Genomic DNA, 55,003 nt, shown 5'->3' on the forward strand with positions numbered 1-55,003 from the left:
ATTCTTAAGACTGCAGGCCTTAGAACTTACAAAACTTGAATCTGGCGAATGAGTGCTCAAAATAACATGATCTCATAGAATTGAAGGATTGTACTAATTTTTGCTTTACTGATTGGTAAAAGTGTAATAATATAATAAATATAGCGAACGCATGTTCTTAAAAGCATGCCAAAGGAGTTGGACGTTATGGGTGAATTTAAAATAGTGTCTTCGTTTAAACCTCAGGGCGATCAGCCGGAGGCCATAAAAAAATTAACCGAAAGCATAAATAAAGGGAATAAATTTCAAACTCTCCTCGGAGTTACAGGTTCGGGAAAAACATTTACCCTTGCAAATATAATCGAAAGAGTGCGCAAGCCTACAATCGTTATAGCGCATAACAAGACTCTTGCAGCTCAGCTGTGCAGCGAGTTCAAGGAAATTTTTCCAAACAATGCAGTCGAGTATTTTGTGAGCTATTATGATTATTACCAGCCAGAAGCATATGTGCCTCAGACGGATACATATATAGAAAAGGATGCAGCTATAAACGATGAAATAGATAAACTCCGGCATTCAGCGACATCTGCTTTATTTGAAAGGCGCGATGTAATAATCGTTGCCAGCGTATCGTGCATATACGGGCTTGGCGATCCTGAAGAATACAACAACTTATCGCTGTCTTTGAGAGTTGGAATGAATAAGGACAGGGACGAAATACTCAGGCGATTAGTGGATATACAATATGAAAGAAATGATATAAACTTTGTAAGAGGGACGTTCAGGGTCAGGGGCGATGTGGTTGAAATATTTCCGGCTTCCCAGTCGGATAGGGCTATCAGAGTGGAAATGTTTGGAGATGAAATAGACAGGATTTCGGAAATCGATGTTCTGACGGGAGAGATACTGGGAGAGAGAAAGCACGTGATAATATTTCCGGCATCCCATTTTGCCACATCCGGTGAAAAGCTGGAAAAGGCCATAAGTTCCATTGAGATCGAGTTAAAAGAAAGGCTTGAAGTTTTAAGGGGGGAAGATAAGCTCCTCGAAGCCCAGAGGCTTGAACAGCGTACAAAATATGACATAGAGATGATGAGGGAAGTCGGGTACTGCTCGGGAATAGAAAATTATTCGAGGCATATGGACGGCAGAAGGCCGGGAACACCCCCGTATACTCTTCTCGATTATTTCCCAGATGATTATCTCATGATAATAGACGAATCTCATGTCAGCCTGCCGCAGCTCCGGGCGATGTACGCAGGCGACAAATCAAGGAAGGACAGCCTTGTGGAATACGGGTTCAGGCTTCCGTCAGCATATGACAACAGGCCCCTTAAATTTGGAGAATTTGAGAAAAAGATAAATCAGGTGATATTCGTAAGCGCGACTCCCGGCCCTTATGAATATGAGCATTCAAAAGTTGTTGCAGAGCAGGTCATAAGGCCCACGGGAATAGTAGATCCTGAAATAAAAATAAGGCCTGTAAAGGGACAGATCGATGATCTTATAGGAACAATAAACAAAGTTACGAAAAATGGTTTCAGGGTCCTGGTGACAACGCTTACAAAAAAGATGGCTGAGGACCTGACGGATTATTTGAAAGATGTCGGAATAAAAGTAAAATATCTGCATTCGGATATTGAAACCATAGAAAGAATGAAAATAATCAGGGATTTAAGGCTTGGAACTTTTGATGTGCTTGTCGGCATAAACCTGCTAAGGGAAGGGCTTGACCTGCCCGAAGTCGCGCTGGTCGCGATACTCGACGCCGACAAGGAAGGTTTTCTGCGTTCCGAAACATCCCTTATACAGACCATAGGCAGAGCTGCAAGAAATACACAAAGCAAGGTAATAATGTATGCAGATACCATTACAGATTCTATGAAAAGGGCGATGGATGAAACTAACAGGAGGAGAAGAATACAGATAAAGTTCAATGAGGATCATAATATAATACCCAAAACTATCAAAAAACCTGTATTTGATGTAATCGAGGCGACCACGCCGGTTAAGGGCAGAAACCATAATAATGCGCGTGATTTGGGCAGGATGAAGAAGGATGACATAAAGCAGATGATAACAAGGCTTGAAAAGGAAATGAAGGACGCCGCAAAGAAAATGGAATTTGAAAGGGCGGCAGAGCTCAGGGATGTAATATTCGAGTTAAAGCTCAAACATGGCATATAAAGTGTCTCTTCGATTGCTGTGAGCTTAGCGATTGGAATAATTATTCTTCAAATCTATGTATACATCTGCGATGAGCATATTTTAAATTCAGCGGATGAAGTGTTTAAAACATCACAACCGCTATGAATCGAAGATAAATTATTTGTCTATAATTGAATATAATGCGACTATAGTACTGGAAGGTGAATGTATGTCAAAAAACAGCATAATTATAAAAGGGGCGAGAGAACACAATTTAAAAAATGTAGATCTGGAGATTCCAAGAGACAAGTTTATTGTATTTACAGGGCTTTCAGGCTCCGGTAAATCTTCACTTGCCTTTGATACTATATATGCTGAAGGTCAGAGAAGATATGTAGAATCTCTTTCAGCTTATGCAAGGCAGTTTTTAGGCCAGATGGACAAGCCAGATGTGGATTATATTGAGGGATTGTCCCCTGCTATTTCGATAGACCAGAAAACTACCAGCAGAAATCCAAGGTCAACTGTTGGCACCGTTACTGAAATATATGATTATTACAGGTTGCTTTATGCCAGAATAGGAATTCCCCATTGCCCGCAATGCGGGAAGGAAATAACGCAGCAATCGGTCGATCAGATGGCGGACAGGATAATCGGCATAGGTGAAGGCAAAAGGATACAGATACTGGCACCGGTGATACGCGGTAGGAAGGGCGAACATGTAAAGATACTCGAGGGTATAAAGAAAAACGGATTTGTAAGGGCAAGGATTGACGGGAAGGTCAGGGAACTAAGCGATGAAATAAAGCTTGAAAAAAACGTAAAACATACGATAGAGGTAATAGTCGACAGGATCATTATAAGAGAGAACATACGAAGAAGGCTTGTTGACTCTCTGGAGACTGCGCTTAAAATGGGCGAAGGTTTTGTAATCGTAGATGTAATAGGTTCGAAAGAAATGTTCTTCAGCGAGAAATTTGCCTGCCCGGACTGCGGAATAAGCATTGAAGATCTGGCTCCGAGGATGTTCTCATTTAACAGCCCTTTCGGAAAATGCCCGAAATGTGACGGGTTGGGGACCTTGATGGAAATGGATCCGGACTTGATAATACCCGATAAGAATAAGTCCATAGACGGAGGGGCTATCGATGTCTGGAAGACATTCCGAGAGGATACATGGACATATAATGTAGTACAGGCACTTGCCAAAAGGTATGATTTCAGATTGGATGTTCCTGTTAAAGATTTGCCACAGGGAATAATAGATATCTTATTATATGGCACAAACGGGGAAAAGGTTAAGGTATCATATGACAGGGAATACGGGCGCGGAGATGTCATGTTTCCGTTTGAAGGCGTCGTAAACAATCTTAAGAGAAGATACCGGGAGACTTCATCTGAATTTATCAGATCTGAAATAGAAGGTTACATGAGCATCAGGCAATGCCCGGAGTGCAAGGGGAAAAGGCTGAAAAAAGAAAGCAGGGCAGTTACAGTCGGAGGGATTTCGATATGCAGCCTCGTAGACATGTCCGTTAAGGATGAGCTGAATTTTATTAATAGTTTAGTGCTTACAGAAAGGAAAAAGATAATCTCAAAGCAGATTATAAAAGAAATAAAGGCAAGGCTTCAGTTTTTATCGGACGTTGGGCTCGATTATTTGACCCTTTCGAGGGCTGCGGGAACGCTCTCCGGAGGAGAGTCCCAGAGGATAAGGCTTGCGACGCAGATAGGTTCGGGGCTTGTGGGAGTCCTTTACATACTGGATGAACCGAGCATAGGGCTTCACCAGAAAGACAATGAAAAACTTTTAAGGTCGTTGAGGCACCTTACGGATATAGGAAATACGCTTATAGTTGTCGAGCATGACGAAGAGACGATGTATGCCGCAGATTATATCGTGGACGTAGGGCCTGGCGCCGGTGACCACGGCGGAGAGATAGTTGCGGCAGGTTCAATCGATGCGATTAAAAATTGCAAAAGGTCTATAACGGGACAATATTTAAGCGGCAGAAAAAAGATCGTCATACCCGATAAAAGGAGAAAACCAAACGGCAAGTGGGTAAAGGTTTTAAAAGCCAGGGAGAATAATCTCAAGAACATAGATGTAAGCTTTCCACTCGGGGTTTTTACCTGCGTTACGGGTGTATCCGGTTCGGGCAAAAGTACCCTTGTAAATGAAATACTTCATAAAGCTCTGGCGCATAAACTAAACGGCAGCAAAGTGAAACCCGGTGCCCATGATGGCATTCTGGGAACGGAATATCTGGATAAAGTGATTGCTATAGATCAGTCGCCGATAGGCAGGACTCCAAGATCAAATCCGGCGACATACACCGGGGTTTTCGACCATATAAGGGAGGTTTTTGCGGGGACTCCCGAGGCAAAGATGAGAGGATACAGGGCAGGAAGGTTCAGCTTTAATGTAAAGGGAGGAAGATGCGAAGCCTGCAGCGGCGATGGCATAATAAAAATAGAGATGCAGTTCTTGCCTGATGTTTATGTTCCGTGCGAAGTATGCAAGGGCAAGAGGTATAACAGGGAAACCCTTGAGGTAAAATATAAAGGTAAAAATATATCAGATGTGTTGAATATGACAGTCGAGGAAGCATTATCCTTCTTCGAGAATATACCGAGAATAGAATCAAAGCTAAAAACACTTTATGATGTGGGGCTTTCATATATTAAACTCGGTCAGCCATCCACAGAGCTTTCGGGCGGCGAAGCCCAGAGGATAAAGCTTGCGTCGGAGCTTTCGAAGAGGAGTACCGGAAAGACTATGTATATACTGGATGAACCAACGACAGGACTTCATATGGACGATGTGAACAGGCTCATATCAGTTTTGCAGAGGCTTACCGATGCAGGAAATACCGTAATTGTCATAGAACATAACCTGGATATCATAAAAAGCTGCGATTATATAATAGACCTGGGACCTGACGGAGGAGACAGGGGCGGTAATGTTATCGCCACGGGTACTCCGGAGGAGGTGGCACAGAATGCCGCATCTTATACCGGAGAGTTTTTAAAAAAGATATTGAAGGTATAGATAAACTTTTGATCTTATGGTTTTAATGCAAATGGTTGTTGGTTGCATATTCTTCATATAATTTTATGCTCCTTGCACTTGTGACTTTAGTCATGAGCGGTCCAAATGTGTGGTATAATATTTATAACAAGACTAATGATCAGGGAGAGGAGGCACACCCGCATCATTCGGGTTTAACTGCATGGCAGGGGTGTGCGCCTTATATACGGGTGGTAAATATGTTATACAGGCTAATTATCTGGATAATGAGGTTTGTGCTTTTAAGCATGATATATATCTTCCTTTATAAAGTGGTTAAAGTAATGCACAGCGATTTAAAAGGAGGAGGAAAAAGGACGGAACCGTCTGCCGGAATTGAAGTAGTCGGAGTAAATGGAGAGTGTTCGATTCCAGTTGGGGCCGTTTATCCTCTGCATCCTGTTACAGACATCGGAAGGGCGGAAGATAATAATATTGTCTTGGACAGCGTATATGTGTCGGGACACCATGCACGTATATTTCTTAAAAATAATGAGTATATCCTAAAGGATATGAAAAGTACAAATGGTACATTTTTAAACGGGAACAGGATGGAAAAACCCGAGGTCATAAAAGACGGTGATGTATTGAATATTGGCGGAATCGTATTTAAAGTAATAGATTGAACATAGGGTGTGTTCACACCCGTTAAAGTGGTAGACGGAGAAAATAAAATGGAAAAAAGTAGAAGCTATATTGAAGAAAAAAGGATACTAAGGCTCATTTATGCCATAACTTTAATAGCGTTTTTGATAATTGCTCTATACAACAAGGATTGGGGAGCGGTGCTTTTCGGGGTTTTTTTGATAGTTCTTGCATGGTACAGCCATTTTATAATAAACAAGTTTTTCCCCGATGGAGATAAATATTTGCTTGTGCTTTCGATATTCCTGTCGGATATAGGGCTCATAATGATTTACAGGATAAAGCCGATTCTTGCGGTAAAACAGCTTACGTGGTTTTCTTTAGGGATAGGAATATTCATGCTGATTGTTATACTGCTTCCGGATATTGAAAGCATAGCAAAGTTTAAATATGTATATATGGCGGTTGCCCTCTGCCTTTTAGTATTGACACAGTTTTTCGGGAGCGATATCGGGGGATCGAAGAACTGGATAGATTTAGGATTTACAAGCTTTCAGCCGTCTGAATTTGCAAAAGTATTTATAATACTTTATCTTGCATCGGTGCTTTGCAATTATAATACAAAGAAGGAACTTGTTATTCCAGGGATAGTGATAATGGTTTCTCTTATCTTGCTTGTGATGCAAAAAGATCTCGGCACGGCCATTATTTTTTTTGGCATTTCTGTGGCTATGGTTTATGTGGGAACATCCGATGCACGCTATGTGCTTATGAGTATGTTGCTTTTTTTTATAGGGGGCATAGGAAGTTTTTTCGCATTTTCGCATGTAAGGGTGAGAGTCAATATGTGGCTTAACCCATGGAGCGATCCGAACCATTACGGTTACCAGATAATACAGTCCCTATATGCAATATCATCAGGAGGTTTCCTGGGAACAGGATTATGTCTTGGCCATCCGAACTATATTCCTGCAGTTTCGACGGATCTGATATTTTCCATTATCTGCGAGGAACTTGGATTGCTTGGCGGGTTCGCTATAATCATTACTTATTTTTTGCTTATATACAGAGGGTTCAGGACTGCCATTTATGCAGAAGGCGCATTCAGCAAACTGACATCCGTCGGCATCTCGACTATGATAGGAGCGCAGGTCTTTGTGATTATAGGCGGGGTAATAAAGCTTATTCCGCTTACGGGAATAACGATGCCCTTTATCAGCTATGGCGGAAGTTCAATGATTATCAATTTTATATCTCTTGGAATACTTCAAAAAATCTCTGAATCTTATACGGCATGAGTGAGGTGGAAAAATGAAGGACGGAATAAGAAAAAATATTATTAAAATATTGATAGTTTTTTCTGCTTCTTTTGTATTGTTGATAGGATATTTATCATATTTTGAGATAAGATACGGCGAAGCCCTTGTTTCGGATCCTAAGAACAAAAGGAACATCGATAAGGAATATGATGTGTTAAGAGGAAGCATTTATGATAGAAAAATGAATCTGGTGGCAGATAGCCAAAGGCAGGCGGATAATTCGCAGAAGAGAATATATAATAAGGACCTGGAAATGCCATATGCCCCGGTTTTAGGATATTTTAGCATGAAATACGGCACTTCGGGGCTGGAGAAATCTTATTCCAAGGAATTGCTAAACGATAATATGTTGAACCCTTTCAAGCTTATAAGAGATATAATGACGAGAGCTGATAGAAAGGGCAATGGTCTTGTCCTTACCATAGACAGCAATCTTCAAAAAGCCGCTTATGATGCCCTTGGAAATAACAGGGGAGCAATCGTTGCAATGGATCCCAAAACAGGAGAGATACTCTGCATGGTATCAAAGCCGACATTCAATCCGTCGACCATAGATCAGGACTGGAACAGTTTGGTGAAAGACGATGAAAACGGTGTATTATTGAACAGGGCGATACAGCCGGGGATATATCCTCCAGGTTCAACATTCAAGGTTATCGTGGCAAGCGAGGCTTTAGAAAATATTCAAGACATAGAAAGCAAGAAGTATGCGGACAACGGGGCGCTCAAAATAGGGAATTATACGCTGCATAATTATGCAAACGAGCGTTTTGGAAGGATCGACATCCATAAAGCCTTTACTGTTTCCAGCAACATAGTTTTCGGCCAGATAGGCATGGAAATCGGAGCAGACAGGTTAAAGAAAGGCGCCGAGGATTTCTACTTCAATAAAAATATTCCATTTGACCTTCAGGTTTCAAAGAGCCAATTCCCATCTATAAGCAAAGATCGAATGGACAGCCTGGCACAAAGTTCCATCGGGCAATACGAGGTCAGGGTTACGCCTCTTCAGATGCTCCTCTCGGTATCGGCAATAGCTAATGATGGGGTTATCATGAAGCCATATCTTGTTAAGTCCGTTATAGATACTTATGGCTGGAATATAAGAAGTACAAAACCTAAGGTTCTCTCACAACCCATTTTAAAAGAGACAGCCGATAAGGTTAATGCCATGATGGTGGATGTCGTCAAAAAAGGGACAGGGAAAAAGGCACAGGTTGAAGGAATCGATATAGCCGGAAAAACCGGGACCGCCGATGTCGGCGAAGGCAAGGAACCCCATTCATGGTTTATTGCGTTTGCGCCTGCCAAAGACCCCAAGATTGCGATTGCGATAATCGTAGAAAACGGAGAAACAGGCGGAGGGAAAGCCGCATCCATTTCAGGCAGTTTATTTAAGACATATTTAAACAGATAAGGTGGGAAAAATGTTTGATATATCCGAGCAGTTAAAGCTCCTTCCGGATAAGCCGGGAGTATATATAATGAAGAATAAGGACGGGCATATTATTTATATAGGCAAGGCTGTATCCCTTAAGAACAGGGTGAGGCAGTATTTCCAGAATTCCAAAAACCATTCTCCTAAAGTCAAGGCAATGGTAGAGAATATATCGGAGTTTGAATATATTATAACCGATTCCGAGCTTGAAGCCCTTATACTGGAGTGCAACCTTATAAAAAAACATAAGCCTAAATATAATATTCTTCTTAAAGATGACAAGCATTATCCGTATATAAAAGTTACGATCAATGAAAAGTTTCCAAGAATAATGATGACGAGAAAGATTGAAAAGGACAGGGCAAAATATTTCGGCCCGTATTCCAGTTCATATACGGTCAGGGAAACTTTGGATACCATAAAAAAGCTTTTTCCTGTGAGAACGTGCGGCAGAGCTATTGGGAAAAATAAAAAAGAGAGGCCTTGCCTCAATTATTATATCGGAAGATGCCTAGCTCCCTGTCAGGGTGATGTAAACTGCGAGGAGTACGGCAACATGATAAAGAATATATGCATGTTTTTATCCGGTAAACAGGATGAACTGTTATCGGATCTTGAAGACAGGATGAATAAAGCATCGGAAAATATGGAATATGAAAAGGCGGCCGATTACAGGGACAAGATTGCTGCAATAAAACAGATAAACGAAAAACAGAAAATTATATCCACCGATATGGAAGACGAGGATATAATAGCATATGCAAGATCCAAAGATAAAACTTGCATACAGATTTTCTTTATAAGGACGGGAAAGCTTATAGGCAGAGAACATTACATGTTTGAAGAGACCGATATATCGAGTCCGAAAGAAATACTTACCGAATTTATAAAACAGTTTTATTCGGGCACCGTATTTATTCCCAAAAACATACTTCTTCAGGAGGACATCGATGAAAAGGAAATAATCGAATCGTGGCTTACGGAGAAAAAGGATTCGAAGGTCTATATTAAGGTGCCTCAAAAGGGCGAAAAGAAGGAATTCGTGGATATGGTAGCAGAAAATGCCGCTATTATCCTTAAAAACTTCAGCGATAAACTTCTCAAAGAGAAGAAGATGTCCGAGTATGCCATCGGGGAGCTGGCGTCCATTTTGAATCTTGACGGGATACCCCACAGGATAGAGGCTTTCGATATATCCAACATACAGGGTGTGGATCCTGTAGGTTCCATGGTTGTTTTTATAGATGGGAAGCCCAAAAACAGCGAGTACAGAAGATTTAAAATAAAGACTGTAACAGGGGCAAATGACTATGCCAGCATGCAGGAAGTCATAGAAAGGCGTTTCAGGCATGGACTTGAAGAGCTCCGCATGCTGAAAGAACAAAATATCAACTATGGTAAATTTTCCAACTTTCCGGATCTACTGCTGATAGACGGAGGCAATATTCAGGTAAATGCCGCCAAAGAGGTTCTGGACGGACTTAATATAGATATTCCCATATACGGAATGGTCAAGGATGACAGGCACAGAACAAGGGACTTAGTGCATGATGGAAAGGAGCTTAATCTATCCAGAAATTCAGACTCCTTCAGACTCATATGCAGGATACAGGATGAGGCTCACAGGTTTGCCATAAGCTATCATAGGAGTTTAAGAGGGAAGGGCGTTATGATATCCTTGCTTGATGGAATAGAAGGTATTGGACAGATAAGGAAGAGATCTCTCATAAAGTATTTTGGAAATATAGATAGGATAAAGGAAAGCAGCATAGATGAGATTAAACAGGTTCCGGGGATGAACATTAAATCCGCCAGAGCGGTTTACGATTATTTTCACAGGAACTGAAGCCTTTATATTTCTTCAATTCGTAATATGAAATCAGGCATAAATAAAATAAGCTTAAATTACGGGTGAAGTCTTTAATAATAAATACAGGGAACGTAAAACTGTTTCCCAAAAGATAAAAGGGGTTGATTAAATGAAATATGAATTTGATACGCATACACATACGATTGTCAGCGGCCATGCATACAGCACTCTTCTGGAAAATGCCGAATATGCGTCGAAGATTGGGCTTAAGATGATCGCCGTAACAGATCATGGGCCGGCTATGCCCGGCGGACCTCATATATTTTATTTTGGAAATCTAAGAGTGGTACCTGATAATTTATTCGGTGTCGAGATATTAAGAGGAGTGGAGGCCAACATACTGGATCATGATGGAAAATTGGATATACCGTACGGGATACTTAAAAAACTGGATTTAGTAATCGCAAGCCTTCATGATGTTTGCATAAAACCGGGAAGCGTTGAAGAAAATACTAAAGCGCTTATCAATGCTATGGACAATGAATATGTCGATATTATAGGACATGCGGGGAATCCTGCATTTCCAATTGATATAGATTTATTCGTAGAAAAAGCGAAGGAAAAGGACGTACTGATAGAAATCAATAACAGTTCCCTTGGGACATCAAGGATAGGAAGCTATGATAATTGTTATAAGATTGCAAAGAAGGCGAAAGAGATAGGAGCAAAAGTCGTTATGGGAAGCGATGCCCACATATGCTTTGACATAGGCAATTTTAAACTGGCAGCCGACCTTATAGAAAAGGCCGGCATACCTGAAGAGAATATAATGAACACAGATGTTGGAAAACTAAAAAGGTATCTTTCAGACAAAACTAAAAAGGTGGTTACCGATTTTTGCCGGCATCAGGACGATTAACTTATGTTAACCGTTTTTATTTGCCCAAATCGTCACCGCCTGGCTTCCCATGGCTTTCCATACACTTTCAAATACCGATTTGGAGTAATGTTCCTTATTTCCCGTATAAGGATCGTGAACTATTACGTGGGCTTGTGTATATCCTACAAGCAGCAGCGCATGTTCCGGAATCATCCATGTGACTTTATCCCCATTTTCATCGTACCAGATTTTCGATACCTTTGGTTCAACCATATGGATAGTTGCCCATACGATAACAGGTCTTCCCGAATTGAGTATTTTGTAAAGGTCATCGATTGAAGCACCTGTAACATCACAAGCCTTGTCTTCAAGATACATATTTATAACATCTGCTATAGGTTTGTGAAAGGTGCCATATCCAAAATTGGAAAATGGATCGCCGACAAATACGTTATTTGGGTTTGGCCCGTAAAGCTTTCCATTTTTTAATACTGGTACATGGCCCTTTTTAATATTATTTGCTACATCTACTTTATTTGTATCAACTCCGGCCCATTGGAGCAGCATTGCGGCAGAAGTGGCTTCGCATCCTGTTGGGAGTTCCGGCATCTGGCCTATTACAGGCACGCCGGTGATCTCTATCGAGTAGGCTTTGCCCGCGCCATCATTTATCCAATAAGCCTTGCCGCTATTATCCTTGGACTCTATCGGCTGGACGTTTTTAACGGTACATCCGCATATGGCAGAGCATAATACTAATGATAATGCAGAAACAAATAAAAATTTTTTCAATAATTTCACCTCTTAAATTCATATATTGAAACAATTTCGCATTTACGCCTATCCATTTAAAATTTTATGATTGTAAAGGCAGGTAATTTATCATTATCAGGAGCATAATCAAAATAACATTTCAGCTTTATTATAAAATCCGGCTGTATCGCAGTTTTTCTATAGTTGTATCGAAGATGAAAAGAAGAAGGATTATACGGAAATTTTCAGCTATAATAAAAGATTTAAAGAGATAATAAATGCTTTCGCCGTGATGATTTTTATTGCTATATTCATCGTATCGTTGGTTCTATCGAGACATATTACAAAACCTGTAAGAAAGCTTATAAATAGTACCGAACGAATATCCAAGGGAGATTTCGATTCGAAAATAGATATTGACTCAGAAGATGAAATAGGAGAACTGGCTGGGAGATTTAAAATTATGGTGCAGAGAATAAGGGGGCAGATAAGGATTATCGAAAGAGATCGGGATGATCTTAAAGAAGCCCAGATGCACAGCAAGGTATTTTTCGATAATGTGACCCATGAGCTTAAGACCCCTCTTACTACAATACTTGGATATGCGCAGATTATAAAGGAGAATGGTTTCTCCGACAAAAATTTTTTTGATAAGGGAATTTTCTGCATAATAAATGAAAGCAAGCGGATGAACAAAATGGTGGTACAGGTGCTGGAAATATCAAAATTTAATTCCTCAGGGTCCAAATATCAATTTAAAAGAGTAAATTTTTCTGAACTTATAGTAAAAACATGCGATGAAATGGGCATAAAGGCAAGGAAATACGGAATCAATATACGCTGTTTAATACAAGATGGCCTTGCCATATACGGTGATGAAGATAAGCTTAAGGAAATTATCATTAATCTGATAGATAATTCGATTAAATATGGGAATGTCAATTCTGACGTGGAATGTAAAGCATATCACGAAGGTAACCATATATTTGTAAAGATAAAAGACAAGGGAAAGGGTATACCAAAAGAATGCATTGATAATTTGTTTGAGCCGTTTTACAGAATATCGAAAAGGTTTTCGAGAGAAAAGGGCAGTGTCGGACTGGGGCTTACAATCGTAAAAAAGATAGTGGAAAGGCATAATGGTACTGTAAATATAAAAAGCGTTGAAAATATAGGAACGGAAGTGACACTTGACTTTAAAGGTGAGAATAATGATTAAAATGGAAAATGTAAATAAATATAAGCATTTTTTAATTCCTGCGGCTATTTTATGCTTTTCAATAATCGGTTTTTATATTTTAATCGGCATATACAATTTTAATTTTAAAAAGTCTCGTACGTTTATAATAAACAAAAATTCATTTGAGGATATCTCCTCCGGTAAAAACGGAATAGATATTACAAAGGTTACAAAGTTGGATGTGCCTTATCCTATCGTCGAACCTGACATACTGAACAATAATTCGCTGATATTTACATCTTATAATATCACCGGGACGGAAAGCAGTATATCTATCCTTGATTTCAACAATAACGATCTGTCTGTGTTAAAAATAGACGGTCGCTCAAATCTTTATGGAATTCGTGTGTCACCGGATGGAGGGAAGTTATTGGTTAATGCTGAAAGAAAAAATAGTGCCCCGCAAAATTGCCTGATATTATATGATATGGAAAGCAGTAAAGTTCTAAACATATTATATGATGCAACAGATGCAGAATGGTTTCCTGATGGTAGCGGCTTTATTGGAATCAGCGCAAAAAATATCTTTCACTATACTTTAAAAGGCAGCCGAAAGGATATTATATCAGGTAGCGATATTTTAAAAAAATGTGATCCGGAGACTTATAAGTCTATTTCTCAGAAAGGTGAATATGTTACTTTTAAATACATATATGATATAAAATTATCGGCGGATGGGAATCGGATTTATTTTAAATACAATAATGGTTTGTATAATCTCGATATAAAAAACGGCAAGCTATCTAACATAAAGTTAATGGAAGGAGATGGCAGCATCGATAAATATATGCCTAAATATATACCTTTGAATAACGGCAATATTTTATTCATCAGAAATGCAATAAGTGGCAACAGCGGTATGTATATTTATGATTCTAAAAGCAAAATCATCAGAAATTTACTTCATGGCAATATAAAACTTTTTGATGTATCAAGGGATAATAAAAGGATTGCATATGAATACGAACCGACCTATGAAGATAACAAAGAGGTGGATAGATCAGATATGATATATGCAGCATATCTTGACGGCTATGAATTGGTTTCACCCAAAGTTATATGCAGGGAGTATTCAGATTATGCGAAATGGAGCATTGACGGCAAAAATCTCTTCGTATTCGGCAGCAGGCTCGGAGGGACTAGGATATATAAGTTTGCATTTGATAAATAAAGGGGGCTGATGCAAAACAGACCTGAAAAGGTATGCTGAATTGTTTTGTCGTTGATTTTCATTGGAACAGGATCTTCTTCCTAAGAGATTATAACAAAATTATTATAGCACAAATTCCCGTACGCTTCTCAACCGCTTCAAACGTTCTGCCTTTCACAGCAGCGATGGCATTTTTGCGACTCCCTCTTTTATTTATCGATGTTTATCTTTTTAGACTTGCACAAATTGGGTTATAATTTTATACTTTAATTATTATGGAGGTTAATTGCAAAAATTTTGTTAAATGTGAGTAAAAAATATTTCAACCTGTACAGAAGACTAAATTATTGATGTTCGATATGTTATAGAATCTGCATAAATGGCTTAAAATATAAACAGAATCCGGAGGAGATGCGAACTTGAAAAAGAGTGATGTTATAAAAAGGATCATATCCGTTGTTGGAGAAGACAATGTTAAAATAAATGAACCGATGAGCAGGCATACATCGTTTAAAGTCGGCGGACCTGCAGACATATTTGTCACGCCGGGAAGCGATCTTGAGATAAGGGATGTGCTTAAGATATTCCGCGATAATGGCTTTCCTGTATATGTGATGGGAAACGGTACAAACCTTATTGTGAGGGACAAGGGCATAAGGGGTGCGGTGCTGAAAATATATGACAGGTTCAATGCCATAAGCATCCATGGGGATACATTATCCGCAGATGCCGGTGCACTTCTTTCATGTGTATCAAAACAGGCTCTTGAGGCAGGGCTTAAGGGAATAGAATTTGCATGCGGCATACCGGGCACGGTAGGAGGTGCCATTGCCATGAATGCCGGCGCATATAATGGTGAAATAAAGGATGTAGTGTACTCTGTGGATGCAATAGATAATGATTTCAATATTATAACTATAAGCGGTCCAAAACTGGAATTCGGATACAGGATAAGCACTATAAGCAAGTACGGATACACTGCGCTCAGGGCTAGATTTAAACTGGGGCATGGAAACTATGAAGATATAAAAGACAGGATGGAAACGCTTACGAGAAGGAGAAAGGAAAAGCAGCCCCTTAACCTTCCTAGTGCAGGCAGCACGTTTAAAAGGCCTGAAGGGCATTTTGCAGCGAAGCTTATTGAAGACTCAAACCTGAAGGGTGTAAGTGTGGGCGGCGCAGAAGTATCAAAAATGCATTCCGGATTTATTGTAAACAACGGGAATGCTTCTGCATCTGACATATTGGAGCTTATAAATATCGTAATAGATGAAGTGTATAAGAAATTCAATGTCCGTCTCGAACCGGAAGTCAAGATAATAGGAGAAGAGTAATGCTCTTTCGTCGTTCAAATAGCACAGTACGATCAGCAGCAAACGGCCGATGGCAGTCAACAATTGTTAACTGCCATTTGTAATGCTATAATTAGTTGAAAAGGAGTGATAATATGCGTTTCGTGATTGTAACAGGGCTTTCCGGCGCAGGGAAAACACAGACCATAAGGTGCCTTGAAGACCTTGGGTTTTACTGTGTAGACAACCTACCTCCGGCACTTCTTCCAAAATTTGCTGATCTTTGTTATCAGACAGAAGGTAAAATAGAGAAAGTCGCTCTTGTTATAGATATAAGAGGCGGGAAGTTTTTCGATGATTTATTTTATTCATTAAACCAGCTAAAAACGCAAAATTATAAATATGAAATACTATTTCTGGATGCGTCGGATGACGTCCTTATTAAAAGGTTTAAAGAGTCCAGAAGAAGCCACCCTCTTTCGCCGGACGGCAGGCTTTCGGACGGTATAAGCCAGGAAAGAATGAGGCTGTCTGAAGTAAAATCGAAGGCGGATAACATAATAGATACTTCAAATCTTACTCCAAGAGAGCTAAAAGTGGAACTCACAAGGATTTTTGTGGAGGGTAAAAAGTTTGAAGGTATAATTATTTCCATAGTATCCTTCGGCTATAAATATGGAATACCTCTGGATGCCGATATTGTATTCGACGTACGGTTTCTCCCAAACCCTTATTATGTCGATACGCTGAAGAGAAAGTCAGGCAAGGATGAACCTGTGGTGAAATACGTTTTAAAATGGCCTGAGACCCAGCAGTTTTTAGCAAAAGTTACTGACATGGTTGAGTTCTTAATACCATATTATATTAAGGAGGGCAGAACCCATCTTGTAATTGCAGTAGGCTGTACCGGCGGCAGGCACAGATCCGTTGTCATTGCAAATCAGATTTATGAGGATCTTAAGAAAAACGGTCACAGAGTTTTGATAGATCACAGGGATATTTCTGAGGATATAGAGGAGTCAAATAAATGAGAATTCCAAACTGGTTAAGACCCGGGGCAAAAGTAAAAAGGTGGATACTTCTTGGTATATTAGGTTTAGTTATAACAAGTTTCGGACTTGGTAAACTTATAGATGGAAGATTCAGAGCAAATTTGGCGGTATTTTATTTGATATCGGCAGCGGGCGCTGCAATAATCATTATATCTTATAAATTCGGAATGAAGTCGGTTTTAAGGCTCATAAGCGATGTGGGTGTTGATGCATGTACAGGAATCAACAAATTGAGCAGTTTGGTATATGAAAAAAGACTTCTTATAAAGGGACCAAAAATCGTGGTCATAGGAGGAGGTACAGGGCTTTCGACGATGCTGAGGGGGTTGAAGCATTATACATCCAATTTGACGGCAATTGTTACTGTCGCAGATGACGGAGGCGGATCTGGCGTGCTTCGGGAAGAGCTTGGCATACTTCCCCCAGGCGACATAAGGAACTGTCTTTTATCGCTGGCTGATACGGAGCCCGTTATGGAGAATCTCCTCCAGTACAGGTTCACTGACGGCATGCTTAAAGGGCAAAGTTTCGGGAATCTTTTTATTGCAGCAATGAACGGCATATCCGATAATTTTGAAGAAGCGATTAAAAAGATGAGCGAGGTGCTGGCTGTTACGGGCCAGGTTTTGCCGGTAACCCTATCAGATGTAAAATTATTTGCGGAGTTGGAAGACGGCACTATTGTAAAAGGTGAGAGCGAAATTACCAAGCGTACTCAAAATGTGCCTATAAAAAGGGTCTTTATCGAGCCGTCAAATGTATATCCTCTCGATGAAGCGGTTAATGCCATAAGGGAAGCCGATGCCATTGTATTCGGGCCGGGGAGTCTGTATACGAGCATAATACCGAACCTCCTTGTCGATGATATCGCAAGGCATATAGAGGATTCAGGCGCAGTGAAGATTTATGTGTCAAATATCATGACGCAGCCGGGAGAAACCATAGGATATTCCGTATGCGACCATATCGATGCCATACACAAATACTGCAGAAAAAGGATAATAAATTATGTTATAGCGAATGACGGAAAGATACCGAGATGGTTGTATGGCAAATATATAGAGGAAGGTGCACAGGAAGTAAATATAGATAGAAACAATATACTCAAGGAAAACATCAAATTAGTCGAAGATAACCTTGTATATGTCCATAATAATCTTGTAAGGCATAATACAAACAAGCTGGCCCGTCTCATTATAGACATAGTCCTCAACGAAAGAATATCAAAAGACAAAAAGAGAACGCTGGAGTATTATTATCTCAATGAAAGACTTAAAGAAAGGAGAATTTAGAATATAATATGTCCTTTTCACAGGCAGCTAAGAATGAGATATGCAGGATCACGAAAGAAGGACGGGAATGCCGTATCGCAGAATTGTCAGCCCTAATAAAGACGGGTGGTACACTTCGGATAAATGGACAGCACAGCGTGAGTTTCAGGATAAGTACGGAAAACCCGGCAATTGCCCGAAGGATTTTTTCTCTTATTAAAGACTGTTTTGGAGTACACCCTCAGGTGATGGTCAAAAAAAGCAGGCAGCTTATGAAAAATAATATTTATCTGGTAATTGTAAGTTCAGGCAGTGAAACGATAAATATTTTAAAAGAATGCGGTATATTATCTTTAACGGGGAAAAGGATCAAAATAATATATGGCATAAAACATTCGATTATAAAGGACAGCGAATCCAAGAAGGCATATATAAGAGGCGCTTTCTTAGGCGGCGGTTCTTTAACCAACCCTGAGAAGACATATCATTTGGAGTTCGTAAATCATACTAGGGAGCATGCGCGAAGCCTTTCGAAGATCATTAATTCATTCGGGCTGAGTTCAAAAGTAATACAGCGAAAAAGCAATTATGTCGTTTATATAAAAGAGGGCGAACAGATTGTTGATCTGCTCAATATAATAGGCGCCCATAGATCTCTTTTGAATTTGGAGAATGTCAGAATATATAAGGAAATGAGAAATAATGTAAACCGCCTGGTGAACTGTGAGACCGCGAATTTGAATAAAACTGTAAACGCTTCTGTAAGGCAAATAGAAAATATAAAGCTTATCGGAAGGACCATAGGAATAAAAAAATTGCCGAGAAACTTAAGCGAGATTGCGGAAGCGAGGCTTAACCATCCGGATTGTTCACTGAAGGAACTTGGAGAGATGCTCGATCCGCCCATAGGAAAATCGGGCGTGAACCACAGGCTCAGGAAAATAGAGGAGATAGCGGAAGAACTTATGAATAAATAGCAGGGGAGATTGAAATGACAAAGCATGAAGAGATATTGAAATATATAGAAAATTATGAGGTGGGTTGCAAAATATCCGTAAGGATGATAGCAAACAAGCTGAATGTCAGCGAAGGTACGGCATACAGGGCCATAAAGGATGCCGAATCCAACGGCATAGTAAGTACAATACCGAGGGTGGGGACCGTAAGAATAGTAAAGATAGATAAAAAGAGTGCTGAGGCTCTCACATATAAGGAAGTTGCAAATATCGTAGGGGGCACTATACTTGGCGGCAGGGAAGGCCTCTCAAAACATCTGAATAAGTTCATCATAGGAGCGATGACTGTCGATGCGATGAAAAAATATATTTCTCCTGGGAACCTTTTAATCGTCGGAAACAGGGAAGAAGCTTTCAAATTGGCCCTTGAAAATGGATGCGCGGTGCTCATAACCGGCGGATTTGGATGCTCAAATAATATCAAGGAACTCGCGAATACAAAAAAACTTCCTATAATTTCTTCTTCCTATGATACTTTTACGATTGCTACCATGATAAATAAAGCCATATCGGAGAGGCTTATAAAAAAAGACATAATACTTGTGGGTGACATAATGAATCCAGACCCCGTATATCTGTATTCTGCGGATACTATAAAAGCATACAGGGAACTGACAGTAAAAACCAAGTATGATAAATTTCCCGTGCTGGATGACAGAAACCGGGTGGTCGGAATAATATCATCAAAGGATATAGGCGAATCGGTAAAAGATCATGAGCAGATAGGCAAAGTAATGACAAAAAATCCTGTTACCGTGGGCAAAAATACTTCCGCTGCCTATGCATCTCATATAATGGTCTGGGACGGTCTTGAGCTTATACCGGTTGTAGAAAATAAGAGGCTTGTAGGCGTAATAGGGCGGACGGATATAATGAAAGCTCTGGAAAGCATGTCAAAGCAGACTCACTTGAGTAAAACATTTGATGATATGATAATAAAAAGTTTTCAATGTGGATATTTTGATGACGGTATAATCTTGAAGGGGAAAATAGTGCCTGAAATGTATAGTTCAACCGGATCCGTGAGTTCAAGTATCCTTATGATGCTGATGTCTATAGCCTGTACATCAGCATTAAAGCATAAAAATCATAACATTTTCCCTGATAGTTTTGTAGTATATTCCATAAAACCGATACCTCTTGAAAGTGAAATATCGATTAAGGCGACAGTCATAGGTTCAGGAAAAAATTTTGCGAAAGTGGACGCGGATATTTATGGCAGTGACGGGTCCCTTTATTTAAAAGGCATGATGTCCGTAAAAATTATGAAATGTAAATAATAGTAAATTTAGTAAAATATTTTTAAATTTTTAGAGGAATTTCCCATGCAATTGTAGAATAAAATACTCCATACCATAATATGTAAATCGGAGGGGTATTATGATTGAAGCATCGGAAAGAGAATATTCCGTAGGAGAAGTTGCGGAAATATTGAAAGAAGAAATATATAATCTAAGATACTGGCAAAAGGAATTGGGGCTTCCGGACAGGCGAAACGAGATGAACCAGAGGATTTATACCCAGGATGATATAAACAGGTTTAAATTTATAAAAGAACTCAGGGAAAACGAAAAGCTGAGTCTGAAAGCTATAAGGAAAGTCCTTAGAAAGACTGGTATAATAATCAATGAAGAGACGGCGGCAACAAATGATGTCGCTGTAGTAGGCGTGAATAATTATACCGCAGCGGTGGACAAACTCAAAGCAGATCTCGTAGGTGAGATTAAAAAGACGATGGACGATAAGAATGACGAGCTTAAACAGGAGATAGACGATTTGAAAGAAAAAATCGACTATCTGGAACAGGAGAGGAATTCAAAGATAGATCAGCTTATTGCCGAATGGAGAAAGAAAAATCAGAGAAAAGGCTTTTTCAGCAGTATTTTTAAATAGTTTGCAAAACGGGGATGGGAATTTTCCATCTTCTTTTTTTGATTTGATCGGATGCATCCTATTTATCACCCCTTATCACAACGGGCAATTATATGTGATATAATAATTTTTGTAAGGGAGGTGAATAGATAATGAAATTTGTTCACCTTCATGTTCATACGGAGTATAGTTTGCTTGATGGTTCGGCAAGGATAAAGGATCTGATATCGAAAGCAAAGGAACTCGGGATGGATTCTATTGCCATAACAGATCATGGTGCCGCCTACGGGGTTATAGAATTCTATAAAGAAGCTGTATCCCAGGGAATAAAACCGATAATAGGTTGCGAAGTATATGTGGCAAAACGGACTATGTACGACAAGGACCCGGGTATAGATAGCGGCTATTACCATCTTGTACTTCTGGCAAAGAACATGGAGGGCTATAAAAATTTAATAAAACTCATTTCAAAGGGATTTATAGATGGATTTTATTATAAACCCAGAGTTGACCATGATTTGCTGAAGCGGTATTCAAAGGGTCTTATTGCGCTGAGTGCCTGCCTTGCAGGTGAAGTCCAGACATACATAACAAACGGGGACATAAAGGGAGCGGAATCTTCGGCTCTTTTATACAAGAGTATATTCGGGAAGGATTTCTACCTTGAACTTCAGGATCATGGAATAGAAAAGCAGAAAAAAGTAAATGAAGAATTGATAAAGATGTCAAAGAAACTGTCCATACCGTTAGTATGCACAAATGATGTCCACTATCTGACCAGGGCCGATGCAAAGGCACACGAGGTTCTTTTATGCATACAGACAGGAAAGACCATGGATGATGAAGACAGGATGAGATTTGAAACAGATGAATTTTATCTGAAATCTCCTGAAGAGATGTCGAAGCTTTTTGAATATGTACCTGAAGCTATAGAGAATACCGTAAAGATAGCTGATGAATGCAATATCAAAATAGAATTCGGGAAGCATCATCTTCCCAAGTTTGATGTTCCAGAGGGCAAAAATGCCGTAGATTATTTAAGAGAACTTTGCCATGCGGGAATGAAAGAAAGGTATGGGAATAATCCTCCGGATAATATAAAAAACAGGCTCAATTATGAGCTGAGCGTTATAGAAAAAATGGGATTCGTAGATTATTTCCTAATAGTATGGGATTTTATAAGATTTGCCAGGGAACATGGCATTATCACAGGGCCCGGACGTGGTTCCGCAACCGGGAGCATGGTCGCATACTGCCTTGGGATTACCAAGATCGACCCTATAAAATACAACCTCGTTTTTGAGCGTTTTTTAAATATCGAAAGAGTCTCAATGCCTGATATCGATTCGGATTTTTGTTATGAAAGACGCCAGGAGGTTATAGATTATGTCATCTCAAAATACGGAAAGGACAGAGTTGCACAGATAATAACATTTGGAACGATGGCAGCGAGGGCAGTGATACGTGATGTCGGAAGGGCATTGAACTTTCCGTATTCAGAAGTCGATGGCATAGCCAAGATGATACCATTTGAACCCGGCATGACAATAGATAAGGCTATGAATATGAATCCGGAGCTTAAAAAAATGTACGAACAAGATGAGAAGATTAAGCTTCTGATAGATATATCGAAGACTCTTGAAGGGCTTCCGAGGCACAGTTCAACGCATGCCGCCGGAGTTGTCATTGCGGCGGCGCCGGTAGACGAATTCGTCCCTCTTGCCAGAAACGATGATACGATAGTTACCCAGTATACAATGGGAACATTAGAGGAACTTGGACTTCTGAAAATGGATTTTTTAGGGCTGAGGACGCTTACGGTCATAAGAGACGCAATTGAAATGATAAAAGCTGATAAAGGTATAGATATCAACCTTGACAAACTGGATTATAACGATCCGAAAATTTTCAAAATGATAAGCGAGGGAAATACCCAGGGAGTGTTTCAAATAGAGTCCAGCGGCATGACGCAGTTTATGAAGGAGCTAAAACCTGACAGCTTTGAGGATATAATAGCGGGCATAAGCCTTTTCAGGCCGGGTCCTATGGCCGAAATACCCAAGTATATTGAAAACAAGAATAATCCCGAACGTATCAAATATAAGGTTACGCAGCTCAAACCTATTCTGGATGGAACATACGGATGTATGGTTTATCAGGAACAGGTTATGCAAATAGTGAGGGATGTAGCAGGTTATTCCATGGGAAGAGCGGATCTTGTGAGAAGGGCGATGGCAAAGAAAAAGCACAAGGTCATGGAAGAAGAGAGAAAAAACTTTATATACGGCATTGTCGATAAGGATGGCAATGTAACGGTACCCGGCGCTGTCAGAAACGGAATAAGCGAAAAGGATGCAAATGACATATTCGACCAAATGACGGACTTTGCAAGCTATGGGTTTAATAAATCCCATGCTGCGGCATATGCGGTGGTTGCATATCAGACGGCATACCTCAAAAGATATTATCCTGTGGAGTTTTTTGCAGCAATGCTTACCAGTGTTATGGGTAATAACGATAAAGTAGCTTTTTATATCAAATGCTGTAAAAAAATGAATATAAGCGTGCTTCCTCCCGATATAAATGAAAGCGATGTAACATTTACAGTATCCGGCGGCAAGATAAGATTTGGCCTGGCCGCTGTGAAAAGTGCAGGCAAAAATGCGATCGCTTCCATAATTACGGCAAGAAAAGACAAGGGAAAGTTTCAGAGCTTTACGGATTTTTGCCGGAAAGTAACAGGGGGAGATTTGAATAAAAAGGCTGTTGAGAGCCTTATAAAGGCGGGTGCATTTGATTCCCTCGGGCATTACCGTTCACAGCTTTTGTCTATATATGAGCAGGTTATAGACAGTATAAGTCAGGATAAAAAGAGGAATATAGACGGGCAGATAAGCCTGTTTGATACGGTAGGCGAAAAGAATGACTCAATAAAGGATATTGTACCGGACATCAGTGAATTTGGCAAAAAATATTTACTTGCCATGGAAAAAGAGATGACAGGTCTTTATCTTAGCGGTCATCCTCTTGACGAATATAGTATGGAGCTTGAAAAATATACGACTATCAATACATCTGAAATAATGCCTGCCGATAGTAATGAATATAATGGCGATGCGATCCAGCAAAGTATTTTTCAGTTGGATAATAAAAAAGTGACGATGGGTGGAATAATAACATCTGTAAAGATAAAAGCGACAAAAAATAATACCCTGATGGCCTTTATCATGCTTGATGATATGTATGGATCCATAGAAGTCTTAGTATTTCCGAAAGTATATGAAAAGTACAACAGGCTTGTGCAGGAAGACAGCTTTGTGCTCATAAAAGGAAGACTTAGCATAAGGGAGGAAGATACACCTAAATTGCTGGCGGAAGATATTAAGCAGCTTCAAAAAAGTGACGAAATAAAAGGTACGAAACTATACCTGAGAATACAATCCGACAGGTATAGCATGACAATGCCCGGAGTGAAGCGCATTCTGGCCTTTTACAAGGGTGATACGCCCGTATATTTATGCGTTGAGGATATAAAAAACAGTAACAAAACAGTAAGTATAGCAAGCAGAAGTTTATGGGTGAAAATAGATCAGAATATGCTAAAAAAATTATACGGCATTTTGGGCAAAGAAAATGTAAAGGTATGTTAGATTTTCTTGAATAAATAGACAAAATCTATTAAAATATTATGGGGTATTTTTTTATATTATAATCAGGCTACTTTAAGGGGGCCCTGAATTGTGTGGACAGTAATATATGTAGCTCGCTGCAGGCAAGGGGCAAAGGAATTGAAAAATATGCTGGCTAATCAGGGAGTATTTGTAAAAACCCGTCAAATAAGCAGAAATAAAAATAATGACGGACTTCATGAAATACTTGTTCCTGAGACAGAAGTTGAAGATGCATGTATTATATTGGAACAATTAAAAAAGGATTATTAAACGGATAAATTCCGTCAAGAGAAAGGTGAATAATATGAAAACAATTGGTGTATTAACAAGCGGCGGAGACGCCCCAGGGATGAACGCAGCCATAAGAGCTGTCGTTAGGTCGGGGATCGATAAGAATTTAAAGGTAATGGGAATAAGGCGTGGATATGATGGGCTGATAAACGGTGAAATAGTAGAAATGAACAGGTCATCTGTTTCAGATATTATTCAAAGAGGCGGAACAATCCTCCGCACTGCAAGAAGCGAGGAATTTAAGACCGATGAAGGCAGAAAAAAAGCAGCAAACATTTTGAAAGTATTTGGAATCGAGGGCATTGTAATAATAGGGGGAGACGGATCTTTCAGGGGGGCGCAGAAACTTTCCGAACTTGGCTTTCCCTCTATCGGCGTACCCGGTACGATAGATAATGACCTTGCATATACCGATTATACCATAGGATTTGACACGGCCGTGAATACTGTGCTTGATGCGATCAATAAACTCAGGGATACATCGACTTCCCATGAAAGAATAAGTATAGTGGAAGTGATGGGCAGACACTGCGGTGATATTGCGCTGTATGCTGGACTTGCAGGCGGAAGCGAAAATATAATCGTGCCCGAGGTTGAGTTTAACATAGACGAAGTATGTAAATCCATACTTGAAGGGAAGCTAAGAGGAAAACTTCACAGCATAATAGTAGTTGCCGAAGGCGTAGGGCATGCAAACGAGATAGCAAAAAGTATCGAAGAGATTACAGGATTGGAAACAAGGGCGACGATACTTGGGCATATTCAAAGAGGCGGAAGCCCGACTGCTTTTGACAGAATACTTGCATCCAGACTTGGAGCTAAGGCAGTAGATCTTTTATCCGAAAATGCTTCATCAAGGGTGGTAGGAATAAGAGGCAATAAGATTGTGGATGTAGATATCAATGAAGCTTTGGATATGAAAAAGGAAATCGATTATGATCTTTTAGAACTTGCCCGTGTTCTGTCGATGTAGGTAGGCTTTTATGAAGAAGACAAAGATTATCTGTACAATAGGTCCTGCGAGCGAGGATCCCAAGATCATTGAACAGCTCATAAAAAGCGGTATGAATGCAGCAAGGCTTAATTTTTCCCATGGCGACCATGATGAACATGGAAGCAGGATAAAAAATATAAAAATGCTCAGGGAAAAGCTCGACTTGCCTGTAGCCATCATACTTGATACAAAAGGTCCTGAGATAAGGACGGGTATATTCAAACAAGGGCGGGTAGAGCTTAATGAAGGTCAGCCTTTTACATTTACTTCGAGAGAAGTAGAAGGCGATGAAAAAATATGCAGTGTTTCGTATAAAAATTTGCCATATGATGTTAAACCCGGTGATACGATACTTGTAGATGACGGGCTTGTAGGTTTTAGAATTGACGGCGTAGATGATTGCTGCGATATAAAATGTACCGTATTAAATGGAGGCATCATAGGAGATCATAAAGGTATAAATCTGCCTGGAGTAACCATAAATTTACCTGCGATGACAGAAAAAGATGTGGATGACATATTATTTGGGATAGAAAACGGCGTGGACATAATTGCAGCGTCTTTTGTACGCAGTGCTTCAGATGTGCTGGCCATACGGAACCTGGTTGAAAACAACACCAAGGATAAGATACTGATTATCTCGAAGATAGAAAACCGTGAAGGTGTATCAAACATCGATGAGATCATAAAATGTTCGGACGGCATAATGGTAGCGAGAGGGGATCTTGGAGTTGAAATTCCGGTTGAAGAGGTACCGCTGGTACAGAAGATGGTCATACAAAAGTGCAATAAAGCTGGAAAGCCTGTAGTTACAGCTACGCAGATGCTTGACTCGATGATCAGAAACCCAAGGCCAACGAGAGCTGAAGCGACTGATGTCGCGAATGCCATTTTTGACGGTACCGACTGTATAATGCTTTCAGGGGAAACTGCAAACGGGCGTTATCCTGTCGAATCTGTCAAGACTATGGCAAGGATCGCGGAAAAGACTGAATCTGCATTGAATTATGAAGAAATGCTCGAGAAAAGAAAGATAACAGGTTGTGTAAACGTACCCGATGCTATCAGCTATGCTGCATGTACAACAGCATCGGAACTTGGAGTGAGTGCAATAATAACGACTACAATGACGGGGGCTACTGCAAAAAGAGTGTCCAAATTCAGGCCAAAGCAGCCTATTATCGCAGTTACGCCTTCATGGAGCGTTGCGAGAAAGCTTTCAGTCGTATGGGGAGTCTATCCGGTATTGACACAAAAGGTTAAAACATCGGATGAAGTTATAAATGTATCTGTCAATCGCGCACTTGAGACCGGATTCATAAAAAAAGGCGAACTTGTTGTAATTGCTGCTGGCATACCGGTTGGTCTGACGGGAGCGACAAATATGATAAAAGTGCATATGGTTTGAGGAATGTAATTAAATATATTTGGTAAAAACATAAGAAAAATCGGAAAGAGTTTATCCTCAGGCGGTGAGAATATGTATGTAAATGAAATAAGCTTTCGGGTGAGATATTCGGAAACAGACCGTATGGGTATTGTTTATCACCCGAATTATTATATATGGTTTGAAATAGGCAGAACGGATTATATGCGCTCCCTTGGCTGTAATTATAGAGATATAGAGGAAAAGGGCATACTTCTTCCTGTAATTGAAACGCATTGTTTCTATAAAAAGCCTGCAAGGTATGATGATGTTGTAACAGTAAAGACGGCACTCAAGGAATTTAAAGGTGTTAGATTGTCTTTTGATTATGAAATATATAATCAAAAGACCGAGTTGTTGTCTTATGGATATACTGTACAAGTATTCGTTGATAAAAACTTAAAGCCTGTTAACATAAAAAAGGTTATGCCGGATATTTATTATAAATTAATTTCAAATAAATAGATTTTGAGGAGATAATTAAATGATTAATTTATGGGAGGGGAAGATTCCAGGATTTGATCCTGAAATATCCCCGGAAATACCGTCTATCACACCATATTTAATAGATAAAAACAAGCCCTTGCCGGTAATTATTGTAGTTCCCGGAGGAGGCTATACTATGAGGGCCGATCACGAAGGGGCGCCTGTCGCGCGCTGGTTGAACGGCATAGGCATATCTGCGTTTGTTTTAAATTACAGAGTCGCACCTTACAGACATCCATATCCTTCAATAGATGCAAAACGGGCGATAAGGCTCGTAAGGCATAATGCAAACAGATGGAATATTGACCCAAAGAGAGTTGGGATACTTGGATTTTCAGCGGGTGGACATGTGGCTGCGACAGTTGGTACATATTTTAAGGAGAACGGTATAATAGAGGGTGATCCCGTGGATAGAGAGGGTTCAAAGCCTGATGCCATGATACTTTGCTACTCCGTAATAACTTTTGGAAAATTCAGGCATGATGGTTCTATGGTAAACCTGATCGGAAAAAATCCCGATGAAAATTTAAGGCATGATTTATCATGCGAAAATATGGTAAACGAAAAGACTGCTCCTACTTTTTTGTGGCATACTTCAAATGATTCGTGTGTTCCCGTTGAAAACAGCCTGCTTTTTGCGAGCGCGCTCAGTAAAAATAAGGTGCCGTTTGAAATGCATATATTCCCGAAAGGCGATCACGGACTTGGCCTTGCAAAGGGAGTATATGAAGTGGAAGACTGGCCGCATCTATGTGAGAAGTGGCTGAGAAGTATAGGATTCTAGATGGCACAGTTCATGCGGCAGTCATATCGATGCCGCATGAACTGTGCTTATTCATTGGACGAAAACAATATTGTATTTTACTTAGCCGATTTTTTTAAAATGTTTTGGCCTTTTCAACTGCTTCTTCTATTGCTTTTTCGACTTCCTTTTCAATATCTGTACCGATGACATCAAGTTTTTGCGCTGAAATGGTAATAAAATCTTTAATCCCTAGAAAACCGAATATCGTCCTTAAATATCTGTCTCCCATTTCCCATTCATTAAAAGGTTCGGCAGAATATTCGCCGCCCCTAGAGGTAATATTTATCATTTTCTTACCACTGCACAATCCAACCGGCCCTTCGGCAGTATATTTAAATGTAATTCCGGTTACGCAAATATAATCGATATAGGCTTTTAATATGGCAGGAATGCCTAGATTCCACATAGGCTCGGCGATTACATATTTATCCGCTTCCAAAAACTGAAAAGCGTATTTTAATATGGGGTGGTTTTTACCCTCACCGGATTTAGGCCTGTGAAGTTCATCCAAATTTCCCTGGGGTAAGAATTTTATCCCCTCTTTGTATAAATCTAAAGTGATAACGGTATCTTGCGGGTGATATTTTTTATAACTTTCAATAAAACTGTCCGAAATCCTATAAGTCCTCGATATACCCTCGGGCCTTGCATTTGCTTTGATGTATAATACTTTAGCCATTTTTTTCATTGCCCCCAAACTATTTTTGTATATATATTTCCCATAAAAACAATTATATAGTATTTTCCGTATTTTTCAAGTTCCGGATATAACGGATATCATCGCTAGATAATTTTCGATAGGCACATATTCAGGCACGCTGTTTCCGGTTCCGAGGGCATAACCGCCACGATCTTGTGCCCTTTCAATCATAGCGCGGGAGCGTTTTTTTATTTCTTCAGGAGTTGAATGGCAAACAAAATTGACATCGATTCCTCCGAGCACTGCAATACGAGGATTATATTTCTCGTAAAAATCCTCGACAGGCATTATTTTATCCTCATATGAATGTTTTGCGTCATATTTCATATCTTCAATCATATCTTCCATCACATTTTTTAAGTTTCCACAGGAATGAAGTATCGCGGGCTTCCCCGCAGAATGTGCTGTTTGCACTATTTTTTTATGCCACGGGAAAACATACTTTCTGAGGTGCTTGGGGTTTAGCAATGTTGATGTGTTAAAACCCCAGTCATCATTGGAAATCAAAGCACCTACAGAATCAAAGGTGGAACAAATCTCATAATATCTGAGCAGCTTTGAACCTACCGCGTCAAATATATCCTGTACAAGTTCAGGATCTTCAAAGAGCATATAGCAAAGGTTGTCATATCCCACAAGGCTCGTTACATTTTCAAGTACTCCGCCTGGTCCCCATACAATCAGCTTCATGCCATCGGGTAAATCGTTCTTTATTTTATCGAGCCAAGTATAATCATAGTCTTCAGGATTTTGCCATTTATACTTTTCAAAGCTTTCCCTGTCATGGATGACGGAACCTTCATTGAGGGATATCGTTTTCCCGTGATGTATCGAGCCTGCAGGGAAAGAAAAATCAGACCCCTTAACATCGGCATAGTCATAACCCGCATTTTTAAAGGCATCGACTAAAAATTTATTATATTTTAACTTATCCTCATACTCCGGTACATATCCTGCAAGCAATCTGTATAGCTTATCATTTAAAAAGAATTCGAAGAGCGTGGGTCGATCGGGAACTTTCTTGTTTAAAACTTTTAACAGATTATTGAAATCAGGTTCGCGCATAATATACCTCCCCATGTAAATTTATTTACATTTTTGAAGCTGTTTCATCGGATGCATTTTTATATTTGAAGAATATTATTCCAATCATTAAGCTCGAAGTATACAGAAGTCTGCTATCCTGTTTCGGGAAAGGGAATTATCAAGTAAATAAGATTAATGGCTTATTGATATTTGACAATAAGCCATTAAAAAAGTTTAAAAAGTTAGTGTGTGCCTGTAACATCTAATGTTCTATTTGCACTGGTCTTTTTGACAAATGTGGACGTTTTTATTCTTTCCTGAAGTTTTTCATAGAACAAATCTTCATCCACAGGTATATCGACCCACTTGTCCGTCCATGCCGAGAGGTGCATTGCGTTTGAAATCTGAAGGCCGTTTATGCCTTCGATTCCAGGGGCAATTAATTTTGTGCCATGGAGTATTGCATTTGTCCAGTTCTTCAATATTCCAACATGCTGTTCGCCAGTACCGTTCACTGGTATTTCGCACTTCCAGCACTCGGGTTCTCCAAATCCACCTGTGTATTGTCTGTTGAATTGTCTTTCAGGAGTACGCAGACGCCAGAATGTCAACTTTCCATCCTCGATTACGACTTTGCCTCTGTCTGCAGATACTTCAAGACGGTTTGAACCGGGGCAATCTCCGGTACTTGTAACGAATATGCCTGTCGCTCCGTTTTCATATTCGACATATGCTGTTACATCGTCTTCAACTTCTATGTCATGGTACTTGCCAAATGACATGAATGCACGCACTCTTTTGGGCATTCCGCATGTCCATTGCCATAAATCCAGTTGATGCGGATCCTGGTTCAATAATACTCCTCCGCCTTCGCCTGCCCATGTTGCACGCCATCCGCCCGAGTTGTAATAGCTTTGCGGACGATACCATGAAGTTATTATCCAGTTTGTCCTTTTTATTTCGCCAAGTTCTCCAGATCTCACAAGGTCGCGTAATTTTTGATAAAGCGGATTCGTCCTCTGGTTGTACATTATTCCGAATACCCTATCGCTTTTTAAAGATGCCTCATTCATTTCCCTTACCTGTTTTGTATAAACTCCTGCAGGTTTTTCAGTGAGCACATGAAGACCATGCGCAAATCCCTTTATGGCAAGGGGGGGATGAAAATAATGAGGTACCGCGATAATTACGGCATCGATAACTTTAGCATCAAAAAGTGCATCTGCATTATCAAATAATTTAACTTTATCACCCAGGGTTTCCTTGGCCCATTTTAATCTTTCAGGGTTTATATCGCATACAGCGGTAAGCACTGCATTGGGCACCTTACCCTGTATCAGATTTTTTGCGTGGCTGCTTCCCATATTTCCAATGCCTATTATACCAATTTTAACTTTGTCCATCTTCTAAAACCTCCCTTATTCAAATTCAGCAGGCTGCTCTATTTCTTTTAAAATTTTTAACAGAGCGCTTAAGGCGATACTGAACATTTTCGCCCCATCACCCGATGTATCATCTATTTTTGCATCATGCTCCAGGGCTGAAAAACCTTTAAATGATGCAAGGTGCGGCTCTATCGTCAAGAAGCCCTCATAACCTGTATCCTTAAGCTTCTTTAGGATTTGTTTTACATTTCCGTCGCCATATCCCGACGGTACAACGCCGTGGTTACTGTATAATGCATCCTTTATATGCATATGCACGATATAATCTTTCAAAAGATCATATGCGTCAGGATATGTTTTAACATCACATTGTATAAAATTAGCCGGGTCGAATGCAGCCTTTACGATGCCGGAGTCGATGGATTTTAGAATATCAAGGCATCTTTCGGCCGTATCTCCGTATATTTCCTTTTCATTTTCATGGAGAAGTATAACTCCCTCTCCCTCAGCCGCTTTTACGAATTCCCCCCATCTTCTTAAAACTTCATCCCTGTACTTCTCGGGAGGTTCGCCTTTTGGCATAAAGAAGCTAAACATCCTTATATATTTTGTGCCAAGGATCTTTGCAATTTGAACCGTATGTTTGAAAAGCTTAAGATGCGGTTCAAATTCATCCTTTATACCTATTTTCCCTATAGGGGAACCTACCGCTGAGATGCCGAATCCCCTTTTATCCAATTGCTTTTTTATATCGTTTACTTCATCGAGCGAATAATCAACTATGCATTTTCCGTTTACTCCGCGCATCTCTATATATTTGATGCCATATTTATCAAGCACATCCATCTGAGCTTGCAAATCCGGAGCAATCTCGTCCGCAAATACGCTTAAGACAAATTTTGCCATGAACTGTACCTCCCGGATGTTATACTAATTTCTCCAAATATTTAAAGCTCATATCTAAGCTGTCAAATGGGTTTCTAAAGCTTGTATCCTGTTCAACTGCATACCATTTTACGCCGGTTTCCCTGCAGGCTTTTAAAATCTCGGGCCAATTGAGGTTACCCTGGCCTATTTCGGCAAAAACCTGTTTATCGTCTACAATTGCAAAATCCTTAAGATGTACGACTTTCATGCGTCCCTTTACCTTATGAATCCAGTCAACTGGATTTGCGCCTCCAGCCTGGACCCAATATGTATCTATTTCAAAACCAAACGCATCCGGGTCCGATTCGTTTAATAATATCTCAAGTCCTATTGTACCGTCGAATTTTTCAAACTCAAATTTATGATCGTGATAAATGAAGTGAAGTCCATTATCAGCTAATCGCCTTCCAATTTCCGAAAATTCCTTGGCGAATTTTGTGAATCCTGCCGCATTTCTTTCATATTCACGGGGCATAGATCCAATCCCTACGTATTCGCATCCCCATAATTTGTGTTCCTTGATAACGGCGCTGAGGTCGTTTTTAAAACGTTCAAAAGGCGTATGGGTTGCACAAATCTTTAAACCTAATTCATCCGTAATGTCCTTTAATCTTTCAGGTTCGATTGGGCCGATTCCTGAAACCTGCACGGCATTATAGCCTATTTTTTTTACCCTTTCCAAGCTCTTTTTAATATCCTCAGGAGTTTTCATGTAATTTCTCAGTGTATAAAGCTGAGCTGCGATAGAATCTTTGTTCATACTTATTCCTCCTAAAAATTATATTATTTATGGAATGATTTTGGATTAATAAATAATCCTCTTCCTTCATTATTATATTGCTTTTTGTGGTATTTTGAAAGAAAAAGTTTATATAGTACTTCGATTTGTAATATGAACTTATGTTATTTTGAGCACTCATTCGTCGCTCAAAATAACATAATCCTATTTATGCCTGATTTCAGATTGCGAATTGAAGTTATATAGTATCTAAAATTTGTGATTCGCCAAACTTTCGGCCCCAATTTGCACTTGTGATGGGGATGCATTTTTTATATTTGAAGAATATGTATATTTATATTGAAAAATACTGGATATTTGTATAATATAAAAATGAAATTGTTTCTGAATGGAATATTAAAAATTTATGTTATCATGTGAGGAGGTAAACTATGGAAAGAGTTAATATTTCTTTTAAGGAGTTCAATGTAAATGTTTTTGATTTAATAAACAGCGGACTTTTGCTTACAGCCGGCGATTTCAAATCAGATTCGTACAACACAATGACAATAGGCTGGGGCAGTCTGGGAATAATGTGGGGAAAACCTTTTATACAGGTAGTTGTGCGTCCCACTCGCTATACCTACGGATTTATGGAAAAGTACGGCTCGTTTACAGTCTGCGCGCTGCCTCTTGAAAAATACAGGAAGGGACTTAACTTCATGGGCTCAAGGTCCGGACGTGATATCGATAAAATAAAGGAAACAGGGCTGACCGTAATCCCATCGCATGTAATCGACGCCCCTGCATTTGATGAATCCGAGCTTGTAATAGAGTGCAAAAAGATATACAGCGATGATTTTAAACCGGAGAAGTTCATGGCAGATTATATTGCCAAGTGCTATAACAATGACTACCACAGATCATATTTTGGAGAGATTGTTTCCATAGAAGGGATTAAAAAATACTGCAAATAATAAAACATTTTTGAAAGGGTGATATATTTATGGTACCGGTTAATAATAACTGCGAGACGAAGTTGGCTAAGATCAGACCATGGGATGAAGGAACTCCCAGAATAACATGTCCTCATATATTCGGCACAAAAGCTGGAGCTTCTACGGTTTTCCCGATAACTGCCTTGGGAGAAAGGCCCCTTAAATTTACAGCCGAGGGATTGCCGGAGGGATTGACTTTAAATGAAAATACAGGAGTAATTAGCGGCAAGACTAAAAAAGAAGCTGATGGTATCGTAAAGATAACCGTCCAAAATGGCATAGGTGCCGACAGCATAAAGCTTAGGATAATCGCAGGTGATAATATTGCTCTGACACCGCCCCTGGGATGGAACAGCTGGAATTGCTTCGCCCTGAAGGTAAGCGATGATAAGGTAAGAAAAGCAGCCGATGCGATGGTTTCATCAGGACTTGCGGCCCACGGCTTTACATATATCAACATAGATGACGGATGGCAGGGAGAAAGAGGAGGAGAGTTCAACGCCATACAGGCCAACAAGAAGTTTCCTGATATGGAAAGGTTATGCGACTATGTACATTCTCTAGGCTTAAGGATCGGGATTTATTCGACGCCATGGGTTAAATCTTATGGAAATGGCAATGGTTGTTCGGATGGAGAGTGTGAACGTTATTTTGACAAGAGAAATCTGGATAGAGGATGGTACTTTGGAAAAAATAAATATATGAAAGGTGAAGCTCTGCAATGGGCTAAATGGGGGTTCGATTATTTGAAATATGACTGGCATCCATGGGAAGTCAGGGATGTCAAAGAGATGCATGATGCCCTGAAAGAATCCGGCCGCGATATCGCATACAGCCTTTCAAATAGTGCTCCATTTCAGGATGCAGTGCAATGGGCCGGCCTTGCAAATTGTTGGAGAACAACCGGTGACATAACGGATACGTGGGAGAGCATGAGCCGCATAGGCTTTTCCCAAGACAGATGGACGCCTTATAGCATGCCGGGTCACTGGAATGATCCTGATATGCTGGTAGTAGGAAAACTGGGTTGGGGCGATGTAAGGGAAAACAGGCTCACTCATGATGAGCAGGTTACCCATATTACATTGTGGGCGCTGCTTGCAGCTCCGCTTCTTATAGGATGCGATCTTACCCAGTTAGATGATTTCACTTTGAGGCTTTTGTGCAATGATGAAGTGCTCTCGATAAGCCAGGATATGCTGGGAAGACAGGCTCACTGTCTAAGAGAGATAAGAGAGACCGACGATGATGGAAATGTTGTTCATCACAGTTCTGTGTATGTTAGGAAGCTTTATAGCGGTAATATTGCCGTAGGACTTTTTAACCGTTCGGAAAAATCCGATACAGTTTCTTTTACATGGAAGGATCTTAAAATAAACGGCCGAAAGAGGTTGAGAAATGTCTGGGCAAATGAGGATATCGGCAATTTTGACAAAGAGTTTGCGATTGGCGTACCGGCGCATGGTGCACAGTTTATTCTGATAAATATGTAGGGATGATTATTTCAGGTCTTATTTATGCTAAGGAGAAATCTACATTATGGGACTTTTGGGCGGCTATTTTAAAATAATGCTTAGTTCATCGGTTATTTACTTATTTATAATTATTGCGATACGACTTTTCGGGAAAAAGGAACTGGCCCAGCTCAGCGTAATTGACCTTGTATTTATATTGCTTATAAGCAATGCTGTACAAAATGCGATGGTTGGCAGCGATTCCACGGTAGGAGGAGGAATCGTCGCCGCCGCTTCGCTTTTTGCGATGAATTATGTATTAAAGCAGATACTTTATAAGTTTCCATGGTTTAGCAAAGTCATACAGGGTGAACCTATCATGCTTATATACAATGGAAAGCTCAGCACAAAAAATATGGAGAGAGCAAAGGTAACAAGAAGCGAACTTATGGAAGCGATAAGGGAGCATGGCGTATCGACCATAGAGGAAGTCGACCTTGCCATATTCGAAGTTGACGGAAATATAAGCATACTTTCTAATGAATTTAAAAACAGAACTGTAAAAAAGCGGCGGCTTAGAAAACAGGAGACAAAGGAATAAAAATGTTGTATTTCGCCTGTTCTACCTTGCATTAAATTTTTTTAAATTTTATAGTGCTTACCATAAGATATGAAAAGAGGAGCATAAGTATCGCCGTAAGCCCTGTATGAATGCCTATTTTTTTTGTGGCTATGCCGTCCAAGGCCAATGCTGCGCCTGCAATTGTAATAGGGATCCCCGTATAAACATTGTCAACCTGTGTAATATTAAATCTTGCCAGCTTGTATGCCCCGCATATGGGGAAAATAAGCAAAATCAGATAGCCTATTATTCCAAGCCCCGACAGGGATAATTTCCATAATAATATGGCCGGCGCCGTACCAAGGGATATAATGTCTGATAGTGAATGGAGTTCCCTCCCGAGGCTACTTGCAGGACAGAATTTTCTTGAGAGCCTGCCATTATATCCGTCCAATAACGAGGCAAGCAGTATGAAAAAACATGAAAGCATAATTTTGCCGTTAATGCAAAATATAATCGAAATTATCCCAAGACTTAAATTTATATAAGCAAATATATTCCAAATAGAAAATTTATTCATCAGAAACCTCCCAACACATGTCGTGTTCTTTTTATTACCGTCGGCGGGAGACGGTAACAATTCTTAAGCCATATTATAAAATAAAGTTGTCATATTTACAAGTTTGGCTCTTGAGATTGTGGTATAAAGATCATTTGAAGAATATGCACCTTCTTTTGGCTGCAGGCCTTAGAACTTACAAAACTTGAATCTGGCGAATGAGTGTTCAAAATAACATAAGTTTAAATTACGAATTGAAAATTTTTAAGGTCGTGAGCTTAAAGACCGGGAAATATCCTTCAAATATAAAAAATGCACCCGTATGCGATTGATTTTTAGTATAAAAATGCCGCTATGATAAAAAATATAAGATGTAACAAATAATAATACAGAAGAGAGGAAGTATTTTTATGGAACTTAGGGATATAATGACAAAAGATGTTCAAAAGGTTGACAGGAATACGCCTGTCTCGCAGGTCGCCCAAATGATGAAGCAATATAATGTCGGATCTTTGCCTGTTTGCGATAATGATAAAGTCATAGGAATCGTAACAGACAGGGATATAGTGCTCAGGGGGATTGCGCCGGACGGAAATGCGTCAAATGTAACATGCGGCCAGCTTATGACAGAAAACCCGGTATTCGGCAGCCCGGATATGGACGTGAACGTCGCGGCAAAAATAATGGCGGAAAACCAGATAAGACGCCTGCCGGTTGTGGATAATGGTAAACTTGCAGGTATGGTTGCACTCGGAGATATAGCTTCAAAATCAAATCTTGTCGATGAAGCCGGGGATGCATTAAACGATATTTCAAAGCCCAGCAGGCCGGAGCTATAGTTTATTTCAGTGAGAATACTAAATTAGTTTATATTTATAACGGGTGCTCCAGATTATTTGAATAAAATAAACACCTGTATTAAACCGGGTTTTATACAGCCTGGTTTTTTATTTTTTAATTGGGTTTTGACTCTGCCCTGAACAGGTTTACATACCCTTAAGACTAGCTTAACGATTGGAATAATATTCTTCGAATAAAATATGCTCATATTAATAAGCTCAAGTTTTGCAACTGAAATTAAATTTTTACTTCGATTCGCAATATGAAATCGAAATAAATGACATAATCCAAATTACGAATTGAAGAAATTTTTACTATTTGCTTGTATGAATGTTAACTAACTAGTATTATATTGTTATGAATAAGCAATGGCTATGTCCACCATAATAATTGATAACAGATTGGTTATAAAATTAACTGCTGTAAAATGGGTGTACAAATGGTCTGGATGCATCCGCACTGATCTAAAGAAATATTACATGAAAGATATTGCGGGGTGTTAGTTTGAAAAAAGTGCGTTTAATTTATAATCCCGGATCCGGCGACAGAAGCTTCAAAAACAGGATCGATGAAGTTATAGACGATTTTCAAAGGGAAGAATATCAGGTCGTTCCATATAAAACCCTTGGTGTAGATGATATAGAATACGGAGTAAAACTCACCAAGTATGATAATTATACTTCCATTGCTGTGGCCGGTGGGGATGGCACTATAAACAGAGTCGTAAATGCCATGATAAAAAATGACATTAATCTTCCCATAGGAATATTTCCATGGGGGACGGCAAATGATCTTGCAGCTTATTTTGGGATTCCTCGTGATATTAAAAAATGCTGCAAATATATGATAAAAGGGAAAAGGAGGACAATAGACCTTGGCAAAATAAATGATAAATATTTTATCAATGTTGCCGCCGGAGGGCTCCTTACAGATGTATCCCAAAAAATAGATACCAACTTAAAAAATACTCTCGGCAAACTGGCATATTATCTGAAAGGCATAGAACAAATACCTAATTTCAAGCCCATACCCCTGCAGTTTACGACAAGGAATAAAACGCTAAATGCTGATGTATACCTTTTCATTGCATTTAACGGATGCTCCGCAGGAGGTTTTAATCTGCTCGGGAAAAATGCGGTTATCGATGATGGAAAATTTGACCTTATTGCAATAAAAGCGTGTAATATAATCGATCTTTTGCCTCTGTTTATAAAAATCCTGAGAGGCGAACATCTTCAGGATGATAATATCATCTATATCCGTGCTGATAAAATGAAGATAAACAGCAAATATAAAATAGAAACCGATATCGATGGAGAGGCAGGGCCGTTATTTCCAATAAGTTTGGAAATAGTTCCGAATATCATAGATGTCTTTGTTCCATAAGAATGTTTATTTTTTACGGCGGTCTTTCTTTCTGGTCTTTTCAGGCTTGATAAGGCACCTCCTGCCAAAGCCTATGAGGTCTTCTCGCCCTGCTTTCACAAGGGCGTCATGGACCAGTTTATAGTTTTTGGGGTCTCTGAATTGGAGAAGCGCCCTCTGCTCCGATTTCTCTTCGTAAGATCGTGGCACATAGACTTTCTCCATGGTCCTCGGGTCCACTCCTGTATAGTACATGCAAGTGGAGAGGCTTCCGGGAGTCGGGTAAAAATCCTGAACCTGTTCGGGATCATAACCCATATCGCGTATATATTCGGCAAGTTCTATGGCTGCGCCAAGGTCACATCCCGGGTGGCTTGACATCAAATATGGAACAAGGTACTGTTTTTTGCCAAGCTTTTTGTTTATTTCATTATATTTTTCAACAAACTTTTCATATACATTCCTGCCAGGTTTGCCCATTTTTTTAAGCACTTTGTCCGATATATGTTCAGGAGCAACTTTTAATTGGCCGCTTATGTGGTATTTGCAAAGCTCATAGAAAAATTCGCTGCTTTTATCATACAACAGATAATCATATCTTATGCCTGAACGTATAAAAACTTTTTTTATGCCGGGTATTTCCCTCAGCTTTTTTAATAATTTTACATAGTCGCTGTGATCTATATTGATATTTTTGCATGGAGTCGGGAAAAGACACTGCCTTTCCCTGCATACGCCGTATTTTTTTTGCCTGTTGCATGAAGGGTGTCTGAAGTTTGCCGTAGGGCCTCCAACATCGCTTATATATCCCTTAAAATCCTTATCGGCGATAAATGATTTCGCTTCTTTGATTATACTTTCATGGCTTCTCGGCTGTATTGTCCTTCCCTGGTGAAAGTTCAAGGCACAAAACGAACATCCTCCAAAGCATCCTCTGTGGCTTGTTATGCTGAATTTAACCTCTTTTATTGCAGGTACGCCGCCCTCTTTATCATATACGGGATGCGCACACCGCATATAAGGGAGACCGTAAACTTTATCGAGTTCGGGTGTGGATAGCGGAAATGACGGAGGATTTTGCACCAGGTATCTGTCTTCATGTTTCTGCACGATTGTTTTTCCGGTTATGGCATCCTGTTCTTCATACTGCGCCTTATAAGCTTTTGCATATAAAAGCTTATCTTTTGATACTTCCTCAAAAGAGGGAACTATAATATAATCTTTCAAAGCATCTATATTATTTGTTATATAGCACGTTCCTCGAATATCCTTAATATCGCTTATTTTATCGCCATATCTTAACAGGTCAGCGACCTGTATGATAGCTTTCTCGCCCATTCCGTATATTATAAGATCGGCTTTTGAGTCGAAAAGTATTGAACGCCTCACCTTGTTGTCCCAGTAATCATAATGTGCAAAACGCCTGAGGCTTGCCTCTATGCCGCCGAGGATTATGGGCACATCCTTGAATGCTTCCCTTGCCAGGTTTGCATATACGATATCCGCCCTGTCGGGCCTTCTGCCTGTTTTGCCTCCCGGAGAATAAACATCTTTCCTCCTACGCCTTTTTGATACGCTGTAATTATTGACCATGGAGTCTATGTTTCCTGATGAAATAAGCACGCCCAGCCTGGGTCTTCCCATGACTTTAATATTATCTACATTGTGCCAGTCAGGCTGTGGAATGATTCCCACTCTGAATCCCTTACTCTCAAGAAGCCTTGTTATAATTGCATGTCCGAATGAAGGATGATCTACATATGCGTCTCCGCTTATAAATAAAAAATCTATATAGTCCCACTTTCTCTTTTCCATATCCTCTCTGTTTACAGGTAAAAAATTTTTTTCCATGAAAATTACCTTCTGCCAAACTGCAAGGCCCTTTCTAACGATTTGAAATAAATACATTAATAATATAACACAATAATTCACTTTTATAAAACTATATGCAATAATCGGGTACGTTTTTATATCTGGCGAATAATCTTTATACACCCGTAATAATCAGTTCTGATTCGTAATATTAAATCAGGTATAAATAGGCTTATGTTATTTTGAGCAACGAATGAGTGTTCAAAATAACATAGGTTTATATTACATTGAAGCGATAATCAGGGCACATACATATTATTCCAATCGTTAAGCTCATTACGAATCGAAGTTTGAGCATATAATTTATTGAAGTTCAAAAAAGAGGCAGGTTTCAGGGCGTATGTTATAATTTTAATACGCCGAAAATTCAATATGCATGTTGATTCTGTAAAGGATTTGGTTTTCGGAGTTATAGGCGGCTCGGCGCTTTTAATGTATGGAGTCGAGCTTATGGGAAGCAGCTTTGAAAAGGCCGCAGGCGGATTTATAAAAAAGACATTGTCGATATTTGCAGGAAATCTTTTGAGCGCGTTTTTCACAGGGATATTTATAACTGCACTTGTACAAAGCAGCACGGCGGTTACAGTGCTTACGGTGGGGTTTGTCAACGCCGGGCTCATGAATCTTAACCAGGCTGTAGGAATAATATACGGGGCGAATATAGGGACGACGATTACAGCCCAGCTTATGGCATTGGATATAACGGAAGTATCGCTGCCGTTAATAGGAATAGGTTACATAATAATGATATCTTCAAACAAAAATCTGTTTAAGAATACTGGACGGGGTTTGATGGGACTTGGCATGCTTCTTTTAGGGCTAAGGCTAATAAATTCAGGAGTTCCTTTTTTGAAGTCGGATCCTTACATTATAAATTTTTTCAGGGTGTATGGTAACAATACGATCATATCCCTTATAATAGGGACGCTGCTTACAGCAGCCGTTCAAAGCAGCTCGGCGGTGATGGGTGTAACGATGATACTTGCCCGATATGATCTGATATCGCTTGGAGGCGCAATAAGCCTTATGATAGGCAGCAACATAGGTACCTGTGCGGCGGCCCAGCTTGCGGCAGCTACTGGGAATACCGCCTCAAAAAGGGCGGCATGGGCGCATACACTCTACAATATTATTGGAGGAATGGTTGCTATCATCGCAATTAAGCCGTTTATCACACTCGTACAGTTATTATCACCGGGTATGCCGATTGAAAGGCAGGTTGCAAATTCCCATACGCTTTTCAATGTTTTAAGCGCAATTGTTTTTCTGCCTGTAACCAAATATTATGTAAGGCTTATAGAGAACATTGTTCCCGATAGAAAAAATAATCGGTAAAATGAGATAAGAATGGTTACATTTTCATGATATATATTATATAATATCTATGAAAAAAATAAATAGAATTGTTAGGTGAGGCTCCTATGTGGATAAATGCTGCTGCCCTGAAACATCGAGAGATGCCAACTGGGTAAACAGGTATTGCCGGATTAAGGTTTTATCTAATGTAGCTTGCATTTAGCTAAAGTCATATAGTGCTAAAACTCAACGAGATAATTTGTTTTGAGTTTTAGAGCCTTGAGCAGGCTTATTTTTTTTAACAAAAAGTTCTGTTAAAGTGCCTTTTGAACGATAGAATGGCCGCTTATAAAAATTTTCCCTTTAACAGATCAAGCGCAAAAGGTGGTGGTTATGGATGGACGCCGGCCCCAGTCGAAGTATAAATTGTGTTCTTATTTCAAAAATTAATATTAAAGCGGAGGAGATGCTCGTCCATACACTTATCGATGAATAACTCCTCTGCCGTAAGGAGAGGATAATGTGAAAAGATTATTAAGCGTTTTTTTGAGCACTGTGCTTGACAATAAGTTATATGACAGCCAGAGCAATTCGGTTGGAAAAATAATAGATCTTGGAGTGCTTAACAATGAACAGATCCCGAGAGTTGCTGCCTTACGCATAAAAAAGGACAATGGAAATGTTATAGATGTTAATTACGGTTTCATAGATATTTATGAACAGGATAACGGCAAACTCCATATATCATGTGAAAAAACGAAGGAGTACAGGGGAGATAACCTTATATATTTGTCCAAGAAACTTCTGGATAAACAGATCGTAGATATAAATGGCAGAAAAGTTGTAAGAGTTAATGATTTAAAACTTGCAGAGTTAAATGGAGTTTTAAAAGTAATTGCTGTCGATGTGGGTTTTACCGGTCTTGTACGCAGGCTCGGCATGGGAAAATTTTTCATGGCGTTTGCAAGACTTTTTAATAGGACATTGCATGACAGGTTGATTACATGGGATAATGTTGAACCTTTAAAGCTTGATACAGACAAACTTACTTTGAATGTTTCTTATAAAAAGCTTTCAAAACTTCATCCCGCTGATATAGCCGATATACTTGAAAGCCTTGATACGAAATACAGGAACCAGGTATTTCAATCGCTCGATGATGAAACGGCTGCAAATACTCTCGAAGAGATCGACCCGGATATCCAGGCAGATATGCTTGACAGTTTAAATGAAGATAAGGCAAGCGGCATACTTGATAATATGGATAATGATGAAATAGCGGACATTCTGGATGATATGGAAGAGGAGAAAGCCGAAAAGCTACTTGATAATATGGAAGATGAAGATGCCAGCGAGATAAGGACGCTGATGAAATATGAGGAAACCAGGGTGGGCAGCATAATGAATACGGAATATGTATCATTCTCACCCGGCCTTACAGTTGAAGAGACTATCAACGAACTTAGAGAACTTAAGCCCCAATCGGATACGACATATTACCTTTATATTACCGATGGATTAAGGCGGCTGGTAGGAGTAGTCTCATTAAGGGATCTTATAGTTTCAAAACCGGATACAAAGCTATCCGAGATAATGAATCAGCAGCCTGTGTTTATTAGGGATACGGATACGCTGGATGAAGTTACAGAGCTTATAACCAAATACGACCTGCTTGCGGTACCGGTTGTCGATGAAAAAAATGTGCTGGTCGGCATGTGCATACTTGGCGACATAGTCGATGAAGTATTGCTGCCGAGATGGAAAAGACGGCTTAAAAGAGCCATATAGGTGGTGATACTGTGAAACCTGTTAAAAACGGTAAATTAAGAAATATAATACTTTTTCTGTCGGTTCTGGGTCCGGGCCTTATTACGGCAAATGCCGATAATGATGCGGGCGGAATCGCAACATACGCTCAGGTTGGCGCTGCATACGGATATAAATTACTATGGAGTCTTATATTGATTACGATAAGCCTTGGAATAGTTCAGGAAATGTGCTCCCGCATGGGGGCGGTTACGGGGAAAGGGCTGTCGGATTTAATCAGGGAACAGTTTGGAGTCAAGCTGACGCTATTTGCCATGGTAACGCTTCTGATAGCTAATATTACAAATATAATCGCTGATTTTGCAGGTATAGCAGCTTCTGCCGATTTGTTGCTGCCAGGCAATATCATGGGGATACCCGCCAAGTTTATTGTAGTTCCTCTGGTGGCCTTTTTTCTCTGGATGCTCATTATAAAGGGAAACTATAAGCAGGTTGAGAAGGCGTTTTTACTGCTGACGCTGGTATTCATATCATATGTTATATCGGGTGTGGCATTAAAACCCGATTGGGGACTTATACTTAAGAGTACTTTCGTGCCGACATTTGACTTTAAAGATTCGAAGTTTATATTGCTTTTCATCGGTACAATCGGTACGACTATAACTCCATGGATGCAGTTTTTCCTTCAGTCATCCGTCGTCGATAAGGGAATAAATATAAAAAATTATAAGTATGAAAAGGCCGAGGTCCTATTTGGAGCATTTATTACAGATTTTATATCTTTTTTTATAATCGTATCTACGGCTGCAGTTATATATTACAGAGTAGGACCAAGGGAAATACAGACTGCAGGAGATGCCGCCATTGCATTAAAGCCTCTTGCGGGGAATTATGCGTCTCTGCTGTTTGCCGTCGGGTTATTCGGAGCCTCGGTGCTTGCAGCAAGTGTTCTTCCATTGTCGACATCATATGCGATATGTGAAGCCTTCGGATGGGAGAGCGGCATTGACAAAAAGTGGAATGAAGCTCCGGTTTTCTTTGGGCTGTATACGGCATTAATAGCAGCAGGAGCTGGCATCGTGCTACTTCCTAAGATTAATTTAATCAAAATTATGCTGATATCCCAGGAAGTCAATGGAATATTGTTGCCTGTCATACTCGTTTACATGCTGAAGCTTATAAATAATAAAGAGCTCATGGGGGAATATGTGAATTCGAAGGGTTACAATATTGTAGCATGGACAACTGTGATATTTGTAATAGCGCTTACTTTGCTTTTGTTGTTTGTATCGATAGGGCAATTGCTTAAATGGTAAAAATAGGCACATGAAGTGTTTATTTTTTTTGTATTTTTTTTTGTATAAAACAAATAATAATCTCGAAGTTATTTAGAGCGGTAAACGATGCTCTAAAATATGTAAAGGAGGAATACAATGGCAGCAAATCAGTTATCTCAAAAGGATCTTCATATACTGGAGGATCAGCTCACAGTCGAGTCACTATTGGTAAAAAAGTTTGAAACCGCGGCACAGGAGTGCACCGATTCAAATTTAAAGGATCTGTGCAATAAAACAGCTCAGGAACATAAGGATCATTACAACAAATTGTTCGGTATTCTAAACATGAACTAAGGAGGTTTTTATATGCCAATTAATATGAGTGAAAGGGAAGTTATAAATGACTTGCTTTTCAGCGAAAAAAAGATAACAAGTAATTATGATGTATACAGCAATGAAGCCAGCAACATGAATTTAAGGAACGAGCTTATGGGCCTTTTAAACTGTGAACATGATATTCATAATAAAATATATGATGCCATGGTTCAAAAGGGCTGGTATACTACAACTACTGCAAATCCGATGGACATACAGAAGGCAAAACAGAATTTTCAAAACGTTAAAAGCAGTTTATAGAATTTCCGGCAGCATCGTATGGTGCTGCTTTGTTTTTAAGAACATTAGAAATCGGAAGGAGGAAACAGATGAAAAAAATATTATTGCTGTTTATGGCTTTGATTATCTTATATTTCTCCTATATTATTTATGACTCAGATAAAACATCGATTATGGCCGATTATTATTGGGGTTCAAGAGGGCCTACGATAACAGAGACCCAGAGGAGATTAAGGGATTGGGGGTATTACGAAGGATCTGTTGATGGTATATATGGATATAAAACTTACATAGCGATAAGAAAATTCCAGACCAAAAACGGGTTAAGGGTGGACGGCATTATAGGTCCCCAAACCCTTGCAGCTCTTGGGATCAATGTCGGCAAGTCTTCCTCGAATGCAGGCAGTTCGGATCTATATCTTTTAGCAAGGGCAATACACGGCGAAGCAAGAGGCGAGCCTTATACAGGTCAGGTTGCAGTAGGGGCTGTTATCATAAACAGGACAAGGGATCCGCGTTTCCCGAGAACGATCGCAGGTGTAATCTATCAGCCTGGAGCTTTTACAGCCGTAACGGACGGCCAGATAAATATAAATCCCGCGACAAGTTCCATAAATGCGGCGAGAGATGCGTTAAATGGGTGGGATCCTTCGGGAGGAGCATTATACTATTACAATCCGGCTAAAACGACAAACAAGTGGATATGGTCGAGGCCCATAATCAAGGTTATAGGCAGCCATAATTTTTGCAAGTAAATGTTTATGGGATGAACTTGTGTATTTTTGAGCAACGAATGAACATTATGAGAACTTACAAAACTTGAATCTGGCGAATGAGTGCTCAAATAACACAAGTTCAGGTTGCAGACCCAAGTCTAAACATACCCCATGGCGAGCATTTTCACAATATGTGAAGTTGCATATATCGGACAGTTTTATTTCACATTAATAAAACTTCCTTCATATAGTAAACTAAGTTTGCTTATCTGAGGGAATTGCATGGTAATAAAAGGTGAAATCACGAACCTGAGGTCCATTAGAAAAAGCGATTTAAACTATATACAGAAATGGATAAATGACCTTGAAGTACAATTTTATGCCCAGGAAGAATATCCATTTTTCTATGATCCGTGGTTTATTAAATATATGTACAATGACGGGATTAAAGGAAAAAGGTTGATTTTTATGATTGAAGACAAGGATGGCGATGTAATCGGGGAGCTGTGGCTTTTCCCTATGGATTATATCAAAAAGACTACTGAGCTTGTCATAACAATAGGGAAAAAAGAGCTGAGAGGAATAGGTTACGGAAAGGATGCAATAAATACTGCAAAAAAATTTTGCTTTAACCATTTAAGGTTTAATTCAATATACCTTAAAGTTTTTTCTTTTAATATCCGCGCCATAAGGTGCTATAAATCCTGTGGGTTTAAGATTGTAGGGATAATAAGGGACAGAGTAATAAGAAACGGCATGAAGTATGATGAGTTTGTAATGGAATTAAAAAAGGAAGAATAGAGTTTTCAATTGACGCAGGCCATTGAAATTATAGAAATTGAATTTAGCGATCAAAATAATTTATATTACATTTCAAGAATATTATTTGTTGTTTTAACAATATTCTTGTATAATATTATTGTTTATAAATTATTATGCGGAATTGAAAAGGATGGTGCATTTGAATATTAAAAATGCGATTATCCATGAGTCCAAAGAGATCGGGATTGATGCCATCGGTTTTGCCTTATGCGGGGATTTTAATAATATTGAACCGGTACTGGCCGATAGGGTAAAAAAAGGATTTTTATCCGGATTTGAAACATGGGATATTAAAAAGGGCATCGATCCTTCACTTTTGCTGGACGGATGCAGGACGATGATATCTGCGGCTTTATCGTACAATATAGATAAAAGCCTGATAAAGCAAAAAAGTGAATATGGATTCAAGGCCAATATGTCGAGGTCATCATGGGGCATGGATTATCACAAGGTTATGAAGGATAAGTTGGGCGGTCTGGCAGCATATATAGAAAAAAAATTCGATGCAAAAGCAAAAATATTTGTGGACAGCAATCCTCTTCTGGAGAGAGAAATCGCAAGGCGTGCCGGAATAGGCTTTACAGGCAAGAATTGCTCGATTATAAGCCCGATATTTGGATCATATATTTTCCTCGGAGAGATACTTACTGATCTAAAGATTGATCCCGATGATCCTGTGGATGACAGCTGCGGAAACTGTGATCTGTGCATCAAAGCATGCCCGTCCGGTGCATTATGCGAAGAATATACATTGAATGCGAAAAAGTGTGTATCATACCTTACCCAGATTAAGGATATACCGGAGGAGTATTACGGTAATATGAAATACAACATATATGGATGCGATGCCTGCCAGGATGTTTGTCCGAGGAATAAGAATGCTCCGGCAGTGAACCATCCTGAATTTATACCGAAGGAGTGGAATGCATACCCTGACACCTTGAGAATATTAAACATGGACAACAAGACATTCAAAGAGACATTTAAGGGTACGTCATGCGGCTGGAGAGGCAAAAAAAATATTCAAAAAAATGCGTTGATAGCGATTAGCAACAGCAAAAATAAATCCAATGCAAAATATTTATTGAAAATGCTGTCGGATGAAAGGAATGATATAAGAAAGGTCTGTATATATGCTATTTACAATCTTTTAAATGATGGCAGCAAAGATATTCTAGAGGAACACCTCAAAACAGAGCGTGACGTTGAAATCAGGGAAATTATAAAAAAGCTTATAGGTCTGACAGGCCGATAGTTTGACGAGTCGAAGTCAAATCAATATTATATTGCTTATTGCTTAAAAGGAATGTTTATTATGATATCAAAAAAGACTGCAAAAATAATCCATATGTTTCCAAAACCGTTACTCAAAAAAGTTGTAAAATTTATTCTAGACGGCTATATAAAAAAGTATGCCGATATAACGGTTATAAATAAAGAGTTGCTTGGCAGTATTAAAAGGCCGGTTATCTTTATAAGCAACCATCTTAGCAATTCGGACGGGCTCATATTAAACAAAATACTAGGGGACGGCAGCGTATGGTATCTTGCAGGTGTCAAGCTTTCACACAATGAGATTACAAAACTCGGACTGGATATAGTAAAAACTGTTCCTATCAATCCGAATTCTCCAGATATATCCGCTATATCGAAAGCGGTTGAACTTTTGAAATCCGGCCAGTCAGTGTGCATATTCCCTGAGGGGACAAGGAGCAGGTCGGCATCTTTGATAAAAGGCAAAAGAGGCATAATATTGATCGCAAAATTGTGCCGGCTGCCTATTGTGCCTATCGGGATAGAAGGCACTGAAAGGCTCATGCCTATAAACGACGAGGATATGGGAAAGGAAAGATTTTTTCATGCCGACGTCAGGGTGACGATAGGGGAAAGTTTTTATATTCCTGAAAGGAGTGATAATGAGAATAGGAGGAAATATGAGGAAAAGACGATAGTTATTGTAATGAAAAAAATTGCTTCTCTTCTTTCTCCGGAATACCGGGGAATCTATGGAGAATGACAATACAATAAACAAAGGGGGAAATATTGTTGGAAATACTATTTAAAGGTTTGCTTCAATCGACATGGCAGGATTGGCTTATGATCGCTGTAGGACTTGGACTAATCTATCTTGCGGTCAAGAAAGATTTTGAACCTTCGCTCTTGGTACCCATGGGTTTCGGATGCATAATGGCAAATATACCGCTTACAGGCGCAATTGGCCAGGGCGGTGTTTTGACGATATTCAAAGATGCGCTTATCGTAACTGAAATAGCACCACTTCTCATATTTATAGGCATCGGTGCAATGATCGATTTCGGGCCTCTTTTGCAGAACCCGCTTATGCTTCTTTTCGGGGCGGCGGCACAGTTTGGCATATTTGCGACCCTTATTGTAGCCGCGCTGCTTGGCTATCCATTGAATGAAGCAGCATCGATAGGTATAATAGGAGCCGCAGACGGACCTACTTCGATATTCGTTGCAAGTAGATTCGCAAAGGAACTTTTAGGGCCGATATCTGTTGCGGCATATTCTTACATGTCCTTAGTTCCTATGATACAGCCTCCGGTCATCAAGGCACTTACAACTAAGAGGGAAAGAATGATAAGAATGCCTTATAAGCCGGAAAAAATTTCAAAAGCGGTAAAACTATTATTTCCTATAGTTGTAACGCTTATATCCGGGATAATTGCGCCTCAATCCATAGCTTTAATAGGATTCCTGATGTTCGGCAACTTTTTAAGGGAATGCGGAGTAGTCGACAGGTTGTCAAAGTCGGCTCAGAATGAAATGGTAAACATAACTACAATACTTCTTGGGCTTGCAATAGGCTCGACGATGGTTGGAAGCCAATTTGTCCAGGTAAGCACCCTCGGCATAATTCTTCTTGGCCTTGTCGCCTTTGTTTTTGATACTGCAGGAGGAGTAATATTCGCAAAGATATTGAATATCTTCCTGAAAAACAAGATAAATCCCATGGTCGGTGCGGCAGGGATATCGGCCTTTCCTATGTCCGCAAGGGTTGTACAGAAAATTGCCCAAAAGGAAGATCCGGGGAATTTCATACTTATGCATTCAATAGGCTCTAATGTTGCGGGACAAGTTGGCTCCGTAATAGCCGGCGGAATTTTAATAGCTCTGCTTTCATAAAAAGGAGGAATGATATATGTTAAGATTATTTTTCGCAGCCCAAATAGCTCTTCCTTTCAGTAAGGAGGCTATCAATACTGCCAAAAAGGGACTCACTATAATGGGATATGGAATGGTTACCGTAATCGGGGTGTTATTCCTTTTCTATATTATTGTAAAATTATTGATAAAGTTGTTTCCTGAAAAGGGTAAGAGTAAATGAAGCAATCGGAGGTATGGCTGTGGAGGTTGATGCAAAAAAGGTTTTAAGCATATTGGATAAGACATATCCAAATGCGGGAAGTGAGCTTAAATTTAAAAATCCCTTTGAACTTCTTGTTGCAGTTATGCTTAGCGCGCAATCAACTGATAAAACTGTAAATAAAGTCACTCAAAAATTATTTGAACAATACAAAACACCCTATGATTTTTTAAACATTACGCAGGATAAGCTCGAGCAGGAAATAAAAATCATAGGAATATACAGGAACAAGGCTAAAAACATATTATCTGCATGCAGGGAGATTGTAGAAAAGTTTGGCGGTCAGGTCCCAAATCGGATGGAGGATTTAATGTCTTTGCCGGGAGTCGGACGTAAAACTGCCGATGTCGTTTTAAGCAATGCATTCGGCATACCTGCTATAGCGGTGGATACCCATGTTTTTAGAGTTTCAAACAGGATAGGGCTCTCAGACAGCAAAAATGTACTGGATACTGAAAAACAGCTTATGAAAGCCATCCCAAAGGATATGTGGAGCAAGGCCCATCATCTTTTGATTTGGCATGGCAGGAGGATTTGCAGTGCAAGAAAACCCAAATGCGATATATGCCCTGTAGCTGAATATTGCAATTTCCGTAAGGGAAAGGATACATAAAAAGCGCAAATCAAATTGCGCTTTTTATGTATCCTATAACAAGTTTTGCGGTATTTATGATGGAATCTTCATGAGTCCTTTCATACCCATGGGATGCATAAATGCCGGCGCCTATGACGGCAGTCCTTATGTCCCATCCGGCAAGCAGGGCAGCGCTGGCGTCGGAGCTGTAGTTCGGATATATATCGATTCTGTAATCTATGCTATTTTTCTTGCACAAATCCACCATTCTTTTTCTGAGTTCAAGATCATAAGGGCCTGACGAATCTTTGGCACAGATGCATACGGAATACTCGGTGGAATTTTGGCCTTCTCCGGGAGCGCCCATATCGACAGAGATAAATTCACATGTCCTGGGAGGAATAGCGCCCGATGCCCCATGACCTACCTCCTCATAGTTGCTTATAAAAAAGTTTATGGTGTTTTCAGGAATTATTTTATTGTCATATATATATTTTGCACAGCCGAGCAATATGGCAACACTTGCTTTATCGTCCAAGTGGCGGGATTTTATAAAGCCGCTTTTGGTGAATACAACCCTTGGGTCCAGAAATACAAAATCGCCAACATCGATTCCCAAATTTAAGACATCTTCTTTTGAAAAAACTTTTTCATCTATAACGACTTCATAATTTTCTATCTTCCTGTCCAATTTTTTGGCATCCGAATGTATATGGACGGAAGGCTTTATAGTCTGTATAGTACCTGAATATTGCATGCCGCCAAGTGTCTCGATAGTGCAATTTGAACCCTCTACGGACTGGCCCATATAGCCTCCTATCTGTGCTATTGAAAGCCTTCCCGAGCTTTTCACTTCCTTTACCATGGCGCTTAATGTATCAACGTGAGCAGACAGGGTTTTTTGCTTATCGTCGCTTTTGCCGCTTATTGTTGCTATAAGCGCTCCTTTATTAGTCCTTTTAACAGATGTGCTGAATTTAGCAAATTCACCTTCCACGATATTCATGACTTTTTCCGTATTTCCTGAAGGACTTGGAGTATTCAAAATTTTTCCCAGGACATTTTTAATATAGTTTTTATCGATTTCCATTTTAACATCTCCAATCAATTAAAATTTAAAATTGTCTTACAAGCAGCTTTTCTGTTACATCTATCAGCACATGTTTGCTGCCATTCTCGGGAAGTTCCGCTATGAGTTTGAAAGCCTTGTCGGTATATTTTTCGGAAAGCTTCTTTGCTTTTTCCAGCCCCCTTGTTTCCTTTGCTATTTCCAATATCCTGACGATATCATTGCTGCTTAATGTATCCTTGCTAAGTATATCGGGAAGCTCCGTATTATTTGTGTGCAGAGCATATATAACGGGTAGTGTATAAGTGCCGTCTTTTATATCGTGCGCTGTGGGTTTCCCTATAATTTCAGCGCTGCCAGTGCAGTCAAGAATGTCGTCTATTATTTGGAAGGCCATGCCAATATTGAGTCCTATATTTGCGAGTTTACTGCAAAGCTTCCTGCTGCATTGGCTCTCATGGGCCCCCGCGTAAAAGCTTAATGAGAACAGTGCGGCTGTTTTGGATCTTATTATTTTAAGATAATCCATGATGGATATATGGATGTTTCTTTTTGATGAAAACTCGCGTATTTCGCCGATACAAATCTTTGACATCACTTTTGACAGTGTTTTCATGTTTTCTATGGAGCTATTGTCCGATAGAAGCATGAAGCACTTGCAGAATAAAAAATCTCCTATGAATACAGCCCTGTCACTTCCGTACTTTGATTGAACCGTTATACTGCCTCTTCGAAGGTCCGCCTTATCTATTATGTCATCGTGTACCAGGGTTGCCATATGCAGCAATTCCATAACAGAAGCAATCGGATAGAGTTTTTCCGCGTCATACTTTCCAAATCTTCCGGAAAGCAGCACGAAGGCCGGACGCAGGAGTTTTCCCCCGGAATTTATAAGGCCGAGAAGAGGATCCTCTACTATATTCTCGTTTGAGCGTATGCTTTCCTTTATTATATTTTTTATTTTCATAAGGTCTTTATCTATTTCAGGGAATTCTCTCCAAAAGTTATTTATACAATCAACCTCATTACAAATTCAAGTTTATAATTTTAGAAGATACAAGCATGCTCTATAGGGCGCATATTTTATATTCGAATAATATATACACTGTGCCTTATATAATTTTATCAAAATGAATCTTTTTAATGTATTTTAAAAGATACATCGAAGTCAGACCTACAAAAATTCCCGTGCCGATACCCGCTATTATCAAAAGAGGAAGGTAATATGCTATTTTTATGTTATTTATAATTAATGAGGCCATAAGTATCTGCCCGAGGTTATGAAAGACAGAACCTGTAACGCTGACTCCTAATTTTTAACTGCACTCCTTCAGAAAAGCCGGTATATATTAAAACCATGTGAAAATTGAGCTTTCACATGGTTTTAATAATGACATAACTCATACGTTGATTGAAGCCCCTGTATTTATTTTTATTTTCTTTTTAAACCATATTTTCTGCCACTTTTTATATAACCACGGCATCACATAGTAGTCAAGCCCGAATGCTCTTCCTGCACCTCCGAACATTGCAATGCTTGCGAATATATACCAGAATATCGTTTTATCCGCCATTGCCGAAAGTATGAAGTTGAGGCACAGAAATATTGATCCGAGGGATGCAAGGACTGTGAAAAGCCCGGCTATAAGCGCAAGCCCTAATGCAACTTCTCCCAAAACCACGCATGCCTGGAAAAAGTATGCATGAGGAGCAACGAATGTATTCATAAAAGATTGATAAAATCCGGGCACCGTCTTCAACAACGGAACCACTGTGTTTGCAGCAGACTGGGCGGCCTGACCGGCTTGCTGCGATGCGCCCGATACTGCTTGGGTGGCGGTACTTGCTGCGTTGGAGGCGCCTGATACTGCCGATGCGGCTGTACTTACAATCTTGATATTATCGGGCCGGAGTCATTATGGCAAATGCATTTTCTTTGATCCCGGGTATGTCAAAATATGCAGGTTCGCTTCCCGCACCGACAACAAGATAATCATAACTATAGCATGTGGATTCCGACTGAAGTTTCCGACTCTTGGGATCTGCAGATATAATGTTATCCGTAATCACTTCAACTTTTGTCCTGTTGAAGATCTTACGAAGCGGTATCTTTACACCATCGGGTTCAATCCTTGAACCTGCAACCTCATGGAGTTCCGTCATCAAAGTATGATAAGGATTTTTATCGATTAAAGTGATCTCTATATTTTCATTTTTCTCATATTTTTTATTGAGCAGCTTTGCAGCATTAACGCCGGCATAACCTGCACCCAATATGATTATACGCTTTTTATCCATAATATCCCCCCCCCATGATTTCAATTTACCATAATAATAGCAATAAATATCCTCCTTATTTTAACCTGTTTTTACAAAAAAAGAAAGCTGAAATTGGATACATATTTTATATTAGCAATGAAAATGCTCACAATGGGATATGCTCCAAGCTTGAGTCCGCAGCCTGAACTTGTGTTATTTTGAACACTCATTCGCCAGATTCAAGTTTTGTAAGTTCTAAGGCCAGC

General features: G+C 39.6%; 49 protein-coding genes, 1 pseudogene and 1 riboswitch. Of the genes and pseudogenes, 38 read left to right on the forward strand and 12 right to left on the reverse strand.

Annotation, left to right across the window (positions count from 1 at the left end; translation table 11 throughout):
* The first annotated feature begins 186 nt into the window (after window positions 1–186).
* The 7 genes from uvrB (at window position 187) to QME45_05850 (ending at window position 11,268) form a co-directional block, all read left to right on the forward strand.
* Window positions 187–2,166, forward strand: a complete 1,980-nt coding sequence (uvrB, locus tag QME45_05820; GenBank protein MDI6618182.1) for an excinuclease ABC subunit UvrB — start codon at window positions 187–189, stop codon at window positions 2,164–2,166.
* Window positions 2,167–2,356: 190 nt separating this feature from the next.
* A complete protein-coding gene (gene uvrA, locus QME45_05825; GenBank protein MDI6618183.1) occupies window positions 2,357–5,179 on the forward strand; it encodes an excinuclease ABC subunit UvrA in 2,823 nt (940 codons plus the stop codon).
* Between the two features lie 218 nt (window positions 5,180–5,397).
* Window positions 5,398–5,823, forward strand: coding sequence for an FHA domain-containing protein (locus tag QME45_05830; protein MDI6618184.1), 426 nt, complete (start codon window positions 5,398–5,400; stop codon window positions 5,821–5,823).
* 48 nt (window positions 5,824–5,871) lie between these two features.
* A complete protein-coding gene (locus QME45_05835) occupies window positions 5,872–7,080 on the forward strand; it encodes an FtsW/RodA/SpoVE family cell cycle protein (protein ID MDI6618185.1) in 1,209 nt (402 codons plus the stop codon).
* A gap of 13 nt (window positions 7,081–7,093) precedes the next feature.
* Window positions 7,094–8,518, forward strand: coding sequence for a penicillin-binding transpeptidase domain-containing protein (locus QME45_05840; protein ID MDI6618186.1), 1,425 nt, complete (start codon window positions 7,094–7,096; stop codon window positions 8,516–8,518).
* Window positions 8,519–8,528: 10 nt separating this feature from the next.
* The gene (uvrC, locus tag QME45_05845; GenBank protein ID MDI6618187.1) at window positions 8,529–10,385 is read left to right on the forward strand and encodes an excinuclease ABC subunit UvrC; all 1,857 of its coding nucleotides are present in this window, start codon (window positions 8,529–8,531) and stop codon (window positions 10,383–10,385) included.
* 133 nt (window positions 10,386–10,518) lie between these two features.
* Complete coding sequence (locus QME45_05850; GenBank protein ID MDI6618188.1) at window positions 10,519–11,268, forward strand: phosphatase; 750 nt, start codon at window positions 10,519–10,521, stop codon at window positions 11,266–11,268.
* A gap of 6 nt (window positions 11,269–11,274) precedes the next feature.
* On the opposite strand, the gene QME45_05855 is transcribed toward QME45_05850, so the two are convergent.
* Entirely contained in the window at window positions 11,275–12,021 is a 747-nt protein-coding gene (locus tag QME45_05855) for a C39 family peptidase (GenBank protein ID MDI6618189.1), read from the reverse strand.
* A gap of 253 nt (window positions 12,022–12,274) precedes the next feature.
* Between QME45_05855 and QME45_05860 the strand changes: the two genes are divergently transcribed.
* The 14 genes and pseudogenes from QME45_05860 to QME45_05925 all read left to right on the forward strand — a co-directional run bounded on the left by QME45_05860 (window position 12,275) and on the right by QME45_05925 (window position 28,527).
* Window positions 12,275–13,201, forward strand: coding sequence for a HAMP domain-containing sensor histidine kinase (locus QME45_05860; protein MDI6618190.1), 927 nt, complete (start codon window positions 12,275–12,277; stop codon window positions 13,199–13,201).
* Complete coding sequence (locus tag QME45_05865) at window positions 13,194–14,393, forward strand: hypothetical protein (protein ID MDI6618191.1); 1,200 nt, start codon at window positions 13,194–13,196, stop codon at window positions 14,391–14,393. The genes QME45_05860 and QME45_05865 overlap by 8 nt, the downstream gene beginning before the upstream one ends.
* Before the next feature lie 398 nt (window positions 14,394–14,791).
* A complete protein-coding gene (murB, locus tag QME45_05870; protein MDI6618192.1) occupies window positions 14,792–15,706 on the forward strand; it encodes a UDP-N-acetylmuramate dehydrogenase in 915 nt (304 codons plus the stop codon).
* Window positions 15,707–15,819: 113 nt separating this feature from the next.
* Window positions 15,820–16,695, forward strand: coding sequence for an RNase adapter RapZ (rapZ, locus tag QME45_05875; protein MDI6618193.1), 876 nt, complete (start codon window positions 15,820–15,822; stop codon window positions 16,693–16,695).
* Window positions 16,692–18,008, forward strand: a complete 1,317-nt coding sequence (locus tag QME45_05880; protein ID MDI6618194.1) for a YvcK family protein — start codon at window positions 16,692–16,694, stop codon at window positions 18,006–18,008. Before rapZ ends, QME45_05880 begins: the two co-directional genes overlap by 4 nt.
* A gap of 8 nt (window positions 18,009–18,016) precedes the next feature.
* Window positions 18,017–18,964, forward strand: coding sequence for a DNA-binding protein WhiA (gene whiA / locus QME45_05885; protein ID MDI6618195.1), 948 nt, complete (start codon window positions 18,017–18,019; stop codon window positions 18,962–18,964).
* A 14-nt stretch (window positions 18,965–18,978) separates the two neighbouring features.
* Entirely contained in the window at window positions 18,979–20,283 is a 1,305-nt protein-coding gene (locus QME45_05890; protein MDI6618196.1) for a DRTGG domain-containing protein, read from the forward strand.
* A 100-nt stretch (window positions 20,284–20,383) separates the two neighbouring features.
* Entirely contained in the window at window positions 20,384–20,896 is a 513-nt protein-coding gene (locus tag QME45_05895) for a MerR family transcriptional regulator (GenBank protein ID MDI6618197.1), read from the forward strand.
* Window positions 20,897–21,027: 131 nt separating this feature from the next.
* Entirely contained in the window at window positions 21,028–24,525 is a 3,498-nt protein-coding gene (locus QME45_05900) for a DNA polymerase III subunit alpha (GenBank protein MDI6618198.1), read from the forward strand.
* Window positions 24,526–24,615: 90 nt separating this feature from the next.
* Entirely contained in the window at window positions 24,616–24,816 is a 201-nt protein-coding gene (locus QME45_05905) for a hypothetical protein (GenBank protein ID MDI6618199.1), read from the forward strand.
* Between the two features lie 34 nt (window positions 24,817–24,850).
* The gene (gene pfkA / locus QME45_05910) at window positions 24,851–25,810 is read left to right on the forward strand and encodes a 6-phosphofructokinase (protein MDI6618200.1); all 960 of its coding nucleotides are present in this window, start codon (window positions 24,851–24,853) and stop codon (window positions 25,808–25,810) included.
* Window positions 25,811–25,820: 10 nt separating this feature from the next.
* A pseudogene (pyk, locus tag QME45_05915) lies at window positions 25,821–27,236 on the forward strand (pyruvate kinase).
* A 75-nt stretch (window positions 27,237–27,311) separates the two neighbouring features.
* A complete protein-coding gene (locus QME45_05920) occupies window positions 27,312–27,722 on the forward strand; it encodes a thioesterase family protein (protein MDI6618201.1) in 411 nt (136 codons plus the stop codon).
* Window positions 27,723–27,741: 19 nt separating this feature from the next.
* Window positions 27,742–28,527 carry an alpha/beta hydrolase gene (locus QME45_05925; protein ID MDI6618202.1) on the forward strand — a complete coding sequence of 262 codons (786 nt, stop codon included), beginning with the start codon at window positions 27,742–27,744 and terminating at the stop codon, window positions 28,525–28,527.
* Window positions 28,528–28,621: 94 nt separating this feature from the next.
* Here QME45_05925 and QME45_05930 read toward each other — a convergent pair whose 3' ends face one another.
* From QME45_05930 to QME45_05950, 5 genes are all read right to left on the reverse strand, one after another.
* Window positions 28,622–29,227, reverse strand: coding sequence for an FMN-dependent NADH-azoreductase (locus QME45_05930; GenBank protein ID MDI6618203.1), 606 nt, complete (start codon window positions 29,225–29,227; stop codon window positions 28,622–28,624).
* A gap of 75 nt (window positions 29,228–29,302) precedes the next feature.
* Complete coding sequence (locus tag QME45_05935) at window positions 29,303–30,313, reverse strand: uroporphyrinogen decarboxylase family protein (protein ID MDI6618204.1); 1,011 nt, start codon at window positions 30,311–30,313, stop codon at window positions 29,303–29,305.
* Between the two features lie 203 nt (window positions 30,314–30,516).
* Window positions 30,517–31,677: a Gfo/Idh/MocA family oxidoreductase gene (locus QME45_05940; protein MDI6618205.1), complete on the reverse strand. Its 1,161-nt coding sequence runs from the start codon at window positions 31,675–31,677 to the stop codon at window positions 30,517–30,519.
* Between the two features lie 15 nt (window positions 31,678–31,692).
* On the reverse strand, window positions 31,693–32,565 hold the full coding sequence (locus QME45_05945; GenBank protein MDI6618206.1) for a sugar phosphate isomerase/epimerase family protein: 873 nt from the start codon (window positions 32,563–32,565) through the stop codon (window positions 31,693–31,695).
* 19 nt (window positions 32,566–32,584) lie between these two features.
* Window positions 32,585–33,346 (reverse strand): sugar phosphate isomerase/epimerase, encoded by a 762-nt coding sequence (locus QME45_05950; GenBank protein ID MDI6618207.1) that lies wholly within the window; start codon window positions 33,344–33,346, stop codon window positions 32,585–32,587.
* 410 nt (window positions 33,347–33,756) lie between these two features.
* Here QME45_05950 and QME45_05955 point away from each other — a divergent pair, with 410 nt between their 5' ends.
* The 3 genes from QME45_05955 to QME45_05965 are packed head-to-tail and all read left to right on the forward strand — an operon-like array spanning window position 33,757 to window position 36,357.
* Window positions 33,757–34,281: a flavin reductase gene (locus QME45_05955; protein MDI6618208.1), complete on the forward strand. Its 525-nt coding sequence runs from the start codon at window positions 33,757–33,759 to the stop codon at window positions 34,279–34,281.
* 29 nt (window positions 34,282–34,310) lie between these two features.
* Window positions 34,311–35,795 (forward strand): glycoside hydrolase family 27 protein, encoded by a 1,485-nt coding sequence (locus tag QME45_05960; GenBank protein MDI6618209.1) that lies wholly within the window; start codon window positions 34,311–34,313, stop codon window positions 35,793–35,795.
* Between the two features lie 46 nt (window positions 35,796–35,841).
* A complete protein-coding gene (locus QME45_05965) occupies window positions 35,842–36,357 on the forward strand; it encodes a DUF421 domain-containing protein (GenBank protein ID MDI6618210.1) in 516 nt (171 codons plus the stop codon).
* Between the two features lie 31 nt (window positions 36,358–36,388).
* Here the strand turns inward: QME45_05965 and pssA are convergent, their stop codons facing one another.
* Window positions 36,389–36,898, reverse strand: a complete 510-nt coding sequence (pssA, locus tag QME45_05970) for a CDP-diacylglycerol--serine O-phosphatidyltransferase (protein ID MDI6618211.1) — start codon at window positions 36,896–36,898, stop codon at window positions 36,389–36,391.
* Between the two features lie 389 nt (window positions 36,899–37,287).
* Between pssA and QME45_05975 the strand changes: the two genes are divergently transcribed.
* Together QME45_05975 and QME45_05980 are read left to right on the forward strand one after the other, a co-directional pair.
* Window positions 37,288–37,716, forward strand: coding sequence for a CBS domain-containing protein (locus QME45_05975; GenBank protein ID MDI6618212.1), 429 nt, complete (start codon window positions 37,288–37,290; stop codon window positions 37,714–37,716).
* A gap of 514 nt (window positions 37,717–38,230) precedes the next feature.
* Window positions 38,231–39,103: a YegS/Rv2252/BmrU family lipid kinase gene (locus QME45_05980; protein MDI6618213.1), complete on the forward strand. Its 873-nt coding sequence runs from the start codon at window positions 38,231–38,233 to the stop codon at window positions 39,101–39,103.
* A 6-nt stretch (window positions 39,104–39,109) separates the two neighbouring features.
* On the opposite strand, the gene QME45_05985 is transcribed toward QME45_05980, so the two are convergent.
* Complete coding sequence (locus QME45_05985) at window positions 39,110–40,933, reverse strand: YgiQ family radical SAM protein (GenBank protein ID MDI6618214.1); 1,824 nt, start codon at window positions 40,931–40,933, stop codon at window positions 39,110–39,112.
* A gap of 327 nt (window positions 40,934–41,260) precedes the next feature.
* On the opposite strand from QME45_05985, the gene QME45_05990 reads away from it, so the two are divergent.
* From QME45_05990 to nth, 12 genes are all read left to right on the forward strand, one after another.
* On the forward strand, window positions 41,261–42,289 hold the full coding sequence (locus QME45_05990) for a Na/Pi symporter (GenBank protein MDI6618215.1): 1,029 nt from the start codon (window positions 41,261–41,263) through the stop codon (window positions 42,287–42,289).
* Window positions 42,290–42,349: 60 nt separating this feature from the next.
* Window positions 42,350–42,515, forward strand: a riboswitch (M-box (ykoK) riboswitch).
* A 257-nt stretch (window positions 42,516–42,772) separates the two neighbouring features.
* Window positions 42,773–44,038, forward strand: coding sequence for a CBS domain-containing protein (locus QME45_05995; protein MDI6618216.1), 1,266 nt, complete (start codon window positions 42,773–42,775; stop codon window positions 44,036–44,038).
* Between the two features lie 11 nt (window positions 44,039–44,049).
* Window positions 44,050–45,333 (forward strand): Nramp family divalent metal transporter, encoded by a 1,284-nt coding sequence (locus tag QME45_06000; protein ID MDI6618217.1) that lies wholly within the window; start codon window positions 44,050–44,052, stop codon window positions 45,331–45,333.
* Between the two features lie 117 nt (window positions 45,334–45,450).
* Window positions 45,451–45,648 (forward strand): spore coat protein, encoded by a 198-nt coding sequence (locus QME45_06005; protein MDI6618218.1) that lies wholly within the window; start codon window positions 45,451–45,453, stop codon window positions 45,646–45,648.
* A 12-nt stretch (window positions 45,649–45,660) separates the two neighbouring features.
* Window positions 45,661–45,930 (forward strand): spore coat protein, encoded by a 270-nt coding sequence (locus QME45_06010; GenBank protein ID MDI6618219.1) that lies wholly within the window; start codon window positions 45,661–45,663, stop codon window positions 45,928–45,930.
* A gap of 68 nt (window positions 45,931–45,998) precedes the next feature.
* Window positions 45,999–46,664 (forward strand): spore cortex-lytic enzyme, encoded by a 666-nt coding sequence (gene sleB / locus QME45_06015; GenBank protein ID MDI6618220.1) that lies wholly within the window; start codon window positions 45,999–46,001, stop codon window positions 46,662–46,664.
* 243 nt (window positions 46,665–46,907) lie between these two features.
* On the forward strand, window positions 46,908–47,426 hold the full coding sequence (locus tag QME45_06020) for a GNAT family protein (GenBank protein ID MDI6618221.1): 519 nt from the start codon (window positions 46,908–46,910) through the stop codon (window positions 47,424–47,426).
* 160 nt (window positions 47,427–47,586) lie between these two features.
* Window positions 47,587–48,702, forward strand: a complete 1,116-nt coding sequence (queG, locus tag QME45_06025) for a tRNA epoxyqueuosine(34) reductase QueG (GenBank protein MDI6618222.1) — start codon at window positions 47,587–47,589, stop codon at window positions 48,700–48,702.
* 60 nt (window positions 48,703–48,762) lie between these two features.
* A complete protein-coding gene (locus tag QME45_06030; GenBank protein ID MDI6618223.1) occupies window positions 48,763–49,464 on the forward strand; it encodes a lysophospholipid acyltransferase family protein in 702 nt (233 codons plus the stop codon).
* Window positions 49,465–49,493: 29 nt separating this feature from the next.
* On the forward strand, window positions 49,494–50,594 hold the full coding sequence (locus QME45_06035; GenBank protein MDI6618224.1) for a sodium ion-translocating decarboxylase subunit beta: 1,101 nt from the start codon (window positions 49,494–49,496) through the stop codon (window positions 50,592–50,594).
* Between the two features lie 16 nt (window positions 50,595–50,610).
* Entirely contained in the window at window positions 50,611–50,796 is a 186-nt protein-coding gene (locus QME45_06040) for an OadG-related small transporter subunit (protein ID MDI6618225.1), read from the forward strand.
* A 13-nt stretch (window positions 50,797–50,809) separates the two neighbouring features.
* Window positions 50,810–51,448, forward strand: coding sequence for an endonuclease III (gene nth / locus QME45_06045; protein MDI6618226.1), 639 nt, complete (start codon window positions 50,810–50,812; stop codon window positions 51,446–51,448).
* A gap of 10 nt (window positions 51,449–51,458) precedes the next feature.
* Here nth and QME45_06050 read toward each other — a convergent pair whose 3' ends face one another.
* The 4 genes from QME45_06050 to QME45_06065 form a co-directional block, all read right to left on the reverse strand.
* Window positions 51,459–52,499: a M42 family metallopeptidase gene (locus QME45_06050; protein MDI6618227.1), complete on the reverse strand. Its 1,041-nt coding sequence runs from the start codon at window positions 52,497–52,499 to the stop codon at window positions 51,459–51,461.
* Window positions 52,500–52,524: 25 nt separating this feature from the next.
* Window positions 52,525–53,445, reverse strand: coding sequence for a polyprenyl synthetase family protein (locus tag QME45_06055; protein MDI6618228.1), 921 nt, complete (start codon window positions 53,443–53,445; stop codon window positions 52,525–52,527).
* Between the two features lie 433 nt (window positions 53,446–53,878).
* A complete protein-coding gene (locus QME45_06060; GenBank protein ID MDI6618229.1) occupies window positions 53,879–54,229 on the reverse strand; it encodes a TQO small subunit DoxD in 351 nt (116 codons plus the stop codon).
* A 148-nt stretch (window positions 54,230–54,377) separates the two neighbouring features.
* Complete coding sequence (locus QME45_06065) at window positions 54,378–54,776, reverse strand: FAD-dependent oxidoreductase (protein MDI6618230.1); 399 nt, start codon at window positions 54,774–54,776, stop codon at window positions 54,378–54,380.
* Between the last annotated feature and the right edge of the window lie 227 nt (window positions 54,777–55,003).

The organism is Clostridiales bacterium (assembly GCA_030016385.1).
Lineage (GTDB): Bacteria > Bacillota > Clostridia > Clostridiales > Oxobacteraceae > JASEJN01.

Bases quoted from the DNA above. Each gene is read 5' to 3' on its own strand.
- uvrB (MDI6618182.1), top strand. From the start codon at position 187: ATGGGTGAATTTAAAATAGTGTCTTCGTTTAAACCTCAGGGCGATCAG.
- uvrA (MDI6618183.1), top strand. From the start codon at position 2,357: ATGTCAAAAAACAGCATAATTATAAAAGGGGCGAGAGAACACAATTTA.
- QME45_05830 (MDI6618184.1), top strand. From the start codon at position 5,398: ATGTTATACAGGCTAATTATCTGGATAATGAGGTTTGTGCTTTTAAGC.
- QME45_05835 (MDI6618185.1), top strand. From the start codon at position 5,872: ATGGAAAAAAGTAGAAGCTATATTGAAGAAAAAAGGATACTAAGGCTC.
- QME45_05840 (MDI6618186.1), top strand. From the start codon at position 7,094: ATGAAGGACGGAATAAGAAAAAATATTATTAAAATATTGATAGTTTTT.
- uvrC (MDI6618187.1), top strand. From the start codon at position 8,529: ATGTTTGATATATCCGAGCAGTTAAAGCTCCTTCCGGATAAGCCGGGA.
- QME45_05850 (MDI6618188.1), top strand. From the start codon at position 10,519: ATGAAATATGAATTTGATACGCATACACATACGATTGTCAGCGGCCAT.
- QME45_05860 (MDI6618190.1), top strand. From the start codon at position 12,275: ATGATTTTTATTGCTATATTCATCGTATCGTTGGTTCTATCGAGACAT.
- QME45_05865 (MDI6618191.1), top strand. From the start codon at position 13,194: ATGATTAAAATGGAAAATGTAAATAAATATAAGCATTTTTTAATTCCT.
- rapZ (MDI6618193.1), top strand. From the start codon at position 15,820: ATGCGTTTCGTGATTGTAACAGGGCTTTCCGGCGCAGGGAAAACACAG.
- QME45_05880 (MDI6618194.1), top strand. From the start codon at position 16,692: ATGAGAATTCCAAACTGGTTAAGACCCGGGGCAAAAGTAAAAAGGTGG.
- whiA (MDI6618195.1), top strand. From the start codon at position 18,017: ATGTCCTTTTCACAGGCAGCTAAGAATGAGATATGCAGGATCACGAAA.
- QME45_05890 (MDI6618196.1), top strand. From the start codon at position 18,979: ATGACAAAGCATGAAGAGATATTGAAATATATAGAAAATTATGAGGTG.
- QME45_05895 (MDI6618197.1), top strand. From the start codon at position 20,384: ATGATTGAAGCATCGGAAAGAGAATATTCCGTAGGAGAAGTTGCGGAA.
- QME45_05900 (MDI6618198.1), top strand. From the start codon at position 21,028: ATGAAATTTGTTCACCTTCATGTTCATACGGAGTATAGTTTGCTTGAT.
- pfkA (MDI6618200.1), top strand. From the start codon at position 24,851: ATGAAAACAATTGGTGTATTAACAAGCGGCGGAGACGCCCCAGGGATG.
- QME45_05920 (MDI6618201.1), top strand. From the start codon at position 27,312: ATGTATGTAAATGAAATAAGCTTTCGGGTGAGATATTCGGAAACAGAC.
- QME45_05925 (MDI6618202.1), top strand. From the start codon at position 27,742: ATGATTAATTTATGGGAGGGGAAGATTCCAGGATTTGATCCTGAAATA.
- QME45_05930 (MDI6618203.1), bottom strand. From the start codon at position 29,227: ATGGCTAAAGTATTATACATCAAAGCAAATGCAAGGCCCGAGGGTATA.
- QME45_05935 (MDI6618204.1), bottom strand. From the start codon at position 30,313: ATGCGCGAACCTGATTTCAATAATCTGTTAAAAGTTTTAAACAAGAAA.
- QME45_05940 (MDI6618205.1), bottom strand. From the start codon at position 31,677: ATGGACAAAGTTAAAATTGGTATAATAGGCATTGGAAATATGGGAAGC.
- QME45_05945 (MDI6618206.1), bottom strand. From the start codon at position 32,565: ATGGCAAAATTTGTCTTAAGCGTATTTGCGGACGAGATTGCTCCGGAT.
- QME45_05950 (MDI6618207.1), bottom strand. From the start codon at position 33,346: ATGAACAAAGATTCTATCGCAGCTCAGCTTTATACACTGAGAAATTAC.
- QME45_05955 (MDI6618208.1), top strand. From the start codon at position 33,757: ATGGAAAGAGTTAATATTTCTTTTAAGGAGTTCAATGTAAATGTTTTT.
- QME45_05960 (MDI6618209.1), top strand. From the start codon at position 34,311: ATGGTACCGGTTAATAATAACTGCGAGACGAAGTTGGCTAAGATCAGA.
- QME45_05965 (MDI6618210.1), top strand. From the start codon at position 35,842: ATGGGACTTTTGGGCGGCTATTTTAAAATAATGCTTAGTTCATCGGTT.
- pssA (MDI6618211.1), bottom strand. From the start codon at position 36,898: ATGAATAAATTTTCTATTTGGAATATATTTGCTTATATAAATTTAAGT.
- QME45_05975 (MDI6618212.1), top strand. From the start codon at position 37,288: ATGGAACTTAGGGATATAATGACAAAAGATGTTCAAAAGGTTGACAGG.
- QME45_05985 (MDI6618214.1), bottom strand. From the start codon at position 40,933: ATGGAAAAAAATTTTTTACCTGTAAACAGAGAGGATATGGAAAAGAGA.
- QME45_06005 (MDI6618218.1), top strand. From the start codon at position 45,451: ATGGCAGCAAATCAGTTATCTCAAAAGGATCTTCATATACTGGAGGAT.
- QME45_06010 (MDI6618219.1), top strand. From the start codon at position 45,661: ATGCCAATTAATATGAGTGAAAGGGAAGTTATAAATGACTTGCTTTTC.
- sleB (MDI6618220.1), top strand. From the start codon at position 45,999: ATGAAAAAAATATTATTGCTGTTTATGGCTTTGATTATCTTATATTTC.
- QME45_06020 (MDI6618221.1), top strand. From the start codon at position 46,908: ATGGTAATAAAAGGTGAAATCACGAACCTGAGGTCCATTAGAAAAAGC.
- QME45_06030 (MDI6618223.1), top strand. From the start codon at position 48,763: ATGATATCAAAAAAGACTGCAAAAATAATCCATATGTTTCCAAAACCG.
- QME45_06040 (MDI6618225.1), top strand. From the start codon at position 50,611: ATGTTAAGATTATTTTTCGCAGCCCAAATAGCTCTTCCTTTCAGTAAG.
- nth (MDI6618226.1), top strand. From the start codon at position 50,810: ATGGCTGTGGAGGTTGATGCAAAAAAGGTTTTAAGCATATTGGATAAG.
- QME45_06050 (MDI6618227.1), bottom strand. From the start codon at position 52,499: ATGGAAATCGATAAAAACTATATTAAAAATGTCCTGGGAAAAATTTTG.
- QME45_06055 (MDI6618228.1), bottom strand. From the start codon at position 53,445: ATGAAAATAAAAAATATAATAAAGGAAAGCATACGCTCAAACGAGAAT.
- QME45_06065 (MDI6618230.1), bottom strand. From the start codon at position 54,776: ATGGATAAAAAGCGTATAATCATATTGGGTGCAGGTTATGCCGGCGTT.